At 50.4% G+C, this 57,671-nt stretch carries 49 protein-coding genes, 1 tRNA gene and 1 pseudogene (1 of these 51 running past the window's edge); 38 read left to right on the top strand and 13 right to left on the bottom strand.

Annotated features, from left to right (window positions below; translation table 11 throughout):
• Positions 1 to 841, top strand: partial view of a DegV family protein gene (locus tag FYJ45_RS02565; protein WP_035321905.1) — the 3' portion only. Its footprint begins 29 nt before the window's first position; 841 of the gene's 870 nt are visible here — the last part of the coding sequence; the start codon falls outside the window, past its left edge; the stop codon is at positions 839 to 841.
• 165 nt (positions 842 to 1,006) lie between these two features.
• Here FYJ45_RS02565 and FYJ45_RS02560 read toward each other — a convergent pair whose 3' ends face one another.
• From FYJ45_RS02560 to FYJ45_RS02545, 4 genes are all read right to left on the bottom strand, one after another.
• Positions 1,007 to 1,612 (bottom strand): manganese catalase family protein, encoded by a 606-nt coding sequence (locus tag FYJ45_RS02560; protein WP_021636352.1) that lies wholly within the window; start codon positions 1,610 to 1,612, stop codon positions 1,007 to 1,009.
• 7 nt (positions 1,613 to 1,619) lie between these two features.
• Positions 1,620 to 1,901, bottom strand: a complete 282-nt coding sequence (locus FYJ45_RS02555) for a spore coat protein CotJB (protein WP_154463355.1) — start codon at positions 1,899 to 1,901, stop codon at positions 1,620 to 1,622.
• The gene (locus FYJ45_RS02550) at positions 1,901 to 2,074 is read right to left on the bottom strand and encodes a spore coat associated protein CotJA (protein ID WP_154463353.1); all 174 of its coding nucleotides are present in this window, start codon (positions 2,072 to 2,074) and stop codon (positions 1,901 to 1,903) included. Before FYJ45_RS02550 ends, FYJ45_RS02555 begins: the two co-directional genes overlap by 1 nt.
• A 66-nt stretch (positions 2,075 to 2,140) precedes the next feature.
• Positions 2,141 to 2,389 carry a GNAT family acetyltransferase gene (locus FYJ45_RS02545; RefSeq protein ID WP_154463351.1) on the bottom strand — a complete coding sequence of 83 codons (249 nt, stop codon included), beginning with the start codon at positions 2,387 to 2,389 and terminating at the stop codon, positions 2,141 to 2,143.
• Positions 2,390 to 2,647: 258 nt separating this feature from the next.
• On the opposite strand from FYJ45_RS02545, the gene FYJ45_RS02540 reads away from it, so the two are divergent.
• Positions 2,648 to 2,887 (top strand): FeoA family protein, encoded by a 240-nt coding sequence (locus tag FYJ45_RS02540; protein ID WP_021636348.1) that lies wholly within the window; start codon positions 2,648 to 2,650, stop codon positions 2,885 to 2,887.
• Positions 2,874 to 4,874 carry a ferrous iron transport protein B gene (gene feoB, locus FYJ45_RS02535; RefSeq protein WP_154463349.1) on the top strand — a complete coding sequence of 667 codons (2,001 nt, stop codon included), beginning with the start codon at positions 2,874 to 2,876 and terminating at the stop codon, positions 4,872 to 4,874. Before FYJ45_RS02540 ends, feoB begins: the two co-directional genes overlap by 14 nt.
• Positions 4,875 to 4,992: 118 nt before the next feature.
• On the opposite strand, the gene FYJ45_RS02530 is transcribed toward feoB, so the two are convergent.
• Positions 4,993 to 5,988, bottom strand: a complete 996-nt coding sequence (locus FYJ45_RS02530; RefSeq protein ID WP_154463348.1) for a hypothetical protein — start codon at positions 5,986 to 5,988, stop codon at positions 4,993 to 4,995.
• Positions 5,989 to 6,335: 347 nt separating this feature from the next.
• On the opposite strand from FYJ45_RS02530, the gene FYJ45_RS02525 reads away from it, so the two are divergent.
• From FYJ45_RS02525 to FYJ45_RS02515, 3 genes are read left to right on the top strand one after another with little or no spacing between them, the layout of a single operon-like run.
• Entirely contained in the window at positions 6,336 to 7,838 is a 1,503-nt protein-coding gene (locus FYJ45_RS02525; protein ID WP_021636344.1) for a 4Fe-4S dicluster domain-containing protein, read from the top strand.
• 4 nt (positions 7,839 to 7,842) lie between these two features.
• Positions 7,843 to 9,297, top strand: coding sequence for a glutamate--tRNA ligase (gltX, locus tag FYJ45_RS02520; protein ID WP_276891054.1), 1,455 nt, complete (start codon positions 7,843 to 7,845; stop codon positions 9,295 to 9,297).
• Positions 9,290 to 11,140, top strand: a complete 1,851-nt coding sequence (locus FYJ45_RS02515; protein WP_154463346.1) for an ATP-dependent helicase — start codon at positions 9,290 to 9,292, stop codon at positions 11,138 to 11,140. The genes gltX and FYJ45_RS02515 overlap by 8 nt, the downstream gene beginning before the upstream one ends.
• Positions 11,141 to 11,209: 69 nt before the next feature.
• On the opposite strand, the gene FYJ45_RS02510 is transcribed toward FYJ45_RS02515, so the two are convergent.
• Entirely contained in the window at positions 11,210 to 11,548 is a 339-nt protein-coding gene (locus FYJ45_RS02510) for a DUF1292 domain-containing protein (protein ID WP_021636341.1), read from the bottom strand.
• Positions 11,549 to 11,791: 243 nt separating this feature from the next.
• On the opposite strand from FYJ45_RS02510, the gene FYJ45_RS02505 reads away from it, so the two are divergent.
• Genes FYJ45_RS02505 through FYJ45_RS02495 form a run of 3 tightly spaced genes read left to right on the top strand, consistent with a single transcriptional unit; the run spans position 11,792 to position 14,666 of the window.
• On the top strand, positions 11,792 to 13,699 hold the full coding sequence (locus FYJ45_RS02505) for an alpha-amylase family glycosyl hydrolase (RefSeq protein WP_154463344.1): 1,908 nt from the start codon (positions 11,792 to 11,794) through the stop codon (positions 13,697 to 13,699).
• Positions 13,696 to 14,271 carry a DUF5662 family protein gene (locus tag FYJ45_RS02500; RefSeq protein WP_025491075.1) on the top strand — a complete coding sequence of 192 codons (576 nt, stop codon included), beginning with the start codon at positions 13,696 to 13,698 and terminating at the stop codon, positions 14,269 to 14,271. Before FYJ45_RS02505 ends, FYJ45_RS02500 begins: the two co-directional genes overlap by 4 nt.
• 56 nt (positions 14,272 to 14,327) lie before the next feature.
• A complete protein-coding gene (locus FYJ45_RS02495) occupies positions 14,328 to 14,666 on the top strand; it encodes a hypothetical protein (RefSeq protein ID WP_154463342.1) in 339 nt (112 codons plus the stop codon).
• Between the two features lie 185 nt (positions 14,667 to 14,851).
• On the opposite strand, the gene FYJ45_RS02490 is transcribed toward FYJ45_RS02495, so the two are convergent.
• Complete coding sequence (locus FYJ45_RS02490; protein WP_154463341.1) at positions 14,852 to 15,739, bottom strand: RluA family pseudouridine synthase; 888 nt, start codon at positions 15,737 to 15,739, stop codon at positions 14,852 to 14,854.
• Between the two features lie 138 nt (positions 15,740 to 15,877).
• Here FYJ45_RS02490 and FYJ45_RS02485 point away from each other — a divergent pair, with 138 nt between their 5' ends.
• The 6 genes from FYJ45_RS02485 to FYJ45_RS02460 all read left to right on the top strand — a co-directional run bounded on the left by FYJ45_RS02485 (position 15,878) and on the right by FYJ45_RS02460 (position 20,569).
• On the top strand, positions 15,878 to 17,431 hold the full coding sequence (locus FYJ45_RS02485; RefSeq protein ID WP_154463340.1) for an HlyD family efflux transporter periplasmic adaptor subunit: 1,554 nt from the start codon (positions 15,878 to 15,880) through the stop codon (positions 17,429 to 17,431).
• Entirely contained in the window at positions 17,409 to 17,591 is a 183-nt protein-coding gene (locus tag FYJ45_RS02480; RefSeq protein WP_154463339.1) for a hypothetical protein, read from the top strand. Before FYJ45_RS02485 ends, FYJ45_RS02480 begins: the two co-directional genes overlap by 23 nt.
• A 132-nt stretch (positions 17,592 to 17,723) precedes the next feature.
• On the top strand, positions 17,724 to 18,416 hold the full coding sequence (locus FYJ45_RS02475) for an HlyD family secretion protein (protein ID WP_154463337.1): 693 nt from the start codon (positions 17,724 to 17,726) through the stop codon (positions 18,414 to 18,416).
• Between the two features lie 58 nt (positions 18,417 to 18,474).
• Entirely contained in the window at positions 18,475 to 18,741 is a 267-nt protein-coding gene (locus FYJ45_RS02470) for a hypothetical protein (RefSeq protein WP_154463336.1), read from the top strand.
• Between the two features lie 177 nt (positions 18,742 to 18,918).
• Positions 18,919 to 19,590: an ABC transporter ATP-binding protein gene (locus tag FYJ45_RS02465; RefSeq protein WP_154463450.1), complete on the top strand. Its 672-nt coding sequence runs from the start codon at positions 18,919 to 18,921 to the stop codon at positions 19,588 to 19,590.
• A 256-nt stretch (positions 19,591 to 19,846) separates the two neighbouring features.
• Positions 19,847 to 20,569: a peptidoglycan-binding domain-containing protein gene (locus tag FYJ45_RS02460; RefSeq protein ID WP_154463334.1), complete on the top strand. Its 723-nt coding sequence runs from the start codon at positions 19,847 to 19,849 to the stop codon at positions 20,567 to 20,569.
• 102 nt (positions 20,570 to 20,671) lie between these two features.
• On the opposite strand, the pseudogene FYJ45_RS33025 reads toward FYJ45_RS02460, so the two are convergent.
• From FYJ45_RS33025 to FYJ45_RS02435, 4 genes and pseudogenes are all read right to left on the bottom strand, one after another.
• Positions 20,672 to 22,574 (bottom strand): annotated as a pseudogene (locus FYJ45_RS33025) (extracellular solute-binding protein).
• On the bottom strand, positions 22,571 to 23,395 hold the full coding sequence (locus tag FYJ45_RS02445) for an ABC transporter permease (protein WP_154463330.1): 825 nt from the start codon (positions 23,393 to 23,395) through the stop codon (positions 22,571 to 22,573). The pseudogene FYJ45_RS33025 and the gene FYJ45_RS02445 overlap by 4 nt, the downstream one beginning before the upstream one ends.
• The gene (locus FYJ45_RS02440; RefSeq protein WP_154463328.1) at positions 23,388 to 24,461 is read right to left on the bottom strand and encodes an ABC transporter ATP-binding protein; all 1,074 of its coding nucleotides are present in this window, start codon (positions 24,459 to 24,461) and stop codon (positions 23,388 to 23,390) included. Before FYJ45_RS02440 ends, FYJ45_RS02445 begins: the two co-directional genes overlap by 8 nt.
• Positions 24,462 to 24,524: 63 nt before the next feature.
• Positions 24,525 to 25,064 carry a helix-turn-helix domain-containing protein gene (locus FYJ45_RS02435; RefSeq protein ID WP_025491083.1) on the bottom strand — a complete coding sequence of 180 codons (540 nt, stop codon included), beginning with the start codon at positions 25,062 to 25,064 and terminating at the stop codon, positions 24,525 to 24,527.
• 952 nt (positions 25,065 to 26,016) lie between these two features.
• Here FYJ45_RS02435 and FYJ45_RS02430 point away from each other — a divergent pair.
• The gene (locus FYJ45_RS02430; protein ID WP_154463327.1) at positions 26,017 to 27,078 is read left to right on the top strand and encodes a lactonase family protein; all 1,062 of its coding nucleotides are present in this window, start codon (positions 26,017 to 26,019) and stop codon (positions 27,076 to 27,078) included.
• Positions 27,079 to 27,192: 114 nt separating this feature from the next.
• Entirely contained in the window at positions 27,193 to 29,559 is a 2,367-nt protein-coding gene (locus tag FYJ45_RS02425) for a glycoside hydrolase family 3 protein (protein ID WP_154463325.1), read from the top strand.
• Between the two features lie 119 nt (positions 29,560 to 29,678).
• On the opposite strand, the gene aroC is transcribed toward FYJ45_RS02425, so the two are convergent.
• Positions 29,679 to 30,779: a chorismate synthase gene (gene aroC / locus FYJ45_RS02420; protein WP_154463323.1), complete on the bottom strand. Its 1,101-nt coding sequence runs from the start codon at positions 30,777 to 30,779 to the stop codon at positions 29,679 to 29,681.
• 215 nt (positions 30,780 to 30,994) lie between these two features.
• Here aroC and FYJ45_RS02415 point away from each other — a divergent pair, with 215 nt between their 5' ends.
• The 13 genes from FYJ45_RS02415 (at position 30,995) to FYJ45_RS33020 (ending at position 48,043) form a co-directional block, all read left to right on the top strand.
• On the top strand, positions 30,995 to 31,768 hold the full coding sequence (locus FYJ45_RS02415; RefSeq protein ID WP_154463321.1) for a hypothetical protein: 774 nt from the start codon (positions 30,995 to 30,997) through the stop codon (positions 31,766 to 31,768).
• 20 nt (positions 31,769 to 31,788) lie between these two features.
• Positions 31,789 to 32,997, top strand: a complete 1,209-nt coding sequence (locus FYJ45_RS02410) for an acyltransferase (protein WP_154463320.1) — start codon at positions 31,789 to 31,791, stop codon at positions 32,995 to 32,997.
• A gap of 184 nt (positions 32,998 to 33,181) precedes the next feature.
• Positions 33,182 to 34,315, top strand: a complete 1,134-nt coding sequence (tgt, locus tag FYJ45_RS02405; protein ID WP_154463318.1) for a tRNA guanosine(34) transglycosylase Tgt — start codon at positions 33,182 to 33,184, stop codon at positions 34,313 to 34,315.
• Positions 34,316 to 34,757: 442 nt separating this feature from the next.
• A complete protein-coding gene (yajC, locus tag FYJ45_RS02400) occupies positions 34,758 to 35,081 on the top strand; it encodes a preprotein translocase subunit YajC (RefSeq protein ID WP_021636549.1) in 324 nt (107 codons plus the stop codon).
• A 294-nt stretch (positions 35,082 to 35,375) separates the two neighbouring features.
• Positions 35,376 to 36,458, top strand: coding sequence for a 3-isopropylmalate dehydrogenase (gene leuB / locus FYJ45_RS02395; RefSeq protein ID WP_154463316.1), 1,083 nt, complete (start codon positions 35,376 to 35,378; stop codon positions 36,456 to 36,458).
• Between the two features lie 60 nt (positions 36,459 to 36,518).
• Positions 36,519 to 38,183, top strand: coding sequence for a dihydroxy-acid dehydratase (gene ilvD, locus FYJ45_RS02390; protein WP_021636551.1), 1,665 nt, complete (start codon positions 36,519 to 36,521; stop codon positions 38,181 to 38,183).
• A 107-nt stretch (positions 38,184 to 38,290) separates the two neighbouring features.
• Positions 38,291 to 39,976, top strand: a complete 1,686-nt coding sequence (gene ilvB / locus FYJ45_RS02385) for a biosynthetic-type acetolactate synthase large subunit (RefSeq protein ID WP_117531730.1) — start codon at positions 38,291 to 38,293, stop codon at positions 39,974 to 39,976.
• Positions 39,977 to 40,554: 578 nt separating this feature from the next.
• Positions 40,555 to 41,637, top strand: coding sequence for a 3-phosphoserine/phosphohydroxythreonine transaminase (gene serC / locus FYJ45_RS02380; RefSeq protein WP_276891435.1), 1,083 nt, complete (start codon positions 40,555 to 40,557; stop codon positions 41,635 to 41,637).
• Positions 41,638 to 41,713: 76 nt separating this feature from the next.
• Positions 41,714 to 42,877, top strand: a complete 1,164-nt coding sequence (locus FYJ45_RS02375) for a phosphoglycerate dehydrogenase (protein WP_154463314.1) — start codon at positions 41,714 to 41,716, stop codon at positions 42,875 to 42,877.
• 192 nt (positions 42,878 to 43,069) lie between these two features.
• Positions 43,070 to 44,317 (top strand): DUF1015 domain-containing protein, encoded by a 1,248-nt coding sequence (locus FYJ45_RS02370; RefSeq protein ID WP_154463312.1) that lies wholly within the window; start codon positions 43,070 to 43,072, stop codon positions 44,315 to 44,317.
• A gap of 23 nt (positions 44,318 to 44,340) precedes the next feature.
• Positions 44,341 to 46,767: a 1,4-alpha-glucan branching protein GlgB gene (glgB, locus tag FYJ45_RS02365; RefSeq protein ID WP_154463311.1), complete on the top strand. Its 2,427-nt coding sequence runs from the start codon at positions 44,341 to 44,343 to the stop codon at positions 46,765 to 46,767.
• The gene (locus tag FYJ45_RS02360; protein WP_154463309.1) at positions 46,764 to 47,639 is read left to right on the top strand and encodes a mechanosensitive ion channel family protein; all 876 of its coding nucleotides are present in this window, start codon (positions 46,764 to 46,766) and stop codon (positions 47,637 to 47,639) included. Before glgB ends, FYJ45_RS02360 begins: the two co-directional genes overlap by 4 nt.
• Positions 47,640 to 47,647: 8 nt before the next feature.
• A complete protein-coding gene (locus FYJ45_RS33020; protein ID WP_276891438.1) occupies positions 47,648 to 48,043 on the top strand; it encodes a GNAT family N-acetyltransferase in 396 nt (131 codons plus the stop codon).
• A gap of 131 nt (positions 48,044 to 48,174) precedes the next feature.
• Here FYJ45_RS33020 and FYJ45_RS02350 read toward each other — a convergent pair.
• A tRNA-Thr gene (locus FYJ45_RS02350) sits at positions 48,175 to 48,247 on the bottom strand.
• 460 nt (positions 48,248 to 48,707) lie between these two features.
• Here FYJ45_RS02350 and FYJ45_RS02345 point away from each other — a divergent pair.
• The 8 genes from FYJ45_RS02345 to FYJ45_RS02310 all read left to right on the top strand — a co-directional run bounded on the left by FYJ45_RS02345 (position 48,708) and on the right by FYJ45_RS02310 (position 57,562).
• Positions 48,708 to 49,769, top strand: a complete 1,062-nt coding sequence (locus tag FYJ45_RS02345; RefSeq protein ID WP_021635658.1) for a DUF3048 domain-containing protein — start codon at positions 48,708 to 48,710, stop codon at positions 49,767 to 49,769.
• 157 nt (positions 49,770 to 49,926) lie between these two features.
• Positions 49,927 to 51,408 carry a sulfatase family protein gene (locus FYJ45_RS02340; RefSeq protein WP_154463305.1) on the top strand — a complete coding sequence of 494 codons (1,482 nt, stop codon included), beginning with the start codon at positions 49,927 to 49,929 and terminating at the stop codon, positions 51,406 to 51,408.
• 371 nt (positions 51,409 to 51,779) lie between these two features.
• Entirely contained in the window at positions 51,780 to 52,253 is a 474-nt protein-coding gene (locus tag FYJ45_RS02335; protein ID WP_154463304.1) for a hypothetical protein, read from the top strand.
• Between the two features lie 110 nt (positions 52,254 to 52,363).
• Positions 52,364 to 54,556, top strand: a complete 2,193-nt coding sequence (locus FYJ45_RS02330; RefSeq protein ID WP_154463302.1) for an alpha-galactosidase — start codon at positions 52,364 to 52,366, stop codon at positions 54,554 to 54,556.
• 211 nt (positions 54,557 to 54,767) lie between these two features.
• Positions 54,768 to 55,673, top strand: a complete 906-nt coding sequence (locus FYJ45_RS02325) for a DUF6017 domain-containing protein (RefSeq protein WP_154463300.1) — start codon at positions 54,768 to 54,770, stop codon at positions 55,671 to 55,673.
• A 172-nt stretch (positions 55,674 to 55,845) separates the two neighbouring features.
• On the top strand, positions 55,846 to 56,199 hold the full coding sequence (locus FYJ45_RS02320; RefSeq protein ID WP_154463298.1) for a DUF7768 domain-containing protein: 354 nt from the start codon (positions 55,846 to 55,848) through the stop codon (positions 56,197 to 56,199).
• A gap of 110 nt (positions 56,200 to 56,309) precedes the next feature.
• Positions 56,310 to 56,792, top strand: coding sequence for a PcfB family protein (locus FYJ45_RS02315; protein ID WP_154463297.1), 483 nt, complete (start codon positions 56,310 to 56,312; stop codon positions 56,790 to 56,792).
• Positions 56,789 to 57,562, top strand: a complete 774-nt coding sequence (locus tag FYJ45_RS02310) for a type IV secretory system conjugative DNA transfer family protein (RefSeq protein ID WP_154463295.1) — start codon at positions 56,789 to 56,791, stop codon at positions 57,560 to 57,562. The genes FYJ45_RS02315 and FYJ45_RS02310 overlap by 4 nt, the downstream gene beginning before the upstream one ends.
• The last annotated feature ends 109 nt before the right edge of the window (positions 57,563 to 57,671 follow it).

The raw sequence follows: 57,671 nt of genomic DNA, 5'->3' as shown, positions 1-57,671 counted from the left end.
TACGGCAGATTTGCCGAAGGACTACATAGAACAGAATCAGCTGGGCGTAATGGTGCTGCCTTATATTGTGGAAGGCGTATCTTACGGTATTGACAAGGAAATGGATGTCAAAGATTTTTATAATAAGATGCGGGGAGGCATGATGCCAACTACTTCCCAGGTGAATCCGGAATCCGCCAGAGAATATCTGGAAGGCTACCTGGAGGAAAGCAGGGAAATCCTGGTGATGTCCTTTTCCTCCGGCCTGAGCGGTACCTATAACAGCGCCTGTGTGGCGGCGCAGGAAATCATGGCGGAAAGGGACGACTGCAAAATTATCGTAGTGGATACCCTGTGCGCTTCCCTGGGAGAGGGGCTTCTGGTTTACAAGGCCGTGGAGCTTAGGAAACAGGGGAAGAGCCTGGAAGAAACCGCAGAATGGGTGGAAAGCCACAAGCTTAATCTGGTACACGTATTTACCGTGGATGATTTATTCAACCTTCACCGGGGCGGAAGAGTAAGCAAGGCCACAGCCATTGTAGGCACGCTGGCAAGCATCAAACCCCTTCTCCATGTGGACAACGAAGGCCACCTCATAGCGGTGGGCAAGGTTCGCGGCAGGAAGAAATCCCTGCACAGCCTGGTGGATATGATGGAACAGAGAATTGGCAGCTACAGGGACAAAAATGACTGCTTTTTCATCAGCCACGGCGATTCCCAGGAGGATGCGGAATACGTACGTGACCTGGTCAGGGAACGGTTTGGAATTGAAAGCTGCATTATTAATTATGTAGGCCCTACCATCGGCGCCCATTCCGGCCCCGGAACCATAGCGCTGTTTTTCCTGGGAGACTACAGATAGAAACCGGCTGCTGTGCCCTGGCGGACATATCCGCAGGCAAAATAAGAGCAGTACTGTGAAAAAGACAGCAATAACGATTAAGACCCGGCGGGAAGCCGGGTCTTTTTGGAAGGAGGAAAATATTAGGTTCAGAGTCACTGGCTGCATCTATCTGTATATGCAAGGTTATTTTTTACATCTATCGAATTCAGGATTGAATGCGTAGAAGTTTTTGCTGTCGAGTTTTTCCTGGACGATACGGAGTGCTTCACCGAATCTCTGGAAATGAACAACCTCACGCTGTCTCAGGAAGCGGATAGGGGCGGCTACTTCAGGATCCCTGACAGTCCTCAGTATGTTGTCATAAGTGGTACGCGCCTTCTGTTCGGCAGCCAGATCCTCAGTCAGGTCGGAAATAATATCACCCTTGGACTGGAATTCGCAGGCATTGAAAGGGATTCCTCCGGCAGCCTGCGGCCACAGAGCGGTGGTATGATCGATATAATAAGGACCAAAACCAGAGTTCTCAATTTCTTCCATGGAGAGATTCTTGGTCAGCTGATAAACGATAGCGCCTATCATTTCAAAATGCGCAAGCTCCTCGGTGCCGATATCCGTAAGCAGCCCGGCCACTTCACGATAAGGCATGGTATAACGCTGAGAAAGATAACGCATGGATGCGCTCAGCTCGCCGTCGGGCCCGCCATACTGAGAAATAATGAACTGTGCCAGCTTGGCGTTAGGCTCCGTAATTTTTATAGGAAACTGAAGTCGTTTTTCATAATTCCACATCTATGCTTCACACCCCTTCCCATGGAAGAGGCGCCATGCCCCATTTCCATTCCTTGTTAAAAGAATCAGCGGTTGCCAGGTTCAACGGATAAAACTTAGCCGCGAATTCGGCGGACATTTTATTCAGCATCCGGTTATAATAATTAAAATAATTCAAAGCTTCCCTGTCGTGAGGATGGGTATCCAGATACTCGGTAAGTTCAACCACTACGAAGCTTGCGATACCGATATTCATCAGGCTGCGTTCCTGTTCCGCATTCTGACAGGGAGTACAATTCTGATTGTTCATTATATACATCTCCTTCCTGTAAAGGGTTTGATCAATTCAGGAAAGATAGTACCGCACCGGAAGCCTTCTTCCAGATCCTCGCAGATAACAGGCTCACGCTGCCACGGGACATAGGCCATAGCTATGGGAAAATCATCGATATTCTCGACATAGTTATTATTAAATTCCTGCATAAAACTCCTCTCATATACTACATACTTTTTTAATACTATAGTATGAGGGGAAAAGATATTTGCTACTTAATATCGCCCGCTTTCATGTTGTTCATTCAGCCACCTCACAAGCTCGTCCATAGAATCCGGCACATTCGGAAACTCCTTCATCACCTTCTGCTCCTCAGGCGTCTTCACAAAACAGAACTTATCCGGATACACAACCGCCCTGATACAATCCCCGCTTTTTACCAGATAATACCGCATCCCCTGATAACTGCCCGTCAAAGGCTCCTTCTGGATAAAATTAAAAGAAATTTCTTCCTTACAAATCATAAACCACACCATCCTTTCATCATCCGCATCCAATTACCAAGTATACCACGCCCACCCCCAAACGCCAACACTCCGGCCTCCAAAATCCCAGCTTAAAAAATTCCCGGACAGGCCGAAGGCCAATCACTTCCCCATAGAACCTGCAGCCGGGGAGGTATTAAAACCCTCCATTTTTTTTACAGTTGACAACCCGTGAGTATAAGAATATAATCCTAATTGAGAATGGTTATCAACTGAAAGAGGAAGGACGAAGCAGTCATGACACTCTATGAAGGGCAGACAGGCGGCCGGTATCTTGTGGCAGATATGAAGATAGAAGAAGATATCTCCAGAAGACTGCAGGCATTGGGTTTAATCGAGGGAACGAGATTAAAGCTTCTGAACCGTAAAAGAAACGGTTCCTTAATAATTTATGTGAGGGGAACCAGGCTGGCCCTGGGAAAACATATTACCTCCGGAATCGAAGTAGAGGAGGTGGAAGAGGATGCAGAGAGATAACCATGTACATGTGGCGTTTGTGGGAAATCCCAACTGCGGAAAGACAACGCTGTTTAATGCGATAACGGGTTCCAAGCTTAAGGTGGCCAACTGGCCCGGCGTCACCGTGGAAAAATACGAAGGCACGCTGGAGTATGAAGGCTATGGATTGAAGCTGGTGGATACCCCCGGCATTTACTCCCTGACCTCTTATACCATAGAGGAAAAAGTAACAAGGAAATGTGTCCTGGATGATGATATCGAAGTCATTGTAAATGTAGTGGATGCATCCTGTCTGGAACGTAACCTTTACCTGACGCTTCAGCTGCTGGAATTGGGCAAGCCGGTCATCCTTGCCCTTAACATGATGGATATCGTAAAGGAACGGGGAATGGAAATTGACATGCACCGCCTTCCGGAAATGCTGGGTGACATCCCGGTGGTTCCCGTTTCCGCGGCCAAGCGGACCGGCCTGGATATCCTGATGCATGCGGTGGTCCATCACTATGAAGAAGGCCCTAAAAACGACATTCTGGATTACGGCCCGGCGGTGGAAGAGAAGCTTGCTCTTCTGGAAGAGAGGATGCAGTCGAAATACCCCAATCATTCCTCCGTCCGCTGGCATGCCATAAAGCTGCTGGAAAACGATGAGGAGGTAAAAAAGGATCATCCTCTGGAAGTGGAAAGCATTGTAGATCGCAACTATGAAAAGGATATCACGGAAAAGAAATACGAATATATAGAAAAAGTCATCCAGGAAGTGCTTTTTTACAAGGACAGGAAAGCGGCGAGCACGGACCGGATAGATAAGGTGCTGACCCATCCCGTTTGGGGCGTGCCGGTATTCCTGTGCATTATGGCGCTGGTATTTTTTCTTACCTTTTTTGTTGGCGATTTCCTGAAGGGTGGATTGGAATATGCGCTGGGAATCATATCGGAGCTGGTGAGAGCGGGAATGACCGGACTGCATGTGGCTGACTGGATGATTTCCCTGATTGTTGACGGAATCATAGCGGGTGTGGGAGGTATCCTTACCTTTGTCCCTAATATTTTTATCCTGTTCCTGGCGCTTGCCATTCTGGAGGACAGCGGCTATATGGCAAGGGTAGCCTATGTTATGGACGGCATTATGGGAAAGGTGGGGCTTTCCGGAAGGGCCTTCCTTCCTATGGTACTGGGCTTTGGCTGTACGGTTCCTGCAATTATGGCCACCAGGGCGCTGGAAACAGAACACGACAGAAGAAGGACAATGATCATAACGCCTTTTATGTCCTGCTCGGCAAGACTGCCCATATATGTTCTGTTTTCGGAAATGTTTTTCCCGCAGTGTGCCATGGTGGTGGCCTTTTCCATGTATGTTATCGGAATGGTAATGGGCATTCTGGTGGCCATGGTGCAGCACAAGCTGGAAAAAGGCAAGATCAACCAGTCTCTGATGATAGAGCTTCCAGAATATAAGCGCCCCAATGCAAGGACGATAAGAACCTATGTGTGGAATAAGCTGAAGGATTACCTGACCAAGGCAGGAACTACGATTTTTGTGGCCTCGATCATTATCTGGTTTATCCTGAATTTCGGCATTCACGGCATGGTATCCGAGCCTGCGGAAAGCTTCGGCGCGGCGCTGGGAAGGATTTTGGTGCCTGTCCTGCGGCCTGCCGGCCTGGGGCTGTGGCAGATAGCGGTTGCACTGATTTCAGGTATTTCCGCAAAAGAAGTGGTGGTTTCCTCCTTCTCCGTCCTGTTTGGCGTCTCCAATGTGAATTCGGCAGCAGGTATGGCCTCCATCGTGCAGAATATCCAGCATTTTGACCCGGCCTTCGGAGGGCTGAACGCCTTCTGCCTCATGCTTTTCTGCCTGCTTTACGTCCCCTGCGTAGCGACAATGGCAACCATTAAAAAAGAAAGCGGTTCCTGGAAGTTCACAGGCAGTATCATGCTTTTCCAGATTGGCCTGGCCTGGCTGGTAAGCGTTCTTGTATTCCAGATCGGCAGTTTTTTCATATAGGAAGGATGGCGGGGTATTAATGTATCCGCCAATGGATACAGGGCAAAGCATTTTTCCTCGCTTTGCCCTGTATTTATTGAAATTGCGGATTGTCCAGCCTGCAAAGGAAGCCATACAGTTAATCCGACAGGATTTCACGAACGCTGTTTACCGTAATATGGCAGGCGGCGGAGATTTCTTCCTCATTCTTTCCCTCGCCGGCCAGGCGGATTACAGCCTTTGCCAGCTGGATTCCCTGGGCCCTCCCCTGGGCTTTTCCCTGCTTCAGCCCTCTTTTTAAGCCTTTTTTAATTCCTCTTTCTTCTATTGCTTCGCTCAAATTACACATCTGCCTCAGCTCCTTTCCCAATTCCTGTTCCATAACCAGGCCATAATTTTCTGCCAGTAACCTTTCTTTTTCCGCTGCATCCATAGCAGGAGATAGCAGTGTATTCAGAAATCCATGCAGCTTTGCGCAATTACCTTCCGGCGCCTCTTCATTCAGGCAGATAATGACAACCGACAGCTTGTCATAGTTTGCCTGCTGTTCCGGGATTGCGCCGATAAGATCCTGTTTGGCAATCCGGTATTCCGACATGGCATTTCCTATATGCTTCGGGGCGTTCATGCATATCCAGATACTGTATACCTTCTTCAGTTCGTCATAATCGGAAGCCGTAAATTCTCTGTCCAGCTGCTCCGACAGCATCCTTGCACCATAGAAGATTCCTCTGGTAACAATGTGGTATTTCTGATAAAATTTCTTCTGCGCTTCCACATTAAGCAGCAGCTTTACCGCGGCAGGCTTACTTTGCCCGGGAAGCAGGGCGCGGAACCGGATATCATAGGTGAGGCTTCCCTCTCCGGGGATCTTGCTTTCCGTGTTGTCACCTGTGATTAAAAGCTCATTTTCTCTCTTCCCTCCAGGCTTTACCGGCACCCTGGAGACTTCAATTCCCGGCTCAATCCATTCCGTGATTTCTTCCGCACAGCAGCCTGCATATTCGCTAACGGCGCCCTGCAGGATACGGGCCAGAACCTGCCTGCTGCTCAGGATTCTTTTTACATGTTCGTCGTACTGTACTTTGATGCCGGCTGCGTCAAGTTCTTCGGCGATCAGCGTCCTTTTTTTCATTGTACCTCCTTTTGAGGGCAGGAACGCGGAGCTTGAAAGAAAAAGATGACGCCTGGTGTTCCTGCCGTTTTATAAAAATGGGATTTTGCGGCAGAAACTGCCAGAATGTGCGAATGCACAAAAAAATAAACTATTATGATGATACTTTATATCTGTTAAAAAGTCAATTAACAATTCACACAAAATTATCCGGTCAGTGAATCACGAGGGAAAAATCTCTTGATTTAGCAGGCTTTTTGTGTAAGAATAGGAAAAGATGGAAATGATGTAAAACAACGGTGCCTGTGAGTAACACCTGTGAAATTCAGGTGACGGGAAAAACAGGCTGACAGGAATGGAGGTTGCAGGTGAGAGGAATTGACACTCAGGTAAGACAAATCCGCAGGCGTGTGTTTAAGGAAGTTGCCAATCTGGCATATACATCGGAGAACCTGAAGGATGATGTGGAGGCGCTGCCGTACAGTATTGTGGGCGCCGACGCGCCGGCCTACAGGGACAGTATTTACCGGGAGAGAGCGGTAGTGACGGAACGGATCCGTATGGCCATGGGGCTTTCCCTGCGGCCGGAAAACGTGCCGGTGCATCTGACGCAGGGGCTGGATGAAAGCAATATTGATCAGAAGTACTATGAACCGCCGCTTGTACAGGTCATTCCCTCCGCATGCAATGCCTGTCCGGAAAACCGCTATGTGGTCACTGATAAATGCATGGGCTGCATGGCGCATCCCTGCAGGGAGGTCTGTCCCAAGGAGGCTGTCTCCATGGTGGACGGCAAGTCCCATATCGATCCGGAAAAATGTATCCGATGCGGTAAATGCAAGGCTATCTGCCCCTATGATGCAATCAGTCATCAGGTGCGACCCTGTGCGGCAGCCTGCGGCGTGAATGCGATTGAAAGCGATTCCCAGAAAAGAGCGGTAATCAACGAGCAGAAATGCGTTTCCTGCGGTCAGTGCATGGTGAACTGCCCCTTCGGCGCGATTGCTGATAAATCCCAGATTTTTCAGCTGATTAAGGCCATCCGTTCCGGAAGGAAAATCATTGCCCAGGTAGCGCCCGCTTTTGTAGGCCAGTTCGGCCCCGGCGTAACGCCTGACATGATTAAGACGGCGCTGAAGCAGCTGGGTTTTGCTGACGTATATGAGACGGCCATCGGCGCTGATATGGGTGCGGCCGCGGAAGCCGAGCACTACGTGCATGCGGTTGCCACCGGAGAGCTGCCATTTCTGCTCACCTCCTGCTGCCCTTCCTGGTCCGTGCTGGCAAAGAAATTTTTCCCGGAAACCATTGACAATATTTCCAATGCGCTCACGCCCATGGTGGCAACAGCGCGCAAAATCAAAGAAGACCATCCGGATGCTTCCGTAGTATTTATAGGTCCCTGCGCTTCCAAAAAGCTGGAGGCTTCAAGAAAGAGTGTGCGTTCCGACGTGGATTTCGTCATCACCTTTGAAGAGCTGGCAGGTATGTTCGATGCAAAGGGCATTGAATTAAAAGGCGTGGAACCGGAGGATACCATGGCGGATGCCACCGGCGCGGGCCGCGGCTACGGCGTGGCTGGCGGTGTTGCCAGCGCGATTGAGGCCTGCATCCGGGAATATTATCCCGACGTGGAGGTGAATATCGAGCATGCGGAGAGCCTGGCGGAATGCCGGAAGATGCTGATGCTCGCCAAGGCGGGCAAGAAGAACGGCTGCCTGATCGAGGGGATGGCCTGTCCCGGAGGCTGTATTGCCGGGGCCGGAACCAACATTGCGATACCACAGGCCATGAAGGAGGTCAACGCCTTTAAAATGGCGGCGGAAAAGAAAATTCCGGAAGTTACAAATAAGAAAGAAAGCGAAGGATAAAAAAGTGACAAAAATAAGAACCCGTTTTGCACCAAGCCCCACAGGACGTATGCATGTGGGGAACCTGCGTACCGCGCTGTACGCCTATCTGATTGCCAAACATGAAGGAGGGGATTTCATCCTCCGCATCGAGGATACGGATCAGGAACGTTATGTGGAGGGCGCTGTGGATATTATCTACAGGACCCTGGAGAAAACCGGCCTGAAGCATGATGAAGGACCGGACAAGGACGGCGGAGTCGGTCCCTATGTACAGAGTGAGCGCCAGGCGCAGGGCATTTATCTGGAGTATGCGAAACAGCTGGTTGAGAAGGGCGAGGCCTATTACTGCTTCTGCGATAAGGACAGGCTGGCCACGCTGACCCGTACTGTGGCGGGCAAGGAAATCAATGTATATGACAAGCACTGCCTGCAGCTTTCCAGGGAAGAGGTGGAAGCAAAGCTTGCGGCGGGTGTTCCCTATGTTATCCGCCAGAACAATCCCACGGAAGGCACCACGACCTTCCATGATGAGATTTACGGGGACATTACGGTTGATAATGCAGAGCTTGACGATATGATTCTGATTAAATCCGACGGTTATCCTACTTATAATTTTGCCAACGTGGTAGACGACCATCTCATGGGAATCACCCACGTGGTGAGAGGTAATGAATACCTTTCCTCTTCCCCGAAATATAACCGCCTTTATGAAGCCTTTGGCTGGGAGGTGCCTGTTTATGTACACTGTCCGCTGATTACGGATGAAGAGCACCATAAGCTGTCCAAACGCTGCGGCCATTCCTCCTATGAGGATCTGGTGGAGCAGGGCTTTTTAACGGAAGCTATCGTAAACTTTGTGGCCCTTCTTGGCTGGAGCCCTGAAAATAATGAGGAAATTTTCTCCTTGGAGGAGCTGACGAAGGAATTTGACTACCGCCATATGTCCAAGTCCCCTGCCGTATTCGACTATACCAAGCTCAAATGGATGAACGGGGAGTACATTAAGGCCATGGATTTCGACCGTTTTTACGGCCTGGCCGAGCCTTATCTGAAAAAAGCGCTGACCAGGGATGTAAATCTGAAGAAAATTGCCGAAATGGTAAAAACGAGAATTGAAACCTTCCCGGAAATCGAAGAGATGGTGGATTTCTTTGAAACGCTGCCGGAATACGACGCAGCCATGTATACGCACAAAAAGATGAAGACAAATACGGAAAGCTCCCTGGAGGTCCTGACGGAGCTGCTTCCCATCCTGGAAGCACAGGAGGACTACAGCAATGATGCGCTGTACCAGACGCTGGTAGCCTATGTGGAGAAAAAAGGCTGTAAAAACGGCTATGTTATGTGGCCGGTACGCACCGCGGTTTCCGGAAAGCAGATGACGCCTGCGGGCGCAACGGAAATCATGGAAGTCCTCGGAAAGGAAGAGTCTATTGCCCGTATCCGTGTGGGCATTGAGAAGCTTAAAGATGCCTGATTCCGGTAAAAATTTAGTCAACTTAGGCCAGATGACGGCCATAAAACATGAGAACGGAGCCCTGCTTGTACTGGCAGGGCCCGGTTCCGGAAAAACTTATACAATTATCCATCGTATTCTTCATCTGATAGAAAAAAGTAATGTGGACCCGGCGTCCATTCTTGTGATTACCTTTACCAAAGCTGCCGCAAGGGAAATGAAGCAGCGGTTCCGGCAGAAGACGGCAGGCAGGGCCTGGCCGGTGAATTTCGGAACCTTCCACGCAGTCTATTACCATATTCTGAAAACATCCTGTCATTACCGATCCGGTAATATTATATCCGATTACGAAAAAAGAGAATTATTGAAAACTATCCTGCAAAGACCGGGCTTTACCTGTACGGACGAGGAGGAGACAATAGACAGCCTGCTGGGTGAAATCAGCCGGTTTAAAAACGACGGCTGCCCGCCGGAAAACAGGGATCCGGAATGCGGCCTGATCAGCCGGGAGGAATTTGCCCGGCTTTACCGATCCTATGATGAGGCTCTGCGTCGGGAGGAAAAGCTGGACTTTGATGACATGGTTTTAAGATGCCGTGATCTGCTTGTATCCCGGCCGGACGTACGGAAGGCCTGGCAGCAGAAATTCCGCTACATTCTGGTGGATGAATTCCAGGATATCAATCCCATGCAGTATGAGGTGCTGCGCCTGCTTGCGCAGCCTGAAAACAACCTGTTTATCGTAGGAGACGACGACCAGTCGATTTATGCCTTCCGCGGCGCGAGGCCGGAAATCATGCTGGGCTTCAGGCAGGATTATCCGCAGGCAGGTATCGTGGAACTCACACAAAATTACCGCAGCACGCCGGAAATTGTAACGGCTGCAGGACGGCTTATTGCCGCAAATAAAAGCCGTTTTATAAAAAAGGCGCAGGCGGTAAGCCCTTCCGGGGAGCCGGTGCTTTACCGGGGCTATTCCACAAGAGATGAGGAAAATGAGAGCATTGCAACCGAAATCGCCTGTTTTCCGGAAGGCTTTAACGAAACGGCGGTAATTTACCGTACCAACCAGGATGCCGCGGCCATGGCGGAGAAACTGACGGAAAAAGGAATTCCCTTCCGTATGAAGGAAAAGCTGAAAAGCCCTTACAGACAAATGGCGGCGCAGGATGTCCTTTCATACCTTTCCTTTGCCCTGGAAGGCAGGAAGCGGAAGGATTTTTATCGCATCATGAACCGTCCGTCGCGGTATATCAGCCGCAGCGCAGTGTACGGCGAAACGGTGGATTTTAAAGAATTGTTTGATTTTTATGCAGAAAAACCGTATATGAGGGAAATCCTCCGGAAATTCCAGATGGATCTGGAGCGTCTTAAAAGGATGGATTTATACGCGGCAGTCAACTACATACGCAGGGGAATGGGGTATGACGAATATCTGGTAAGAACTGCGGCGGAGAAGGGAACGGATAAAAATGAACTGTTGAAGGAAGCGGAGTGGTTCCAGAAGCAGGTCAGACAGTTTCGCAGTCTGGAACAGTTAAAGGAGCATATCGCCCTTTATGAAAAAGAACTGGAAAAAGCCGGCCGTGATCCCGACAACAGGGAGGGCGTATCCCTGCTTACCATGCACGCCTCCAAGGGACTGGAATTTGATACCGTTTATATCCCTGACTGTAATGAAGGCATAATTCCCCACAGGAAGAGCATGAAGGACGAGGCGGTGGAAGAGGAGCGCCGCATGCTCTATGTGGCCATGACCCGTGCCAGGAAAAGGCTGACATTAACTTATGTTGACGGAACAAAAGAGGAACCGGGATTCCTCTCCCGGTTCCTCACAGATCTTGTCAGACAGCCTGTCCTTTAGTAACGGTTCACACAAGCGGACCGTTATGCACATCCGGCCATCAAAATACGATGCGCGATGAGCCGATGTTTATTTTTCCGGATCGATAAGCTCATCAAATTCACAGTTATCCAGATACTCATCAAAAGCATCCGCTACCATTTCATACTCATCATCGTCCTCAATATAACGCAGCTCCGGTTCTTCGTCAGGATTCTCTTCGTTTTCCGAATATCCGTAGAACCAAACCTCTCCGTCCTCATTCTGTCCGCTTTCATCCAGCGGAAGCAGCACAATGTAGCTCTTTTCCGCCACATCCAGAATTGTAATTACCGCACAATTCACAAGAGTGCCGTCCTCCAGCTCCAGTTCCACGCTCATTTCCTCTTCAGGCTCACCCGCAGGCATCTTTGCATTATCTTCGCTCATGAATCATCCTCCATTATTCCTTTTCACAGGATCCTGTGTTGCTATTCCTATTCTAACCGATGTTATGTGCGGATGCAAGATAAACTGGTAAGAGAGGGGAAGGTGTGGTATAATAAACGACAAAGGCAGAGCCGGGAATATTTTGCAGGACTCTGCCCTTCCCATTATCAAAGCCAGTCTTTTTTAGGCTTGGCCGACGCACTGTTGCCGGCCTTCACAAGATTAAGACAGGAGATAAACCATATGACATCAAGACATGAACTCAAAATTCTCCCCGGAACGCCTTATCCCATGGGGGTGTCCCTGACGAATGACGGAAAGGTTAATTTTGCGGCCGCACTTCATACCAGGGAGGAATGCGGTGTCCTTCTTTATCTGCATGCGGCGGGAAAGCCTGTGCGTATTCCCTTCACAGAAAAAAACAGAATAGGCAACATTTACTGTATGCAGGCGGAGGGCCTGGCGGATACGAAATTCCAGTATAATTTTTATGCGGGAGAGGAGATTATAACCGATCCCTATGCGGACGTCATATACGGGAACGAGCGCTGGGGCCGTCAGACGGATCCAAAGCTCCGCGGAGGCTTCAGCAGGCATACCTATGACTGGGAGAACGATGCGCCGCTTATGACCCCGCTGTCGGAAACCATTCTTTATCTTGTGCATCCCCGGGGTTTTACCAGGCATGCCTCCTCAGGAGTGGAGCATAAGGGAACCTTTGCCGGTATCGTGGAGAAAATCCCTTATCTGAAGGAGCTTGGAATCACTGCCGTAGAACTGATGCCCTCCTATGAGTTTTTGGAGCTGGAAAAGCCGGAATGCAGGGAAATGAGCATGGAGGATGCGGTGAACCACTACAGGGATTTACCCGCAGGGGAAGAGGAAGCGCCCCGGATCAATTACTGGGGGTATAAAAAGGGATACTATTTTGCACCCAAAATGTCCTATTCCAGCTCCGACTGCCCGGCGGAGGAATTTAAGGACATGGTGAAGAAGCTGCATCAGAACGGGATTGAGGTAATCATGCAGTTCTATTTTCCTGTGGATGTAAAGAGGGCATATATTCTTGAGGTTATCAAATACTGGGTGTTCAGCTGCCATGTGGATGGCTTCCATCTGCTGGGAGTCCATATCCCCACGGCGCTTCTGGCCACGGAGCCGATGCTGGGCAATACCAAGCTTTTTTATACCGATTTTTCCTGTGATGAAATTTATGATAACAGCGATATTCCCGCCTATAAGAATCTGGCGGTTTATAATGACGATTTTATGTATGCGGTCCGCCATTTCCTGAAAAGCGACGAGGGTTCCCTGCTGCCAGCCCTGGGCAGCCTGCGTAAGAATCCCAGGCAGACAGGCGTGATTAATTATGTGACCAGCTATTCCGGCTTCACCCTGGCGGATCTGGTTTCCTATGACAGAAAGCATAACGAAGACAACGGCGAGGAAAACAGGGACGGGGAAAATTATAACGTGAGCTGGAATTGTGGTTTTGAGGGCAGGACCAGAAAGAAATCCGTACAGGAGCTGAGAGGGAGGCAGATGAAAAATGCCATGCTGCTTTTGCTCACCTCCCAGGGAACTCCCATGATAGTCAGCGGAGATGAGTTCGGTTTCAGCCATGGAGGCAATAATAACCCCTACTGCCAGGACAATGGGGTCAGCTGGCTGAACTGGCGCCTGCAGGAGACAAATCAGGAATTTTTCAGTTTTGTTAAGCAGGCAATTGCCTACCGGAAAAAGCATCCTGTGCTGCACCGGCCGGACGAGCTTGCCATGATGGATTATATTGCCTGCGGTTATCCGGATCTGTCCTATCACGGCGAAGAAGCATGGAAGCTGAAGGCGGACAATTTGAGCCGGCAGGCCGGGCTGATGTACTGTGGCTGCTACGCCAAAACGGACAGGAAAAACGATGACAATTTCATTTATATTGCATATAATATGCATTGGGAAGAACACGATTTTGCTCTGCCCTCTCTTCCGGCAGGCCTGAAATGGACCAGGGTCCTGGACACGGCTGCGAAAGAGAACGGCGTACAGGATGAAAACGGTAAAACAGCGGCTGTCAAAGGGCGCTCCGTACAGATTCTGGAAAGCAGAGAGAAAACGGAGAAAGAAAAACAGAAGGCAGGACGAAAAAAGAAGTGACAGAAGGTAAGAAGGCAGCAGGCAATATTATAGTCAGGGCATGGAAGCATTTTAAGACGATTACGCGCCATAAATATCTGGTGATGAAGGGCTGTTTTGCCGTGGGGCTGTACAGGCAGGGCCTGACGCATGACCTTTCCAAGTATGAGCCTTCGGAATTCCTTATCGGGGCCAGGTATTTCCAGGGGGACAGAAGCCCCAACAACGCGGAGCGTGAGGAGAAGGGCTATTCCAGCGCCTGGCTTCATCATAAAGGGAGGAACAGGCACCATTACGAATACTGGATTGACTACAGCACAAGGGATGTGCCCGGCGGCATTGCGCCGGTGGAGATGCCTGTAAAATATGTGGCGGAAATGCTCATGGACAGGATTGCCGCCTCCAAGGTATACCGGGGTGATAAATACCGGGATGAGGATCCCCTGCTGTATTTTCAGTCCGCGAAAGAGATTCCCATCATGCATGAAAATACGCGTAAGCTGCTGCTGAAGCTTCTGACCATGCTGGCGCAGCAGGGAGAAAAGAAGACCTTTGCCTATGTAAGAAAAGAGCTTCTGGGCAGAAGGAAGTAAAAGTAGTGGAACCAAATCTCTCCTTTTACATATAGTAGTGTAAAGGAGATGAGAATATGAACTGTTTATGCTTATTACTACTCTTATGCTGCTGCTGCAATAACGGAAACGGCGGCGGTCAGAACAACGACGGATGTCATGGCGGCTGCGGCTGCCGGAATAACAACAGCTGCAGGAGCGGCTGCCAGCGCGGCGGATCTCAGGATGGCTGCGGCTGCGAAAGAGGCAATATGAGAAATGTAGCTCCCTGCGCGGAGGTCAGGCCTGTCTGTCCTTGTGCGGATGTGAGACCGGAGCCGCCGCTTCCCAGGCCGGAGCCCAGACCGAGAACGGAGCCGCTTCCCAGACCTTTCCCTACTTTTTCCGAGGGGAATAGCTGTGGCTGTGACGATTGATTGAGACTGAAAAACAGAATAGGTTTGTAACTGTGAGAGTTATTGAACAGTTATATAGGTTCAACAAGAAGCCCCGGCAGTCCGCTGCCGGGCTTTTGCTGTGCAGAAATCGGTTCGGGCTGCACATTTAGCAGCAGCCTTAACTGTCACAGGACGAAATTTGGAAGCCTTTTGCGGCATCCGGCTTAACGGAGCACCTGCTGCATATCCTCCGGAAGCGGCGAGGTGAAAACCATGGGCTGTCCTGTGATGGGATGGTTGAATTCCAGGCGGCAGGAATGGAGCGCCTGCCGGCTGATGAGGGTTTTGTCAGGATAATAGAGAAAGTCCCCGATTAAGGGATATCCCAGATATTTCATATGCACGCGGATTTGGTGGGTGCGCCCTGTCTCCAGGTGAAGGGAGATAAGGGAGCACCCGTTTTTTTCCTGCAGCACCCGGTAGTGTGTGACAGCGCGCTCCCCATGCTCAAAATCAACCATACGCTCAATGGCGGAGCCCGGCTTCCTGCCTAAAGGCGCATCCACAGTGCCCTCAGGAGGCATTCCGGTACCGCTTACAATAGCCAGGTATTCTCTGCTGATTTCCCTGCGGGCGGCCATGACGGAAAGAATGCCGCCGCTTACCATATGCTTTGCGATGATGGTAAGACCGGTAGTATCCCGATCCAGCCGGTTGATGCAGCGGAATACAAAAGGAATATTCTGCGAGGCAAAGTACCAGGCCAGCCCGTTGGCAAGGGAATTTTCATAATTTTTCATAGAAGGATGGATGGGCATATCGGCAGGCTTGTCCAGCACCATCAGATCCTCATCCTCATAAACGATGTGCAGGGGAAGAGGGACCGGAGGGATTTTTTCAGAGATTTCTTCCTCCAGGATGTTGATTGTAAGCGTATCGCCTTCCTCTAATTTATGGATAACATAGGCCGGTTTACTGTTCAGCAGGATACCCTGCTCCCGTTTTTTCAGCTGCGTGAGGTTCTGACCCGTATATTTTTTCCGCTTTAAGAATTGACCGATGGTGAGCCCGTCTTCCTCCGCATTAATATGGTAAATTATTGTTCTTTTCATATTCTAAGCACCTGTCTGAATGATAATAATTTTCGATGAGGAAAAATCCTCATTCACAGTATATATGATTCCGCTGCATTTGGCATCAGTCATTTTTGGCTTATTTTTGCACTGGCGATATTTGGCGGTGTTATTTTTTTGCTTGTAAAAAGTACGGGGAAGGAAGAAGCAGGGAAGCCGGAAGGGCCGGGCAGGCTGCCCGGTCTTGGTGAAAATGTGATTTCTGCCAGCGGAAGCACATCGGTGGGAATGCAGGAAGAAAGCTTTGATTTGGATTACATAGAAACAAAGCTGGAGATAGAAGAGGTTTTTCTGTCCAGCCAAGATGAGGCGGCGGAAGGAACTGCTATACTTAAGCTGACGGAGGAGAGCATACAAGCGGCCCGCAGGGAGCTGGAACGGAAGGCCAAACAGGCGGCACTGGATTACAGGCAGCAGCTTCTTGACAGTGAGGAGGAAAAAATAACGGCAAAGCAGACGCTTGATGCCAGCCTGGCCCGGGGAGCTTATGCATCCTGCACTTATGAGGAATCGCTTCAGGAATATGCGGATAAAATAAGCGAGTGCAAGGAACAGATAAAAGAAGCCCAGGAGCTGGTGGATGAATATACGGCATCCATAGAGAGCGATTATTATTATACTTATTATGAAGTGGCTGAAAAGAAGGAGGAATTTGAAAAAAGCTTTTCCTCCCTGATGCAGCTGTATGAGGAGTGGGATATCCCGGGACTTGAGGATCATTACCGTACAACAACAGGAAGCGCAGGAAACGTCTCCTCTTCCGGCGCCGCGCAGGCTGCCTCCTCCGATTCCGGTTCAGGGCAGTCCTCGGCCGACAGCCAGGCGGGTGACATGGGGCAGCCCTCAGGCGGAGGCCAGGCAGGCGGCATGGGGCAGCCCTCAGGCGGCGGACAGGGCGGGAGCGCCAGCCTTACCTCCGAAAACAATTACACCAAGCTGACCGTCTACAATATGCAGGATGAAGAGGTTCAGGAGAATGAGAAGCTGTATGATCAGGCGGCAGAGGATTATGAGGCTGCCAGGAAAAAAGCGGAAAGCTCTCTCGTACAGGCGCAGAGTAATCTGAAGCTGCTGAATACCCAGCTGGAGGAAGCGCAAATCGCATACGACAGACAGCAGGTGAGCAGCCGCAGCGATATGGAAAATACTGCGGCGGAAAGCAGCGGGGCGCAGGAAGCCTATGAGTCCGAGCTGAACAGAATCGAAGAGGAATTAAGCGTTGCACTGAATGAAAAGGAAGAAGCGGAGGAAAACCTGCAGGCGTTTGAGGATACCATCGGAGACGGCTGCCTGTATACCCAAAGCGCCGGCACGGTCATGATGGTGGCAGTCAGGGCAGGATCGGAGCTTTCAGGAGAGGGCATGGTGCTTGCCTACAGCAATCCCGCTTCCGTAACGGTAACAGCTTCTGTGGGACAGTCGGATATCGCATCCATAAAAATAGGGGAAAGCGCTGTTGTGGAGATTTCGGATCAGGGCACCTTCCGGGGAACCGTGAGCAAAATCAATCCGATCTCCCAGTCCAACAGTAAATCAAGCATTTATTATTCTGTGACAATAGAACTGGACGGGGATATCAGCAAACTTACCCAGAATCTGTCGGCAACCGTATATTTTGGTATGCAGGAATCAGAAGAGGAGGCTGTCAATGAAACAGAAACACAGGAGTAAAAAATTTGTTATCAGGCTTCTGATGGCAATTTCGGCATTCCTCATGCTGGCCAGCGTATGCGTATATACGGTTTTCATCCGCCCGAATCTGAATGGGGATACCGTAATTTATAAGGAAAGCCAGGTGCAGTCGGGCAATATGATCCAGGGAATCATGTAGAGCGGAAGCATTGCCCTGCAGGAGAGCCATATTAATTATGAGCTTGATATTAATTATTCGAAGGATGAGGACGACGATGATGAGGAGGATGGGGAAGCGAGCCGTTATCTGCAGATAGAAGAGGTCTATGCCGTGCAGGGGCAGCGGATGCAGGAGGGCGATCCACTTTTTAAAATTTCCCGGGACAGTATCGACGCCGTCAGGCGGAAGCTTCAGAAGGCAAAGTCTGAAGCGCAGCTGGAGCTTGCGGAAGCCAGAAGCGATTATAATACACAGGCCAGGAGTGCGAAGAGTACCTACAGCGAATCCAAAGCGGAAACGGACACGGCCGCCCGGACCCTTAATACGGCGGTAAACCGGCTGCAGCAGGAAATAGAGCTGCTCTATGGCGATATTCAGGTGCTGGAGGCGGAAATAAATGATTATAATGAGAAGCTGACGGATGAAGATACGCTGGAGGACTACAGCGACCTGAAATACGCCTATGAAAAGGCACAGGAGAAGCTGGAGGAAACGGATGCCGCCAGCGTGGCTGCCTATACGGCCAATTACAGCAGCTTCCAGAATGCAAAGACAGCCTTTGAAGAGCTGGATGACAGACTGCAGGGCTACAGGGACAGCATTGAGGACAATCAGGAGCAGATACTTGATAAGCTGGAGCAGATCAATCAATCCCAGGCGGATCTTTCCCGGGAACAGCTGTCTGCGCAGCAGTTCTATGACAGCGCCGTGCTGAATGGCAGCCTGGCCGGCGATATTTACGGATATACGGTGGATGCCCTCCAGGATACGGTGGAGGAATACACAGAAAGCGGCGGAAAATAAAACCGGCGGAGTATCCGAAAAATCATCGGAAAAAATTGCAGGAGGCATGCCGGAGGGAATGTCGGGAGATATGCCGGACGGCTTTCCGGGTAGCGGAAACAGCGGCATGAACAGTGGTGTAAACGGCAGCAGAAACAGCGCCGGAAGCGCAGCCGCCTATACGGAAACCGGTGAAGCAAAGAGTTTTGAAATTCCGGCGGGCACGCAGGTAATAACGAAGCTTGGCGTGGAAACCACCTTTTCCCGTCTGTCCGTAGGGAACATCATCGCACTGCTTTTGGAGGAGGGAACCGATAATATTCTGAAAATATGGGTGGTATCATAACAGGCGGACACGGCAGAAGAGTATTGGAAAACAGAAAGGCATCAGCAAACCAGACGGGGCAGAAGCTGCCTCGAAACGGGTGGAAAGGGCAGGAAGATGGGCGGCAGGAAAGAAGAAAACAAGGCAGGCTGCAAAGAAAACAGAGAAGAAAACAGAAAACAGGACGAAAAAGAAGTTATGATCTGCATGAACAGCATCAATAAAGGATATACGCTGGGTGAAGAAAAGGTCCCGGTTCTGCGTGATGTATGCTTTCGTGTGGAAAAAGGAGAATTTGTGGCAATATTGGGGCCTTCCGGTTCCGGCAAAACCACGCTGATGAATATAATCGGCTGTATGGATATTGCCGATTCCGGTGAATATTTCCTGGACGGCAATGCTATTCACGAAATGACGGAAAAGGAACTGAATGATGTACGGAATAAGGAAATCGGCTTCATATTCCAGAATTATCAGCTGATTCCCACCTATAACATACTTCAGAATATTATTATGCCGCTGGTGGTAAGGGGCATGACCTCCAAAGAAGCCGAGGAAAAATGCATGGATACTATCCGGCTTCTGGGAATTGACCACAGACTGCGCCATAAACCTTCCGAGCTGTCTGGCGGGCAGAAGCAGAGAGTGTCCATAGCCAGGGCGCTGGTGGGAGAGCCTGCCATACTTCTGGCGGATGAACCAACAGGCGCGCTGGACCGCTCCAGCGGTCAGGAGGTTCTGAAGCTGTTTGGAAAGCTTAATGGCATGGGCCATACCATAGTCATGATTACCCATGACCTGAACGTGGCGAAATCAGCGGGGAGGATTGTCAATATCATAGACGGAGAACTGAGCGAGGCGGATGTGTAAGGTTGTAACATTTAGACGTGGATGAACCGTTATCGCATCCGGCCAATGAAATGCAGGGCGCTGGGCTGGATGCCAGCCGCCGCTATGTTTTCTCACGGACGGCACAGTAAATATGCAGTCCTGTCTGAACTGTGACATAAAGTGTCGTTTACTTGTCCGGCCATATCGACTATAATAGGATCAGATAGAGAAGAAAATTCCTCTGCACGCCAGAGGAACTCGCATTTTGCTTGGCAAAACAAGGAGGAATGAGCATATGAAAAAGAAGATATATCTGGCCGGCCTGGCAGCAGGCATCCTTTTGGCCATGCTTCCCGCCGGAACCGTGAAAGCTTCGGAAAAACAGACAACGGAGGAGTATTATTACCAGCTGCTGTTAAGCGGCGCGTATCCATATAACACTGCGGCAAACGCAGGCGGCCTGAATACGGCGGCCGGACTGCCGGCCGGAAGCTGGGAACAGATTGTGGCCCTGGCAAATCAGCAGCTGACCCAGGCAGTGGCCCGGCAGCAGGCGCTGCAGGCGGAAAGACAGAATATGGAGGCCCAACTGCAGGCCGCAGGACAGGCTGTCGCCCAGGCTCAGGCAGCGCTGACTGCCGCTCAGCAGGCGTATGCCGCGGCCCAGCAGGCTGCGCTTTACAGCCAGCAGGCAGCGATATTAAACCAACAGGCGGCTCAGCTGAACCAGCAGGCAGTCCTGATGAACCAACAGGCGGCAAACCAGCAGATGCTTCTCAATCCGCAGTATCCATATCTGCAGGCAGGCACGCCCCAGACAGTCGTTCCTGCCCTGACAACGGAGCTTATTGTAAAGGTGCAGAATCTTCTGACACTTTATGGCTGCAGCTGCGCTCCCACAGGCATATACGATGTGCAGACCCAGGCGGCGCTGATTCAGTTCCAGACCAAATACGGCCTGGTGGTGGATGGCACCATCAATGCTCAGGTGCTCCAGCTTTTCGGCCTGGTGATGTAAAGCGGTAAAGAGGTAGACGGTATCAGCCCCGGTTCCTCTTTCATTTCCACAAAAAAGCCTGAAGCTGTCCGGAAAATTCCGGATGGCTTCAGGCTTTATGTTTCAGCTGGATTTTACTTCCTTCCAGAGCTCATTGTAAAGAGCGTCTGCATCCTCGCCAAGATAAGTAAAGGTTTCCAGATTACTGTAATCGCTCAGCGTGGGAAAAGCAATTTTGGAATTGCGGATATCCTCGTCCTCAATAAGTTCCCTTGCGGCATCATTGGGAGTGGAATAGGTGATGTATTCAAAATTCTTCAGCGCAATGTCGGGCCGGCACATGAAGTCAATGAATTTTTCCGCGTTTTCCTTGTTCGGCGCATTTTTTGTGATAACCCAGGAATCGATCCATACATTAGTGCCTTCTTTGGGGATGACATACTCCAAATCAGGATTTTCACGCTGGGTAAAAATAGCCTCGCCGGAATAGATAACACCGATGGCGGCTTCGTTTCCGATCATTTTGTCACGCACCTGATCGATCACATAGGCCTGAACGAGAGGCTTCTGGGCAATCAGGGACTCCTTGGCCGCATTCAGCTCCTCCGGATTGACGGAATTCATGGAATAGCCGTTCAGCTTTAAGGCTACCATAAAGGCATCCCGGACAGAATCCTGCATTAATATATTGTCTGCGTATTTTTCATTCCACAGGATGGACCAGCTGTCTACAGGCCCGTCCACCATGGTCTTGTTATAAAGAATACCCACGGTGCCCCAGCAGTAAGGAACGGAATATTTGTTTTCCGGATCAAATTCCTTTGACATATCCCAGTACTGCTGGCCGATATTTGCTTTGGCATTAGGAACATTGTCATAATTGATCTCTGCCAGAAGATCGTTTTCGATCATCTTCTTAATCATGTAATCGGAGGGGCAGACAACATCATATTTGGATGCGCCGGCCTCAATTTTGGGAAACATGATTTCATTGGTTTCGAATTCATCATAAATTACCTTGATTCCCGTCTCCTCCTCAAACATGGAGATGGTATCGGGATCTATGTATTCTCCCCAGTTGTAAACAACGACTTCCCCGTTGGAGCCGGAAGAAGAAGCAGAGCCGCAGGCCGTAAGGGGAAGGACAGCCAGGGACAGGGTGAGCAGCAGGGCAACGGTTTTTTTCATTTTAGTTTCCTCCTCAAAAGTAAAGATGTTGGATCACAGTCTACGTGTTTTCAAAGCGCTATGCCGCCTTTTCCCGTTTGGAAGGCGCTTTGTTCACCAACAGAAGCAATAGCAGCACAGCCACAAAAATAAGGGTGGAAAGCGCGTACATCTCCGGCTTAATCCCTTTTTTAACCTCCGTGTAAATCTTGGTTGACAGGGTATCGATTCCCGGTCCTTTGGTAAAATGCGTTATGATAAAATCATCCAGCGACATGGTAAAAGCCATAAGGAAGCCGGAGAGGATTCCGGGCAGCAAATCCGGGAAAACCACCTTGAAAAAGGCTTTTGTCCTGGAAGCACCCAAGTCCATGGCCGCTTCAAAGGTGCTGGGATTGAGCTGCTTCATACGGGGCATGACGCTTAAAATAACATAAGGAATGTTAAAGGTAATATGCGAAAGCAATATGGTGCCGAAGCCGAACCTTACCCCCATACTGATAAAAAGGAGCATCAGGGAGATACCGGTCACGATCTCCGCATTCAGCATGGGTATGTTGGTGATTCCCATCATAATGGCGCGGTTCCTTTTTTTCATTCCGTTGATGGCGATGCAGGCGACGGTTCCGATACAGGTGGAAATGGCCGCGGAAAGAAAGGCTATCAGCAGCGTATTGTACAGCGCTTCCAATATAATGCTGTTCTGGAACAGCTCATAATACCATTTCAAAGTAAAACCGCCCCATTTGGCCCTTGTTTTGCTGGCATTGAAGGAAAGGACCATCAGCGTGACGATAGGGGCATACAGGAAAATAAAAATAAGAGCGATATATATTCTCTGCGCAATCGTTTTTTTCATAATGTCTGGCCTTCTCCTTCCTTATCAAATATGGAGGTTGCCACCATATTGATGATGATGAAAATCATCAGCACGATGGAAAGACCGCTGCCCAGATGCCAGTTGCCGGCCTGGGTAAACTCCTGCTCAATGACGTTGCCGATTAAAAGGATTTTGCTTCCGCCCAGCAGGTTACTGATGACAAATGTGGTCAGGGCGGGAACGAAAACCATGGTAACGCCGCTGATAACGCCGGGCAGGCTCAGCGGAAAGGTTACGCGCAGAAAGGTCTGCAGCTCACTGGCGCCCAAATCCCTGGCGGCGTTGAGCACGTTGGGATCGATTTTCACCAGCACATTGTAAATCGGCAGCACCATGAAGGGCAGAAAATTATAAACCATGCCCAGCACGATGGCCGACGGCGTGTTAATGATATTTAAAGACGGCAGATGGAAAAAGGAGAGGATGGAGTTAATCACACCCGTTTTTTCCAGCAGGGTCTGCCAGGCAAGCGTACGCAGCAGGAAATTCATCCACATGGGAAGGATGAAAATCAGTACGATGAAGCTGTGCTGGTTCACGTTCATATGCGCCAGGATCATGGCCAGCGGGTAAGCAAGCAGAAAACAGATCAGCGTGCTGATTAAGGACAGGCCGATGGAAAGCCACAGGGCCTTGGAATGCTCGGCGCTGGCGATGGCCATAACGTTGGCCAGGGTGAAGGCCCCCGTTTTATCCGTAAGCCCGTAAAAAAACACCATGCATAAAGGGATGATGATAAAGGCAGCGGACCAGAACAGGTAAGGACCCGAATACAGTAATTGATGTAATTTTTTATTCATCGACAGTTACGGCCTCCTCATCCTCAGACTCCGGCTTATGCATGATCTGGATATTGAATGGATCCACACGGATTCCCACAGCAGTTCCCACCGGGAACATGCCGGTGGAATGAACCAGCCATTCAAAGCCATTGGCAGTAACCTCCATTTCATAATGGACACCCTTGAAAATCAGATGGGTAACCACACCCTGGATCGTGCCGTTTTCCGGGGCAACCAGCTCCACATCCTCCGGACGGATAACAGCGTCAACCGGCTTATTGGTACCGAAGCCCGTATCCACGCAGGCAAATTTTGCCCCCAGAATCTGCACCAGCTTATCCTGCACCATAACGGCGTCAAAAATATTGCTGTCCCCGACGAAGTCCGCAACAAAAGCGTTTTCCGGCTCATTGTAGATGTCCTCGGGCGTACCGATCTGTTGGATATAGCCCTGGTTCATGACCACAATGGTATCGGACATGGTAAGGGCCTCCTCCTGATCGTGGGTTACATAAATAAAAGTGATGCCCAGTTCATTTTTCAGGCGGATCAGCTCGTACTGCATATCCTGGCGCAGCTTCAGATCCAGCGCCCCCAAAGGCTCATCAAGCAAAAGCACCTTGGGTTCGTTTACAATCGCCCGGGCAATCGCCACACGCTGCTGCTGGCCGCCGCTTAAAGAATCCGGCATACGGTTCTCATAACCGTACAGATTCACCAGCTTCAGCGCATACTTGATCTTATCGTTAATATAAGATTTGCTTTTCCCCTTGATTTTCAGGCCGAAAGCAATATTTTCCGCAATGTTCATATGAGTGAAGAGAGCATACTTCTGAAAAACAGTATTCAGCTGCCTTTTGTTCGGTGGAAGATTGGTAATATCCTTGCCGTCAAACAGAACCTGCCCCTTATCCGGCGTTTCAAAGCCGCCTATGATACGCAGAGTGGTAGTCTTACCGCATCCGCTGGGACCCAGCAGAGTCAGAAACTCATTTTCCCGGATATAAAGACTCATGTCGTCCAGGATGGTGGAGGAACCAAAAGATTTTGTAATATGCTGCAAATCAATCAGTCTGTTGCTCATGTGTATGCTCCGTTTCTCCGCTGTGCGGTTAAAATAATCCGGTTCCCATGGGAACCTTGTACCTTAAAAACTGGGCGGGCTGCTCACCCAAATGAGAGACGCTCCGGTTTTTTCACTGGCCGTCAGATAATGTGTGGAATTGGGCGTAAAGTAAAAGGATTCGCCTTTTTTCGCCCGGATGGCGCGCTTCCCGATATGGATGGTCACGCTGCCGCTTAAAACATACCCGAATTCCTCCCCCTCATGGGGATTATCGGGATACGTGGAGCCGCCGGGCTCCAAAGTGAGCCTGATTGGCTCCATAATATTCTTCTGGGCATTGGGAATGATCCATTCCGTTTTATTTTTACAGGATTCATCCGTCTTCTCGAAATAATCCGCTGCACTGAACACAATCTGTTCTTCCGTCTTCTCACTGAAAAATTCATTCAGGTCCGTCCCCAGCACCTGCAGGATATCCACAAGCGTGGCGATTGACGGAGAAGTCAGATCCCGTTCCAGCTGGGAGATAAACCCCTTGGACAGCTCCGCCCTGTCAGCAAGCTCCTCCTGGGTCAGCCCCTTCTGAATCCGCAGTTCCTTCAACTTGTTTCCTATTTTCATAATCGGCTGCCGCCTTCCTAAACAACATATAATAAACTAAAAGTTTACCAACACTAAACAAGACGCTGATACCAATTATACTTTATTCCTGGTAAATGTCAATCCATTAATTTGTAAAATTTTCTGGTGGGAAATGAGGGCGTCCCCCGTCCCTCCCGACTTCTCTGCCAGGGCCTGGCAGGGGGCGTTGGTGAGGGGCTTGGGAGAGGTGTTTGGTCCCCGGTTTTGCCCTCCCTTTTCCCGGTATGGCCGCCGGCTGTTTCTCTCCTTTGCAGGTGCGGCGGGGGGGGTTGGGGCTCCAGTCTCAAAAACGGGGTATTTCTAACAGTCCCGGAAAACCAGAATTCCGCCAACGCAGCCAAAACTCCTCGCGCAGCGACTTTCAGTCGGCTGCCGCTCGTCAGACAGGCTGCTAAGGGCGGCGTAATCCTGGCTTTCCGGGGCTGTAAGAAATATCACCGTTTTTTCCAATGGAGCCCAAAACACCCCGCCGCACCTGTAAAGGAGGCAAACAGCCGGCGGCCGTACCAGGAGAAGGGAGGGCAAAACCGGGGACCAAACACCCCTCCCAAGCCCCTCGCCAACGCCTCCTGCCGGCCCCGGCGGAGAAGTCGGGAGGGACGGGGGACTACGTAATTGGCAGGCGGAAGTTAAATGAAAGGTTGACGCTGTCTGACGAACGTCAGTGAGGAGTTTTGCGTCATTTGACATCGACAGGGAAAAACGGGAAGGTTAGAAATTTCCCATTTTCCCGTCCGAACAAGCCGACACCACCCCCAGCCCTCCTCCCCCGGCCCCTCTTCCCCCACCCCAAACCATCCCTCTGACCGCCCCCTCACCCCAGGAAAAATTTACGAAAGTGATTAACAAAAGCGGGACGTTATGATAAGATTAGTTTAACCTGCAAAAGGATGCCGTCAAGAGGGCAAATCGCGGACAGGAGGCTGAAAAAATGGGACAGGACAAATATGTGGCATATGTTTCTACCTATACAATCGGGGATCAGAGGGAGCATGGCATCACGGTTTTTGATGTGGACATGGAGAACGGAAGATTTTACGAAAAGGAAAAGATTAAAATTACAAATTCTTCTTATGTGACGATTTCCCATAATAAGAAATATCTGTATTCTATTACGGATTTCGGTGTGGAATCCTACAGGATTAAGGAGGATGGCGGGCTGGAAACCATTAATATGGGGTCCATCAACGGGATGAGAGGCTGTTATGTGTCCACGGATTATGAGGATAAGTATATTTTCGTGGCGGGTTATCATGACGGGAAGCTTACGGTGCTGCGGATTAATGACGACGGCAGCGTGGGAGAGATTACGGAAGAGATTTATTATAAAGGCCTGGGAATTGTGGCGGAGAGGAATTTCCGGCCGCATATCAGCTGTGCCAAGATGACGAGGGATAACCATTATCTGTGCGTGGCGGATCTGGGAATGGATCATACCAATGTATACAGGCTGGATCATACGTCGGGCAAGCTGAAGCTGGTGGACGTTATCCGCAGCGAGCTGGAAAGCGCGCCCAGGCATCTGAAATTCAGCAAGGACGGCACTTTTTTGTATATTGTGCATGAATTGAAAAACTGTATTGATGTCTATACGTATAAGGAAGAAAGGGACAATCCTTTCTTTGAAAAAATACAGTCCATAAGCACGCTGAACCATTATCATGCGGGCGGTTCCACTGCGAGCGCGCTGAATCTGTCCGATGATTATAATTACCTGTGCAGCTCCAATGCCGGGGACAACAGCGCGACGATTTATAAAATCGATGGGAAAACGGGGCTTCTTACCAAGCTGCTGTGCCTGCCGGTGAGCGGCGAATATCCCAAGGATGTGGCGTTATTCCCGGACAACCGCCATCTGGTGTCGCTCAATCAGGATTCGGGGACGCTCACCTTTTTTACAACTAATCTGGAAAAAGGGCTGCTTGTTATGAACGGACGGGAATTGAAGGTTCCGCAGCCAAACTGCGTAATTTTCCATAAAATTTCCGGCTGAGTGAGCAGGCAGACTTTTCATATTTTTCGTAACGGCCTGGTATGGGATTTGAAAAAAGCGTCTGTTCCGGCGGTTACAATTTATTATCCAAGACAACAGGGAGGAACAAGGTTCATGGAAAAATGGACAAGAATCGCGCATCAGCCATGCCTGCCCATGGGGAAGGACGGAAGGCTGGTAACAGCATGTGAAGAGCATATCCGGCTGTCAAGAACGGCGGCGACAGAAGGGATGGTTCTTCTGAAAAATGAAGGCGGGGTGCTGCCACTGAAAAGAGGAAGCAAGGCCGCGGTTTTCGGAAAAGGACAGATTGATTACGTGAGGGGAGGCGGCGGAAGCGGCGAAGTTACAACCTCTTATACGCGTAATATTTATGAAGGGCTCAAGATAAAGGAAGCGGAAGGAAAGCTTCAGATATTTGATGCACTTTCCCATTTTTATGAGGAAAATGTAAAGCAGCAGTATGCGCGGGGAAAGGAAAACGGAAAAACCGTGGAGCCTGCTGTTCCTGAGGAGCTGCTGCAGGCAGCCAGACGTTTTACGGACACTGCGGTGATTACTATCTGCCGTTTTTCTGGTGAAGGCTGGGACAGGAAGGGAATTCCCGGCGATGGTGATTTTTACCTTTCTCCTCAGGAGCAGGCGATGGTTGACGCTGTTACGGCTGCTTTCCCCAGGGTAGCGGTTGTGCTGGATGTGGGCGGTATGGTGGATTCTGCCTGGTTTAAGGACAATGACAGGATCCAGAGTGTGCTGCTGGCATGGCAGGCGGGAATTGAAGGCGGCCTTGCCGTGGCTGATATTCTGTGTGGGGATGTGAATCCTTCCGGCAAGCTGGTGGATACCTTTGCCGGTTCCTTTGATGATTATCCGTCCTCCGCAAACTTTAACGAATCCGAGGATTATGTGGAGTATACGGAAGATATTTATGTGGGCTACCGGTATTTTGAGACGATTCCCGGGGCGGCGGAAAAGGTGAATTATCCTTTTGGATACGGGCTTTCCTATACTTCCTTTGCGATTGAGGGTGTCAGCGCACGGCTTCAGGAGATGAATGGAGTGGCGCAGATTGCAGCGCAGGCCAGTGTGACGAACACAGGCAGCATTGCTGGAAAAGAAGTGGTGCAGCTTTATTACAGCGCGCCTCAGGGTAAGCTGGGCAAGCCTGCCAAGGTGCTGGGCGCATTTGCGAAAACCCGTTGTCTGCAGCCGGGAGAAACCCAGAAGGTGACTCTTAATCTTACGGTTGACAGCATGGCAAGCTATGATGATACCGGAAAAGTTGCCAAATCCGCATATGTAATGGAAGCAGGAGAGTATGCTTTCCATTTGGGCAATTCCGTAAGGAATACCGTGGAGCTTTCTTACCGGTATGTGGAAAAAGAGGATCGTGTGACAATGCAGCTTCAGGAGCGTGTGGCGCCTGTTCTGCTGAAAGAGAGAATGCTTTCCGACGGCAGCTATGAGGCGCTTCCGGTACAGCCTGACTACGGAATTGATATGAGCCCTGATTTCATGGAGGGCAAGCCTCCTTACAAAGGAAACTGGGCGGACGACGCCGTTGCCCAGGCTGTGGGAGAGGGCACGCCGGCGGAAAAAGCCATGCTGATAGACGTGGTAAACGGTAAGGTGACAATGGAGCAGTTCCTGGCGCAGCTGACCAACGGACAGCTGATCGATCTGCTTTGCGGCCAGCCCAATACGGGTGTTGCCAATACGTTCGGCATGGGAAATCTTCCGGAGTACGGAGTCCCTAACCTGATGACGGCAGACGGACCGGCAGGCGTGCGAATCCGGCCTTCCATGGGTGTATGTACCACAGCATGGCCCTGTGCAACGCTGCTGGCATGCTCTTGGAATCCGGATATCGTCTATGAAGTAGGCGCGGCCGGAGCCAGGGAAATGAAGGAAAATAATCTGGGCGTATGGCTGACCCCTGCTATGAATATCCACAGAAGCCCTCTGTGCGGAAGGAACTTTGAGTATTATTCCGAAGATCCGCTGATTGCAGGAAAGATGGCGGCGGCCAAGGTAAACGGCATCCAGTCGGAGCATATCGGCGCCAGCGTAAAGCATTTTGCCTGCAATAATAAGGAAACCAACAGAAAGGCAAGCGACTCCCGGGTATCGGAAAGAGCGCTGCGTGAAATCTATCTGAAGGGCTTTGAAATCGCAGTTAAGGAAGCACAGCCCTGGACGCTGATGACCTGCTATAATCTTATTAACGGAAGATATGCCTCCGAAAGAGAGGATCTTCTGGCAGGCATCCTGCGTGAGGAGTGGGGCTTTGAAGGGATGGTTACCACAGACTGGTGGAATAAGGCTTACCAGTATAAGGAAATAAAGGCCGGAAACGATCTGAAGATGGGTTCCGGAGATCCGGATGAGGTTCTTGCAGCGCTGAAGGAAGGCAAGGTTACCAGAGCGGAAATCGAAACCTGCGCGGCGAGAATCCTGGAAACCATTATGAAGCTGGATTAATCCGATATTTTAAGCGGTAAGATTCAGAGAAATGGAACTTAGCCGATAAAAGGAAGAAGGAAAAACGAAAAGCCTGCATGGCCGGAAGAAAAACGGCTGTGCAGGCTTCTTTGTATTTCCTATTTCCCGTAAAATTTCTTAATTCCATCCATCCTGGAAGGCATTCCGGCAAAAAGCAGATCCACAAGCGTGAGGGCAGTCATGGACTCCACAACAACCACGGCCCTGGGCACAATTACCGGATCATGGCGGCCTTTGATATGGATCAGAATATCCTCCCCATTCTTATTTACAGTTTCCTGTTCGGAAAAAACGGAGGGTGTGGGTTTGATGTGTGCCCGAAGCACAATACGGGAGCCATCGCTGATGCCGCCCAGGATGCCTCCGGCATGGTTTGTTTTTTTTGCAATCTGCCCGTTTTCCATATAAAAGGCATCGTTATTTTCCGTTCCGGCAGCGGTGGATACGCTGCAGCCGTCCCCGATTTCCACGGCTTTTACGGCGCCCACGGACATGATGGCTTTTGCCAGACAGGCGTCCAGCTTGTCAAAAACAGGTTCACCGATCCCGGCAGGAACGCCGTCTACCACGCATTCCACCACGCCTCCTGCAGAATTGTGGTTCTGCATGCATTCCTCCAGATAGGCTTCCGCCTGTGCGGAGCTTTCCGCATCGGGCATGCCTGTGGGCGTCTGGCCTAAAAGCTCCGGCTGGAAGCGGTCCATGGATATGGAAACAGGCCCTATGCTTTTCGTATAGGCACAGATGCTTATGCCCAGTTCCTTCAATATAAGAGAAGCAACGGCTCCGGCGGCAACACGGCCGATGGTTTCCCTGCCGGAGGAACGGCCGCCTCCCCTGTAATCCCGGAAACCATATTTCGCATCAAAGGTGTAGTCCGCGTGTCCCGGACGGTAATAGGAAGCAATTTCACTGTAATCCCCGGAACGCTGGGAAGTATTGGGAACCATCAGACAGATAGGGGTTCCCGTGGTCCTTCCTTCAAAGACTCCGGAAAGAATACTTACCTCATCTGCCTCCTTCCGGGGCGTGGCATACCGGGTCTGCCCCGGCTTCCTTCTGTCCAGAAAGGCCTGGATATCGGCTTCGCACAGAGAAAGCCCTGCGGGGCAGCCGTCAATTACCACCCCCAAAGCTTTCCCGTGGGATTCGCCCCAGGTGGTGATCCTGAAATAGGTTCCGAATGTATTTCCTGCCATATTTAAAATCCTCACTGTTTAAAATCATCAAAGCTACGCAGATACCGCATAAATTATAGCCCATAATCCGGAAGCAGGCAAGCTTTCTTCGGAAATGTTGAGTTTTTCCGTAATTGATGTAAAATAAAAGTAACTGTTGTAGCTGCGAAGAAGTCCGTCATGAAGGAGGCGGCGCCGGCGACCGCATTATTGCGTTCCGGCAGAGGGAGGATGGGATGAAAAAAATAATTGAAGATGTGGTTTCTTTTCCAAACGGCTGTGAAACGGTACGGTTTACGGCCTGTCTCGTGTCCATGCTCATGTGCGTCCGGAAAGAAACGGGAGAGAGAAAACATGAGCAGCTGTACCAGCGGTATAATCTGGCGGCCGGCTATTCTTTTTTGCAGATCGATCTGTCCAATGACGGACACATGGCCTGCAGCTGGGAACTGACCTCCCAGAAGCTGCTTCAGGAGTTTGATTATTATATAGAGGTTGTTATAGATTTCGCCGGTTATGAATTCGACAAGCTTGAAGGCGGACAGGAATCGGCGTTTGAAAAAATAAAAGCGTCCATTGACAGAAAGATTCCCGTCCTGATGCAGCTGAAAAAGGAATGCCAGTGGGTGCTTGTCACCGGCTATGATGATGAGGGAACCCTTTACGGCCTGGATGGCTCTCAGGGGTATTGGGGAGCCTCGCCCGCAGAGCCTTCCGGTTATGAGGGTGAGCTTTTTGTGCTGCCCGATTGGTCTGACAAGCTGGCCCATGCCTTTGTTCTGGGCAAAAGAGCCCTGAATGCGGTAAGAGGTTTGTGCTGGACCGCCCATGACGTGCTGTGGGTTGCCTGGAAGGCGATTGGGGAATACATGGCCGGAGCGCCCATAGAATGGGCCGGCGGGCTGAAGAATAAGACAATCCGCAGCGTCATAGCCGACTGTTTTTTAATCGTAAAACGCCATGACGAGATGATTCTGGAGCACCTGAAGAAAGGCTTTCTCCCCGCTTGAAGTGCGCCGGGCAATATGATATGATAAAAAACAATGCGTTTAAGCCCATTGGGAAAGGACAGATTATGGAAACACAGAAGAAAGAAGCGGGAAAAGAAAGACAGGCCAATCTGGAGCTGCTGCGCATCTTTTCCATGCTGATGATCGTCATGATGCATCTGCTCAATCACGGAAAAATACTGGAAACCACAGCCAGGGGAAGTATTTCCTATTATCTGGTCTGGATCCTGTTTGGCATATCCTTCGTGTCCATCAGCACCTATATCCTCATCAGCGGCTATTTCCTCTGCGAGACATCCTTTTCCTTCCGGCGCATCCTGAAGCTGGAGGGACAGGTCTGGTTCTATTCTGTGGCTCTTTACCTGGCATCACTCCTGCTGCTGCGCCAGCCCTTTGATATGTCGTCGCTGATAGCGGCCGTTTTTCCGGTGCTGTCCTGTGAATACTGGTTTGTGACCATGTATGTGGGAATGATTGTGCTGTCCCCGTTTCTGAATAAGCTTCTGACAGGACTCACCCAAAGACAGTTCCGGCTGCTGCTTGGCATCCTGTTTGTCCTGTTTTCCCTGTGGCCCAATGTCTTTTTCTTTTCCCCGGCCCTGAATTTCGGCGGCGGAAGCGGAGTGGTATGGTTTACCACCGTATATTTGTCCGGCGCTTATCTGAAGCGCTTTTACAGGCCCGATGGGCAATTCGGCAGGCATTTGCTGCACTTTTTCGGAGCGGCCCTGCTCATTCCCGCCAGCCGCTTCCTGATAGAACTGCTGCTTTCCACGCCTCTGGGAAAAATAGGCTTCCTTCAGGATCTGATGTGGGGCTACAGTATTTTTTATGAATATAATTCCGTGCTGGTTTTTGCGGCTGCCATACTGCTTTTTATAGCGTTCCTGAATCTGCAGATAAAGCCCGGCCGCCTGCAGCGCATGATTCTGGCAGCAGCCCCCTTAAGCTTCGGCGTTTACCTGCTTCACGATAATCCCAACGTAAGAGGCTTTGTCTGGAAAACGCTGAATCCCTCCCGCCTGGCCGGAGCCTGGTACCTGGTGCCCGGCGTACTGCTGCTTGCCGCCGCTGTCTTTGCTGTCTGCGCATTGACAGAGTGGCTGCGCAAAATGATTGCCTCCCTGCCAGCCCGCCTTCGGAAGAAAAACACAGCCTCCCGGCCAGGATTCTCAGAACGGGCCTGCGCCGCTCTGGATGAAAAGCTTTTTCGTCAAAATGAGATGTAAACTCTGAATTATCATTGAATTACCTGCTCAAACGCTATGTATCGCTAAGTAAAATAAGCCAAAGCATCCGCCCTTCGCCGTATTCTGATGACAACAGGCGGATGCCGCTGCAGTTCGGCCCGGCGCCGGACTGCGGCTGGTCGGGCGGAAAACGCCGGCCATGGAAAAATAAAGGAGAGAAACTATGTACCGTCTGCTGAAACAGGAAGGAAGAGCAAAAAGGGGAGAATTTGAAACCGTACACGGAACCATACAAACCCCCGTGTTCATGAATGTGGGAACCGTGGCTGCCATCAAGGGAGCCGTATCCACACAGGATTTGGAACAGATCAAAACCCAGGTGGAGCTGTCCAACACCTACCACCTGCACGTACGCCCCGGCGACAAAATCATCAAACAGCTGGGAGGCCTCCATAAATTCATGTCCTGGAACAAACCCATACTCACCGATTCCGGCGGCTTCCAGGTATTTTCCCTGGCAACCCTGCGGAAAATCAAGGAAGAAGGAGTCTACTTCAACTCCCACATCGATGGAAGAAAAATATTCATGGGTCCGGAGGAAAGCATGCAGATCCAGTCCAACCTGGCCTCCACCATTGCCATGGCCTTTGACGAATGCGCCCCTGCCAAGGCGGAACGGGCCTATGTGGAAAATTCCGTGGCCCGCACCACCCGCTGGCTGGAACGCTGCAAAGCCGAAATGGCCAGACTCAATTCCCAGGAAGACACCATCAACAAAAACCAGCTCCTTTTCGGCATCAACCAGGGAGCGATTTACACGGATATCCGAATCGAACACGCCAAAAGGATTTCTGAACTGAACCTGGACGGCTACGCAATAGGCGGCCTGGCCGTTGGAGAAAGCCACGAAGAAATGTACCACGTACTCGACGAAACCGTGCCCTACCTCCCCGTGAACAAACCCACCTATCTCATGGGCGTGGGAACTCCCGCCAACATTCTGGAAGGCGTTGAACGGGGAATCGATTTCTTCGACTGCGTCTACCCTTCCAGAAACGGCCGCCACGGACACCTCTACACCAACCACGGCAAAATCAACCTGTTCAACGCCAAATACGAACTGGACGACCGCCCCATAGAAGAAGGCTGTGACTGCCCGGCCTGCCGCAGATACACCCGCGCCTACATCCGCCACCTCCTAAAGGCCAAGGAAATGCTGGGCATGCGCCTCTGCGTCCTCCACAACCTTTACTTCTACAACACCATGATGGAAGAAATCCGCGCCGCCCTAGACGCCGGCAATTTCGCCGCCTATAAAAAAAACAAGCTCGACAACATGAGCCACCCCGAAGACTAACACTATCTCCCCATTCCACACTTACGTAGTGGCTGGCCGTGCTGAAAAGCGTATCCGGCTGGGGCGGGTGCTGGGAAGGGATTGGGGGCCGGGATGGGAAAGGGGTTTTTGCAGGTGCATTTTATACCATGAAGAGGAGACCAAAAAAAATGGAAGCCCCACCTGACATTTTTGTCCTGGGCTCCTCGCAATGCCCGGTATAATCTGCACCTGCAAAAACCCCTTTCCCATCCCGGCCCCCAATCCCTTCCCAGCACCCGCCCCAGCCGGATACGCTTTTCAGCTCCCCCTCCCAAATCTAAAATTTCATTAAACTGGACAAAAGGACTTGCCCCTTGCCACATTTTTGTGTATGATGTTTGTTAGATATGTATGCGGTCACCCCGCATACGGTTCAAATTTTCAGGGCGTTTCAGCCTGACGTAGGAGGAATTAAGAAAAAATGGGAATTTTAGCGAGTGAAGCTGCAGCCGCAGCAGGTCCAGGAAGTATGATTGGCGTAATTTTAATGTACGTCGTTATTTTCGGAGCTTTCTTTTACTTCGTAATGTACCGTCCCCAGAAGAAAGAACAGAAGAAGATGAACGCCATGCTTTCATCTCTTGAAATTGGAGACAGCATTCTGACCAGCAGCGGATTTTATGGAATCGTGATCGATATTACGGATGACACTGTAATCGTAGAATTCGGTAATAATAAAAACTGCCGTATCCCCATGCAGAAGTCAGCCATTGCACAGGTAGAGAAGGCAAACGCTGACGAATAAGATGCAGGAAAAGAAGCGCAGAGGTTTTGCAAGTTGAACTGCTGCGGGGAAGCGGTAAAGGCAGGTTTTTGTTTTACTGCCATATACTGAAGCTATAACAGAATACATTTCTATTACTGCAGGTTATTACAGCCATATCGAAAGGGTATGGCTGTTTTTCTTTTCCGAAGGTTCTTTTTGTTGAAATTCTGCATATTTTGGTCTATGATAAAAGGGATAATCCTCTCCCGGACAGGGTTTCAGGCCGTTTGACGCGGAGAGGAAGACTGATAGGAAGAAGGGATTGAGGCAGTTATGGAATTACATATCGGATGTATTCCGGGAGATGGAATCGGACCGGAAATCGTAGGAGAAGCAAGAAAAGTATTGGACAGGGTGGCGGAGAAATTCGGCCATACCATACAGTATACGGAAATCCTTCTGGGAGGCGCATCCATTGATGCGCACGGCGTTCCCCTGACGGAGGAAGCAATAGAGGCTGCAAAAAGCAGCGATGCGGTGCTGATGGGCTCCATCGGCGGAGATGCCAACACCTCCCCCTGGTATAAGCTGCCGCCGCAGAAACGTCCGGAAGCAGGACTGCTCGCCATCAGAAAGGCGCTGGGCCTGTTCGCCAATCTGCGTCCGGCAGTACTGTATGACGAACTGGCGGGAGCCTGCCCGCTGAAGGAAGAAATCAGCAAAGCCGGATTTGACATGATGATCATGAGGGAGCTTACCGGCGGACTGTATTTCGGCGAAAGGAAAACCACTGTGGAAAACGGCATCCGTACGGCGGTGGATACCCTTACTTATAATGAAAATGAAATCAGGCGGATCGCCATAAAAGCCTTTGATATCGCCATGAAGCGCCGGAAAAAGGTGACGAGCGTGGATAAGGCCAACGTACTGGATTCCTCCAGGCTCTGGCGTGACGTGGTAAATGAAGTGGCAAAGGATTACCCCCAGGTGGAGCTTTCCCATATGCTGGTTGACAACTGTGCAATGCAGCTTGTGAAGGATCCGGCGCAGTTTGACGTTATTCTTACAGAGAACATGTTCGGCGACATCCTTTCCGATGAAGCGAGTATGGTAACCGGTTCTATCGGAATGCTTGCAAGCGCCAGTTTAAATGATACCAGCTTCGGCCTTTATGAGCCAAGCCATGGCAGCGCGCCGGATATCGCTGGCAAGGACATTGCCAACCCCATAGCCACCATTTTAAGCGCATCCATGATGCTGCGCTACAGCTTTGACCTGTCTGCGGAAGCGGATGCGGTGGACAACGCCGTAAAACAGGTGCTTAAGGACGGCTACAGAACATCGGATATCATGTCCGAAGGCTGCAAAAAAGTAGGCTGCCGTGAAATGGGCGCCCTGCTTGCAGAAAGAATATAGATCGCTGCAGTTTGGCGAAGGCTGAATGACAGCTGTAAAACCGAAAGGAGAGACTAAGCTATGAGAAGTGATTCGGTAAAAACAGGAGTGCAGCAGGCACCCCACAGAAGTCTGTTTAATGCGCTGGGAATAACGGAAGAGGAAAGACAACGTCCCCTCATCGGTATTGTCAGCTCCTATAATGAAATCGTTCCGGGGCATATGAACCTGGATAAAATTGTGGAAGCGGTAAAAATGGGCGTTGCCATGGCCGGCGGCACCCCTATTGTATTCCCCGCCATCGCCGTATGCGACGGCATCGCCATGGGACACGTCGGCATGAAATATTCCCTGGTAACAAGAGATCTGATTTGTGACAGCACGGAATGTATGGCCATGGCCCATGGTTTTGACGGCCTGGTAATGATCCCCAACTGCGACAAGAACGTTCCTGGCCTTCTGATGGCTGCCGCAAGAATCAATATCCCCACTATTTTTGTTTCCGGCGGCCCCATGCTGGCGGGACATGTGTGCGGACATAAAACAAGCCTTTCCTCCATGTTTGAAGCGGTGGGAAGCGTTGCCGCAGGAACCATGTCCATGGAGGAACTGCAGGAATTTGAAGAAAAAGCATGCCCTACCTGCGGCTCCTGCTCCGGCATGTATACGGCCAATTCCATGAACTGCCTGACGGAGGCGCTGGGCATGGGCCTTAGAGGAAACGGCACCATCCCTGCGGTTTACTCCGAAAGAATCCGTCTGGCAAAGCATGCCGGCATGCAGATCATGCAGCTGGTGGAAAAGGATATCAAGCCGAAAGACATCATGACGGAAAAGGCATTCTTAAACGCCCTGACCATGGATATGGCCCTTGGCTGCTCCACCAACTCCATGCTCCATCTTCCTGCCATCGCCCATGAAGCAGGCGTGGAGCTGAACATGGAAATCGCCAACGAGCTTTCCGCTAAAACACCGAACCTGTGCCACCTGGCCCCGGCAGGCCCCACCTACATCGAAGACCTGAACGAAGCGGGCGGCGTCTATGCGGTTATGAACGAACTGAACAAGAAGAATCTGTTATACACGGATCTCATTACCGTTACCGGAAAGACGGTAGCTGAAAATATTGCCGGCTGCGTCAACAAGAACCCTGATGTAATCCGCCCGATAGAAAATCCCTACTCTGAAACCGGCGGAATCGCCGTGCTGAAGGGAAATCTGGCTCCGGAGACAGCTGTTGTGAAGCGTTCCGCCGTAGCCCCGGAAATGATGGTCCATGAAGGCCCGGCCAGAGTATTTGACTGCGAGGACGATGCCATTGCCGCCATCAAGGGAGGCAAAATCGTACCCGGGGATGTGGTGGTAATCCGCTACGAAGGCCCCAAGGGCGGCCCCGGCATGCGTGAAATGCTCAATCCCACCTCTGCCATTGCCGGCATGGGAATGGGTTCCACAGTCGCCCTGATCACGGACGGCCGCTTCAGCGGCGCATCCAGAGGCGCTTCCATCGGCCATGTGTGCCCGGAGGCAGCGGTGGGCGGCCCTATCGCACTGGTGGAAGAGGGAGATATCATCAGCATCAACATCCCCGAAAACCGTCTGGATGTGAAGGTTTCCGATGAAGAAATGCAGAAAAGGCGCGCCAAATGGCAGCCCAGACAGCCCCAGGTAACCTCCGGTTATCTGGACAGATACCGCAAGATGGTTACCAGCGCCAACCGAGGAGCCATCCTGGAAATCAAATAAAAAGAATGCCAAAGGCGGCAGTCGGGGGAAAATCGCATGTTCCTCACTGCCGCCCGGCGCAAGTGATAAATGCAGTGCCGTGAAACAACGGCGGAACGGAGGAATGTATGCAGCTGACAGGAGCGGAAATCATCGTAGAATGTCTGAAGGAACAGGGCGTGGATACAGTATTCGGCTATCCCGGGGGAACGATCCTCAATGTATATGATGCCCTGTATAAACATCAGGATGAAATTTTTCATGTGCTCACCTCTCATGAACAGGGGGCGGCACATGCAGCTGACGGCTACGCAAGAGCCACAGGAAAGGTGGGAGTCTGCCTGGCCACCAGCGGCCCCGGCGCCACCAATCTGGTGACGGGCATTGCCACAGCCTACATGGATTCCATTCCCATGGTGGCGATTACCGCCAACGTAACACTGCCCATGCTGGGAAAGGACTCCTTCCAGGAAGTGGACATCGCAGGCGTGACCATGCCCATCACAAAGCATGGCTATATCGTAAAAGACGTGAGCATCCTGGCGGATACCCTTCGCAAAGCCTTCCATATCGCGGCTTCCGGACGCCCCGGCCCGGTTCTCGTGGACGTAACCAAGGACGTGACTGCAGCCCTCTGCGAATACACGCCGAAGAAGCCGGAGCCGCCGGAGCATGGCAGCCGTTTTACCCCGGAGGAAGTGGAAGCCGCCCTCAGGCTTCTTACAACGTCAAAAAAACCCTATATTTATGTGGGCGGAGGCGCAGTCCTTTCCGGAGCGGCCCAACAGGTCAGGGAGTTTGCTGCGAAGCTGGATTCTCCCGTCTGTGATTCCCTGATGGGAAAAGGCGCCTTTGACGGACACAGCCCCCTCTATACCGGCATGATCGGAATGCACGGCACCAAAGCCTCCAACCTTGGCGTGAGCGAATGCGACCTGCTGATTGCCCTGGGCGCCCGTTTTTCCGACCGTGTCGTGGGAAACGCCAAAAAATTCGCATCCAATGCCAGAATTCTGCATATAGATATTGACGCGGCCGAAATCAACAAAAATATGCGGGCCGACGCAGCGCTCGTAGGAGACCTGAAAGAAATCTTGGACACCCTCAACGAAAGCCTTCCCCAGTGCGACCACAGCGAATGGACGGCCCATATCCGTGATTTGATGGAAAAATACCCCCTCAAATACGACGAAAGCCAGCTGAGCTGCCCCTACGTAATCGAAGAACTGGACCGCATTACCGGCGGCGATGCGATCATCACCACCGATGTAGGCCAGCACCAGATGTGGGCGGCGCAATACTACCATTACACCAGGCCCCGTACCTTTATTTCCTCCGGCGGCCTGGGCACCATGGGCTACGGCCTGGGAGCCTGCATAGGAGCCAAAATGGGACGCCCGGATAAAATATGCGTCAACATTGCAGGAGACGGCTGCTTCCGCATGAACATGAACGAACTGGCCACCGCCAGCCGCTACAACATCCCCATCATCCAGATCGTAATCAACAACCACGTACTGGGAATGGTAAGACAATGGCAGACCCTCTTTTACGACCACAGATACTCCCAGACCATCCTGGCAGATAAAGTGGACTTCTGCAAAGTAGCGGAAGGCCTCGGCTGTATGGCCATCCGTGTAACCAAAAAAGAAGAAGTAGCCCCCGCAATAAACAAAGCAATCGCCTCCGGCTCCCCCGTCCTAATCGAATGCATCATCCCCGAAGACGACAAAGTATTCCCCATGGTATCCCCCGGCGCCGCCATCAGCGAAGTCTTCGACGCAGATGACCTGCCGCCGACACCAAACTCTTAATTACAGCTGCGAGGCAGGCCATCTGAATTTCCACCCCAAAAAAAGCCGCCCAGCCCCCAAAAAATAAAAAAACACTTGCCGGGTACACTTCCAAAGTATCCGGCATACTTATTAAAAGTAAAAGCAGCCCCATCCTACCCGTTATGTCCTTTTCCTGCAAAAACCTTCGCGTCCCGCCGAATCCCTGGCCGGCTCCCTGTGGCTCCCCCTGTATGGCGTCCCCCCGGCGGGCTATGCTTTCTGTGCGGGTCGTCTAAAAACGCCGGTCCTTACGACGCGTACTTTGCGTCGTTAGTACCGCTGCGTTTTTAACCGAGCGAAAGCGTGCCCGCACAGAAAGCATAGCCCGCCGGGGGGACGCCATACAGGGGGAGCCACAGGGAGCCGGCCAGGGATTCGGCGGGACTCAAAGCATATATTTGCAGAAAAAGCACATAAATTGTTTAACGTAGTAGTTGACTAAAGTGAGTGAACTATGTAAAATAAACGTTAACTGCAATTCACCGCGCAGTTACAATAAAAGCTACCGGACCGGGACAGCCCGACAGGCCCGGACTTAACATGAGGAGGAATTAGAAGTGGCAAGAGTTTATAATTTTTCAGCGGGACCGGCAGTTCTGCCTGAGGAAGTCCTGAAAGAAGCTGCAGAGGAAATGATGGATTACAGAGGATGCGGCATGTCCGTTATGGAGATGAGCCACCGTTCCAAAACCTACCAGACGATTATTGATGAAGCGGAAGCGGATTTACGGGATCTGATAGGGATTCCTGATAATTATAAGGTGCTTTTCCTGCAGGGCGGCGCAAGCCAGCAGTTCGCCATGATTCCCATGAATCTGATGAAAAACAAGGTGGCCGACTATATCGTTACCGGCCAATGGGCAAAGAAAGCATGGCAGGAAGCCGGCAAGTATGGAAAAGCGAACAAGATCGCCTCTTCTGAAGACAAAACCTTCTCATACATACCTGACTGCTCCGATCTCCCCATTTCAGAGGATGCGGACTATGTCTATATCTGTGAAAACAATACCATTTACGGTACTAAATTTAAAACACTTCCCAACACCAAAGGAAAGACGCTGGTTGCCGATGTGTCCTCCTGCTTCCTTTCCGAACCGGTGGATATTACAAAATACGGCGTTATGTATGGCGGCGTGCAGAAGAATATAGGACCTGCGGGCGTTGTTATCGCCATCATCCGGGAAGACCTTATCACCGGGGATGTACTCCCCGGCACACCTACCATGCTCCAGTACAAAACCCATGCGGATGCGGGGTCCCTTTACAACACCCCTCCGGCCTATGGCATCTATATCTGCGGCAAGGTATTCAAATGGCTGAAGAAAATGGGCGGCCTGTCCGCCATTAAGGAGCTGAATGAGAAAAAAGCAGCTATTCTGTATGATTTCCTGGATCAGAGCAGCCTCTTTAAAGGCACTGTCCGCAAGGAAGACCGTTCCCTGATGAACGTGCCTTTCATCACAGGAAGTGAAGAGCTGGATGCCAAATTCGTAAAGGAAGCCAAAGAAGCCGGCCTGGAAAGCCTGAAGGGCCACAGAAGCGTGGGCGGCATGCGCGCCAGCATCTACAATGCAATGCCTGTGGAGGGCGTTGAGAAGCTGGTGGAATTCATGAAGAAATTTGAAGCGGAGAATGCCTGAAAATCGGAAGAATTAAAGCAAAAGTAACGGTTTGGTTATCTGAAATGTTTCAAGTAAAAAGAAAAGGAGTACCGCTATGTTTAAATATCATTGCCTGAATCCCATCGCACAGGTGGGGCTGGAGGGTTTTACCGAGGACTATGTAAAAACGGATAATATTGAGGAAGCCGACGGCATCCTCGTAAGAAGCGCCAACATGCACGATATGCCGCTGCCGGCCAATCTTCTTGCGGTGGCAAGGGCAGGAGCCGGTGTGAACAACATCCCTCTGGATAAATGCGCCGGAAAAGGTATTGTTGTATTCAACACGCCGGGCGCCAATGCAAACGGTGTGAAGGAAATCGTCATTGCCGCCATGCTCCTGGCCTCCCGCGACATCGTCGGCGGAATTAACTGGGTGGAAGAAAATAAAGGCAATCCGGACATCGCCAAGGCTGCTGAAAAGGTGAAAAAGAACTTTGCAGGAACGGAAATACAGGATAAAAAGCTGGGAATCATCGGCCTGGGGGCAATCGGCGTCAAGGTTGCCAACGTGGCGAAGTATATGGGTATGGAGGTTTACGGCTATGACCCTTATGTTTCCGTAGATGCCGCATGGAACTTAAGCCGGGATGTCAAGCATGTGATTAATGTGGATGAAATTTATGAAAACTGCGATGTGATTACCATCCATGTCCCGCTGCTTGATTCCACCAGGGAAATGATCAATGAAGATGCCATCAGTAAAATGAAGGACGGCGTTATCCTGCTGAACTTTGCCCGTGATTTGCTTGTGGACGAAGAAGCGGTGCTTGCCGGTATTGAAAAAGGCAGAGTACGCAAGTATGTGTCCGATTTCCCAAATACCACTACCGCAGGAAAGCCCGGTTGCATCGTTATTCCCCATCTGGGAGCTTCCACGGAGGAATCGGAAGACAACTGCGCGGTTATGGCGGTTAAGGAGCTGAAGAACTTCCTGGAAAACGGAAATATTAACAACAGTGTGAATTACCCCAACTGTGACATGGGAATCTGCGATCAGGCCGGCCGTATTGCTATTTTCCATTTAAATGTGGCCAATATGATTACCAAGTTTACAGCGCTGTTCGGTGATAACGGCATCAACATTTCCGACATGACCAACAAATCCAAGGGAGATATAGCCTACACGATGCTGGATGTGGAGGAACGCCCCAGCGAGGAGATCATTGACACCCTCCGCTCCATACCGGGAGTTATCCGTGTCAGGGTTGTAAAATAAATAATGTCAATGGATAAAACGTCCGGGACAGCTTCTAATGGGGCTTGCCGAACGTTTTTTCTCTGTGCGGGCAGACTTTTTTACGGCATATAGGCTTCGTGTTTTTGTGCCCGCGGCAGGGGAAGCACTTGTATCCATGGAAAGAATCAGTTATACTTAAAATAAAAAGAAAACGGATACCGGAGGTAGAGGATGGCAGAAATCAGACCGTTTTGCGCATACAGGCCGAGGAAGGGCCTGGAAGGGCGGATTGCAGCGTTACCTTATGATGTATATAACAGGGCCGAGGCAAAGGCCGAGGTGCAAAAGGAACCGCTTTCCTTCCTGTCTGTTGACAGGGCGGAGACACAGTTTGACGACAGTGTGGATGTATATGCGGACTGTGTTTACGAAAAAGCGAGGGAACTGCTTTGGAAAAGGATTGAGGAAGGATACTTTGTACAGGAGGAAAGCCCGGTTTATTACATATATGAGCTTATCATGGACGGACGATCCCAGACCGGCATTACCGCCTGCGCCAGCGTGGATGACTATCTTGGGCAGGTGATTAAAAAGCATGAGAACACCAGGGCGGATAAGGAGGTCGACAGGATACGCCATGTGGAAGCTTGCGACGCACAGACCGGACCCATTTTTCTGGCATACCGTTCCAGGCCCGTTATCAATGAAATTGTTGCAGCGTATAAGAAAGAAGAACCGCTCTATGATTTTACGGCGGAGGATGGAATTACGCACCGGGTATGGTGTATCTGGAGGGCGCAGGATGTGGATGCCATCCATGCCGCTTTTTCCGAAATCAATGAGATTTATATTGCGGACGGACATCACAGGTGTGCATCCGCAGTGAAGGTTTCCCAGATGAGAAGGCAGGCGAAGCCTGGATATACGGGGGAAGAGCCCTTTAACTTTTTCCTGTCCGTGCTTTTCCCGGATGATCAGCTGATGATTATGGATTATAACCGGGTGGTAAAAGATCTCAATGGTTACACAGAAGAGGAATTTCTTGGTAAAATCGGGGAATCCTTCGATATAGAGGAATGTGGGGAAGGCGTTTCCCACAGGCCGGAGGCCAAGGCTGTTTTCGGCATGTGCCTGGACGGGAAATGGTACCGCCTGAAGGCGAGGCCGGAGATTTGCCCGACCGATCCGGTGAAGGGGCTGGATGTATCCATCCTGCAGGACAACCTGCTGGGGCCGGTGCTGGGCCTTAAAGACCCCAAAACGGACAAACGCATTGATTTTGTAGGAGGCATCCGGGGGATGAAGGAGCTGGAACGCAGGGTGAACGAAGACTGCAGGGTGGCATTTGCCATGTATCCCACCTCCATCTCGGAGCTGTTTGCGGTAGCTGACGCGGGAAAATTGATGCCGCCCAAGTCCACATGGTTTGAACCCAAGTTAAGAAGCGGGCTTTTTATTCACAGCCTGCGTGAAAAATAGAGCGGAAAGTTGAGGGAATCTGGATGAAAGAAAAATTGTATAAGTTGATGAACTGGCCGGAGATCGAGGCGGTTATTTATTCGGAGGAGGATAATCCCCATAAGCTTCTGGGGCCGCACACCGTGGGAAGCTCCACGCTGCTTGCAACCTTTCAGCCGGGGGCATCCCAGGTTACGGCGGTAATCGGGGAAACCGGCAAAGAAGTAAAAATGGAAATGGCGGATGAGGCCGGATATTTTGCCGCCCTGATTCCGGGAAAAGGGGTAACGGATTATGTGTACCGCGTGGAATATCCGGAAGGAAAGACGGAGGAAATCATCGATCCCTACCGCTTCGGCCCCGTGATAACCAAGAAGGATACGGATCTTTTTGCGGCGGGCACTCATTATGAGGCTTATAAAATTCTGGGCGCACATAGCTGCTGTATCGACGGCGTAAAGGGCGTACATTTCGCAGTATGGGCCCCTAATGCCGTAAGGGTGAGCGTGGCAGGCGATTTCAACCGCTGGGACGGCCGGGTGCATCAGATGCGCAGACTCTGGGATTCCGGTATTTTTGAGATTTTCATCCCGGGAGATCTGGAAGGACAGAATTATAAATATGAACTGAAGGTGAAGGGAGGGCTGACCTACCTGAAAGCGGATCCCTATGCCTTTGCCCAGCAGCTTCGTCCGGAAACCGCGTCGGTTATCAGAGATATTTCAGGCTTTTCCTGGGAGGACGAGGACTGGATTGACAAGCGCGCGAAAAAAGATTACAGCAAAGAACCTGTCAGCGTTTATGAGCTTTATCTGGGCTCCTTCTGCAAGCCGGAGGACGGAAGGACCTATTGCAATTACAGAGAACTGGCTCCCAGGATCATTGAATATGTGAAGGAAATGGGCTATACCCATATCGAACTGATGCCCATTATGGAGCATCCCTTCGACGGCTCATGGGGCTATCAGGTCATCGGCTATTATGCGCCCACCTCCCGCTATGGCTCGCCGGAGGACTTCATGTTTTTCATGAATGAAATGCATAAGGCGGGGATCGGCGTAATCCTTGACTGGGTGCCCGCGCATTTCCCAAGAGATACCTATGGGCTTTCCGCTTTTGACGGCACCTGCCTGTATGAGCACCAGGATCCCAGACAGGGGGCGCATCCCCACTGGGGAACGTTGATTTATAATTATGGAAGGCCGCAGGTGCGCAATTATCTGATTGCCAATGCGCTTTTCTGGATAGAGCAGTATCATGCGGACGGCATCCGTATGGACGCGGTGGCCTCCATGCTGTACCTGGACTATGGTAAAAATGACGGGGAATGGGTGGCTAATATTTACGGAGGGAACCAGAACCTGGAAGCGATGGAATTCCTGAAGCATGTAAACAGCATGATTCACAAACGGGGAAAAGGCGCGCTGTCCATAGCGGAGGAATCTACCGCCTGGCCAAAGGTGACAGGCAGCCTGGATGAGGACGGCCTGGGCTTTGACATGAAGTGGAATATGGGCTGGATGAATGATTTCCTCAGCTATATCAGGCAGGATCCCTATTTCCGTTCCGGCTGTCATAATGAGCTTACCTTCAGCATGGTTTATGCGTACAGCGAACGCTTTATGCTGGTGCTTTCACATGATGAGGTGGTGCACGGCAAAGCTTCCATGATCGGCAAAATGCCCGGAAACAGGCAGGAGCAGTTCGAAAATCTGAAGGCCAGCTATGGCTTTATGATGTGCCATCCCGGGAAAAAGCTCCTTTTCATGGGACAGGACATCGGGGAATATGACGAATGGAACGAAGACAGAAGCGTGGAATGGGAGCTTCTTGAAAACGCGGATCATAAGGGCCTGAGCGAGTTTGTTAAAGCGTTGAATCATTTGTACTGTAAGCAGCCTGCCCTGTATAAAAAGGATACCAGCTGGGACGGCTTTGAATGGATTAACTGCATCAACGCCAACGACTGCATCCTGTCCTTTGTAAGAAAGGCGGACAAGCCGGAGGAGATGCTTCTGATTGTACTGAATTTTGCCAATGTGGAGCGGAAGAATTTCCAGGTGGGCGTCCCCTTTAACGGAAAATATAAGGAAATACTTAACTCCGACGCCAAAGCCTTCGGAGGGGAAGGCAGGGTGAATCCCAGAGTGAAGACCGCGCTGGAGGAACCCTTCGACGGAAGGGAGTATTCTATAAAAATAACACAGGCCCCCCTTGGCATCAGTATTTTTTCCTACCAGCCCTATACGAAAGAGGAGCTGAAGGAAATCGCAAAGAAAAAAGCGGAAAAGGAAAAGAAGGCAAGAGAAGCCGCCAGGAAAAAAAAGGGAGCAAAGAAAGCGGCAGCCAAAACACTGAAGGAGGAACTGGCCGAAAAGGTGTTTGAGGTGGATGAGGTCATTGCGGAAAAAGGAGAGGTGGAAAAGCCCGTGAAAGTGGTTAAAAGCCGCAGGAAGGCGGACGGGCAATGAGCTGGATTCTGCTGACTGCGGATGTGACGGAGGAGCTGGCGCTGGGGCAGAAGCTTTTAAAGGCTGCGCCCCAGTCCCTTCTGGATTTGCTCATCCGCGTGGTTTTCTGCATCGTCGCATTTCTGATTGGCTCCCGAATCATCAGTTTTATCAGAAAGCTGACAGGTAATGCGCTGAAGCGTGCCAATGCCAGCAAGGAAGCAAAGCAGTTTCTGGATTCCTCGCTGAAGGTGGGGCTGTATGCGTTCCTCATTTTCCAGATTGCCGTAAAGCTGGGCATTGACGCCACGACCATTGCCACAGTCATAGGTTCTGCCACAGTAACCATCGGACTTGCCTTCCAGGGCAGCCTGAAAAACTGTATCGGCGGTATTCTGATTATGCTCCTGCATCCCTTCCGTGTCGGGGATTACATCATTGAGGATAATCATAAAAATGAAGGTACGGTTTCTGAAATCACTATTTTTTATACAAAGCTGGCAACCATTGACAATAAAATTATCCTCCTGCCCAACGGCGCGCTGGCCGATACAAGTATTACCAATGTGACCAATGAGGATAACCGCAGGGTGGAGCTGAAGGTGGGCATTTCCTATCAGTCGGATATCCGCAAGGCCAAATCGGTGATTACCTCGCTCATTGAAACCAATGAGAAGATCCTGAAGGACAAGGAATACAGCATTTTCGTGGATGACCTGGGAGACAGCTCCGTGGTGCTGGGAATGCGGTTCTGGACGCGTACGGAGGATTTCTGGCCTGTCCGCTGGGCCATGCTGGAGGAAATCAAATACGCCTTTGATGAAAATGGGATAGGGATTCCGTTTCCTCAGATGGATGTGCATCTGGATGCAGTTAAAAAGGAAAAGGCCTGAATTTTCAGGTGGAAAGAGGCAGAGCGGCTTTGCCCTGCAGCCGTTTGCAAGAAGAATTTGATGAGGGAGTACTGATGTATGGGTATTTTTTGGAAAGCCGATTGGTCGGTTTCCTTGGCATAAAAATGGCAGGGAATGTTTGCAAACTGAATGATATTATTATCCTTCCGGAATATAGAAATAATGGGTATGGTACGGAATTGCTGGATTTTTGCAGGAAGAAGGCGGTGCAATCCGGGAAAAAGAAAATTATTTTGGGTATGATAGACGATAATATCAGGCTCAGAAACTGGTATATCAGTAATGGATTCGTTAATACCGGATACCGGAAATATGAAGGGGCGCCGTATACTGTTGGAGATATGGAATGTTTATTACAGCAGGTTACTGAAGTAAAACAATAACAAGGTTTGGTGCCATATCTCCTATTGGAATGGCGCCAAACAAAATAAGCTTAATTTGTAACAGAAGCTTTCTGTTATAAACTAAGCTTATTTCTTATGGGGCATAATACTACGTCTAATCAATTGTATAAAGCTGGAAAAGGGACTCGAACCCTCGACCTACTGATTACGAATCAGTTGCGCTACCAACTGCGCTATTCCAGCGAATTACCAACGTCATTTATTATATATGGTATTTCCTGTTTTGGCAAGAGTATTTTTTCCTTTTTTTCAACTATTTTTCACCGCCGATTTTCTGGAGCCTGTATTCAAAATGAAGTAAAATGGAAAATTTCAAGATTTACGCAGTTGCTGGCCAATATATAATTTAACACAATATATAAGAGACGCTGGTTCACTGTAACCGGGTGTTCTGTAAGGGCGGGATTTAATAAAAATAATGAAGTGTCGGGTCCCTGTTCTTATCAGTATGTAAAGGATAAGAGATATAGATAGGGTACGAAGAGATTATGTTATGCACATTCCTGACGAATATCTTAATATTTCCGAAATCTTTTCGGAATTCACTGCAGGAAGTTGACGGAATTGTCAGAAGTGAGTACTATAGAATCATACCTGTTTTTGGGACAGGTTTTAATTTGAAAGGGGAAAAAGGAGGTAAAAGATGATTAGGAAAAAAATTAAGACCCTGTCAGCACTTCTGGCAGCGGTGCTCTGTGTGGCGGCAGCGGCGCCGGCGGCCGAAGTAAATGCGGAGGAAGGGCCGGCAGGTTATGTGAGAAGCGTATATACCAATGAATGGGTTCCTGCCGCACAGGCCGCTTCCAGGCCGATCGCCATTATGATGCCCACAGATCAGGCGGCGCAGCCGTCCTACGGTATCAGCCATGCGAAGGTGCTTTATGAAGTAATGGAAGAAGGGGATATTTCCCGTCAGCTGGCAATCATTGATGATTGGCAGGGACTTTCCAGAATCGGAAATATCAGAAGCTGCCGTGCTTACTATATTCCGATTGCAACGGAATGGGATCCTATTCTGGTTCATTTCGGCGGTGTATGGTATATGAAAGACCGTATCAGCATGCCTGATATCAACAACCTTTCCGGGACCTATGAATATGGCACTGGCGGAAATGCACCCGGAGCGAATGCATTCTTCAGAAGCAACGACAGAAAAGCGCCCCATAACGCTTATATCAGCGGCAGCGGAATTACCAATGCCTGTACACAGCTGGGCTATTCCCTGGCGCTCAGGCCGCAGTATTACAGCCCCAAGCACTTTAACTTTGCAGCGGGCGTAAATACGCTTGCACAGTATGGCGCCGCAGCACAGACTGCCAACAAGATCAACCTGTCCAATGTATTCCCTTATACCAAGACCGGATTTACCTACAATGCGGCAGACGGCCTGTATTATAAGACCATCCATGGAAAGGCACATAAGGATGCGGTAAACGGGCAGCAGCTGGCATTTGCCAATGTCATCGTACAGAATTCCAAGTGGATGACTCTGGATGCGAAGGGATATCTTGCATTCTATAATTATGATACCACAGAGGACGGCTATTACTTTACCAAGGGAAAATGTATCCATATTACCTGGCAGAAGACCACGGATTACGGCCCCACCAGATATTTTGATGACGCCGGAAATGAAATCCAGCTGAACGAAGGAAAAACATACATAGCGGTTGCCCAGAAGGAAAGAAAAGTTGTTTATTCGTAAAATGGACACAGTGTCTGTCAGGCCGGAACAGTCAATGAGCCATTCTGACGGCCTGTTACAAATGTAAATATATAATTAGCAGTAAATGAAGGCTGCAGGAGACAGAGGACATGCTGATAAGAAGGCGCTCTGTCTCCTGATATGAAAAGAGGACAAAATGAGTATAAAACGCGCTCCACGTAATGTTATTATCGTATATGCGGATGATCTGGGCTTCGGAGATTTGGGCTGTTATGGAACCCATCAGATTGAGACGCCGAATCTGGATCGACTTTGTGCCGATGGCCTTAGGTTTACAGATGCGTATTCTACATCTGCAGTCTGCACGCCGGCCCGCTACAGCATTCTCACCGGACGCTATCCGTTCCGAAATGACAGGGCTCATATCCTGCCCGGTGACGCACAGTGCATCATTGAGCAGGGCGTGGATACTTTGCCTGCTATGTTTAAACGCGCGGGGTATCACACCGGTATTGTAGGCAAATGGCATTTGGGACTGAGTGACGGCAATGCGCCTATCGACTGGAATCAGGATATCAACCTGACCCCGATTGATTTAGGCTTTGATGAATCCTTTATTTTTCCGGCAACTGCAGATCGTGTACCCTGCGTTTATATAGAAGGACGCAGAGTCGTGAATCTTGAACCGGAGGATCCGATAGAGGTAACATATGATGAAGAATGTGTGTTTGATGATATCCCCACATATTATAAGAATCCGGAACTGTTGAATATGCGTTCTTCCCATGGCCATGACATGAGCATTATAGGAGGCATCGGCAGAATTGGTTACATGCGCGGCGGTAAAAAGGCGCTTTGGAGAGATGAAGATCTTGCAGAAACCTTCTTGAACAGAGTGATTAAATTTATTGATGCCACCCAGGAAAAAGAACAGCCTTTCTTCCTCTATTATGCGCTGCACCAGCCTCATGTTCCGCGTGTGCCTTCCGGGCGTTTCCGCGGTGCAACAGAACTGGGACCCCGTGGCGATGTGATTGTGGAAATGGACTGGTGTGTCGGCGAATTGTACAAAGAGCTGCAGCGGCTGGGGATTCTGGAAGATACGATGATCGTATTCTCCAGTGATAACGGTCCGGTACTGGATGACGGCTATCTGGACGGAGCTTATGAATTAAACGGCACGCATAAACCGACAGGTCCCTTACGCGGCGGTAAGTACAGCAAGTTTGACGGCGGCAGCAGAATACCTTTTATCGTAAGCTGGCCGGGATTGGAACATAAAGGCGTTACACATGCGCTGATAAGCCAGGTGGATCTGTTTGCATCCTTCGCAGATATGTTGGGTATGGAGCTGCCGGATGATGCGGCCATCGACAGTCAGGATCAGTATGCAGCGCTTGTCGGCAAGGATCCCGTCGGAAGAAAAGAGCTGTTGGTGGAAGATGTTACGTGCGGCAAAATGTTACGCAGCGGCAATTGGACCTACCTTTCCCCCAGTGAAGGTTCTCCTTATATGAAGCAGGTGCGGATCGAAACGGGCCTGTCCCATGATCCCCAGCTTTATAATATGGACTACGATATAGGGCAAAGAGAGAATGTTGCATGGGAATACAGAAGCGTTGTAACGGATATGGAAGCGCGTATCCAGAAAATAATGGAGAGCAGGAAAACCAGATAATGGTGGGAAAATTTCATACGGCCAATCCGTAATAGTTTTTTTATTGGCTTTGCGAAAAGCCGGATGCGGGAAAACTGCACATATGGCAGCAGAAGGGGCGTTCCTGGATAGAGGGATGCCCCTTTCAGCTTTTAATTACAGTTAACAGAAATTTTATGATTAACGGTCTTTTGAATAGGAAAAGACTGTGGTATAATCACAAATACGCAGCCGTAAGGTCTGCTTTCTAATATCTATCTTATCTTTTTATTCTTTGCCCGGGTAAGGGCGGATTCCCATGGTATCAATAGACATGTCTGTTCAGGATTGGCATAGAACCGGCATATTACGGAAAAAGGAAGCGGGTTTGGACGGAAAGAAGGGAAGTAATATTGAAGGAAAGCATAGAAATAAAAGAAAAGCTGTCAGAAGACAGCAAAGGCAGCTGTCGCCGTATCCGGGACCGGAAACCGGAAAGGCGCCGGGTCATTAAGGAGCCGCGCTGTAAGAATAAGGGAAAGAACATCCTGCGCGCCGAAAAAAGAAAGGGGCTTTGTATGGGCTTCGCGGCAGGACTGACGGCCGCCGCACTTTTGGGAAGGGAAATGCCGGCGGACAGGGCGCAGGCAAGGGAAACGCAGCCGGCGATTGGCGGTATGTCGGTCAGAGATGAGGATATGCGTAAGCTGTTAATCCGGACGGGCGCTGTTTATGAAGCATCCGGCTCGGTATTCGTTGAAATTCCCTGGGAATTAATCCGGGCTGAAGAAAATCTGCAGGTGGAGGTTATGGCCGGAAAGAACGGGCAGGAGGCCCGGTATCGGCTTGCCTTTTCCTGTACAGGGGAAAATCAGGACAGCCCCTGAACAAAACATAAGACAAATTGACAGGTAGAGCTAACAGGAAAGGATTGACAGGGGGAGCCTGTTTTCATATGATGGAGTTAATTGGATATATCGGGAAGGAGACCTTGAACATGGCAATAACTTATAATGAAGCCACCCAAATTTTCACCCTGCAGACAGCGGGAAGCACCTACCAGATGATGGTAGGCAGATACAACATTTTACAGCACCTTTATTATGGCGGGAAGGTGGAAGGCAGCACGATGGATTATCTGCTGTGGAGTTCGGATTCCGGGTTCTCAGGCAACCCGTATGAAGCGGGAAGCGACAGAACCTTTTCATTGGATATCCAGCCGCAGGAATATCCTTCGGCCGGCGTGGGCGATTACCGTACCTCCTGTATTGAGGTGGTGAATCCGGACGGCACAAGAGCTGCTGATTTCCGTTATGTTTCCCATGAGATTACGGCAGGGGCTTATAAGGTGACAGGAATGCCCGCAGTGTATGATGAGAACGGCGAGAGCAGCACGCTGACCATTTTGATGAAGGATGCGGCTACCGGTCTGGAGCTGGTTCTTAAATATGGTGTTTTTGAGAAGGAAGACGTGATTACCCGTGCGGCGGAGCTTCGCAATACTGCAAAAGGGACCATTTCTCTGGAAAAAATGCTGTCCGTATGCCTGGACATGGGCTTCGGGGAGTGGGAGATGATCCATTTCCACGGCAGACATGCCATGGAACGCCAGATGGAGCGCACGCCTCTCTGCCATGGCACCGTTTCCGTGGGAAGCAGGAGAGGAACCTCCAGCCACCACCATAATCCTTCACTGATACTTTGTACGCCGCAGACGACTGAGGATGCGGGAGACTGCTACGGAATGGCTTTTGTGTACAGCAGCAATTTCCTGGCAGGCGCAGAGGTGGATCAGATGGGACAGACCCGGGTGGTAATGGGAATTCATCCTGAGAATTTCTGCTTCCGCCTGGAGCCGGAAGAGACTTTTGAAACACCGCAGGTGATTATGAGCTATTCAGGCAGCGGTTTTACGCAGCTGTCCCATAATTTCCACAGAATCATCAGCGACCATATCTGCAGAGGAAAATATAAATATGCAAGACGCCCCATCCTGATTAATAACTGGGAAGCCACATATTTCGATTTTGACGAAGAGAAGATATTGAAGATCGCATCGCAGGCGGCCGACCTGGGCATAGAGATGCTGGTCCTGGATGACGGCTGGTTTGGAAAGCGAAACGATGACAACTCCGGCCTCGGCGACTGGTATGTGAACCTGGAGAAGCTGCCGGCCAACCTTTCCAGCCTTTCTGAAAAGGTCAATGCCATGGGCATGAAATTCGGCCTCTGGTTTGAGCCGGAGATGATTTCGGAGGACAGCGATCTGTACAGGGCGCATCCGGACTGGGCGCTTCAGATTCCGGGCAGAAAGCCCAACCGCAGCCGTTTCCAGCTGGTGCTGGATATGTCAAGACAGGAGGTCCGGGATTATCTGTTTGAAAGAATGTCGGACATCCTTTCCCATGCGCACATCGATTATGTGAAATGGGATATGAACCGCAGCATGTGTGACATTTACAGCGCTTCGCTGCCGAAGGAAAAACAGGGTGAGGTTTATCACCGCTGCATGCTGGGCGTATATGAACTGTTGGAAAGGCTGACGGCAGCGTTCCCGGATCTGATGATTGAAGGCTGCAGCGGCGGAGGAGGAAGGTTTGACGCAGCCATGCTGTATTATTCTCCTCAGATCTGGTGCAGCGATGATACGGATGCCATTGAGCGGCTGGATATCCAGTATGGCACCTCCTTCCTGTATCCTGTCGGCGCAGTGGGCTCCCATGTATCCGCATGCCCGAACCACCAGACAGGCAGAATTACGCCCTTTGCCACCAGAGGCGTGGTCGCCATGGCGGGCAGCTTCGGCTATGAACTGGATCTGAACACGCTTCCTGAAGAAGAAAAGGAGCAGGTAAAGAAGCAGGTTGCCGACTATAAGAAATATTATGAGCTGGTGCATCAGGGAGATTACTACCGCCTGAACGCACCCGGAGACGGAAAAGAGTTCGTAGCCTGGTCCTTCGTTTCCGCGGATAAGAAGCAGGCATTGTTTAATCTGGTGATCACCCATGTCAGGGCGAACAATAAACCGATATTTGTAAAGCTGAAAGGCCTGGATGCGTCTGCAAAATACAGGCTGGAGGACGGCCGGGTAATCAGCGGCAGCGCCCTCATGAATGCGGGAATTTCCATACCTTCCGTATCCGGAGAATTCCGTGCCATACAGTTTGAACTGAAGGCAGAGGAATAGTTAAAAAAATAAGTCCCTGCGGCAGAATACCCGGAAGGGTTAGGCAAGTGTTGTTAGGGAACCAACAAAACTACTAAATTTCTTAACAACAGACGGCTCTAAAGACACGGGTTTTCAGCAAAATACACGAAAAAGGACACTATTTTGAAATGGTGTCCTTTTTTCACGCCCATTTTTAGCTTTGCCGCCTGCGGAAAGGTGGTGGAACCCTATGCCAGAACCCGCCATGCTGGACTACTTCTACGGCGACGAAGCGGAACAGTACACATTTTACCGGATACCCAAAGTGCTGTTCACTGACCCCAGCTATCGGCGCATATCTTCCGACGCCAAAATCCTGTACGGTCTTATGCTTGACCGCATGGGGCTGTCAGTTCGGAATGGCTGGCTGGATGACTGCAATCGGGTATTCATCTACTTTACCCTGGAGGACGCTCTAGAGTATCTGTGCTGCGGCCACACCAAAGCGGTGGGTCTATTTGGAGAACTGGATAAACACGGACTGATCGAGCGCAAGAAACAGGGTCAGGGTAAACCAACCAAGATCTACGTCAAGAACTTTGTTCGGAAAGCGGAAGTCTTGACTTCCGAAAAACGGAAGTCTAAAGTTCCGCAAACTGGAAGTCAAGACTTCCGGAAAACGGCCACTAATAATACTGAGATAAATAAAACTGATTTGAATGATACTGAACCATCTATCTATCCGGCCAGAGGGCTGCTGGAAGATAGAACGCCTGCGGCGGCTGATGCGATGGATACGATGCGGTCTTACCGTCAAATCTTAAAAGAGAATATTGACTACGATATTCTGAAACAGAACCTTGGCTATAATGCCGACATACTGGATGAGATACTTGACATCATGGTAGACACGCTTTCCAGCACCAAGACCACGATACGCATTGGCGGTCAGGATTTCTACGGAGAAGTGGTCAGGAGCCGCTTACTGAAACTCAACTCAGAGCATATCAACTATGTGATTGACTGTCTGAAGGAGAACACTACGAAAGTCCGAAATATCCGGGCTTACCTTCTAACTGCTCTGTATAATGCCCCCACAACGATCAGCAGTTACTACACAGCTTTGGTCAACCATGACCTTTACGGCGGTGGGTAACTGTTTTTTATAATCACGTTTGGGCGGCTGCACCAGTCCTCTGGTCAGCCCCCTTGATTACCCAAATACAAATGAATGGCACTGTGTCAAGAACGCACACGGTGTGCGTTCATTTTATTCTTGACATGGGGCCGTTTTTTGCCACCGGCACAGCCGGAGAAAGGAACTTCCCATGAAAAAACCGTTCGCTTACATTACCGCCGTCTGGAAAGGCGGCGAATTTACCGTCATCGACCAGGCTGCGGTTTACTGCCGCAAGGTTTACGAAGCTGGGTTTACCCCCATCTGCCCGGTGATCTATCTTCCACATTTCCTGCGTGACAGTATCCCCGCTGAACACAAAGACGGCATTGATATGGCCCGTGAGCTGCTACGCCGTAGTCATGTTCTGATCGTCTGCGGGGACGAAGTTGACGAGTCGGTCAAGAACGACATCGCTGTGGCACAGCGTCTCGGCATTACTGCTACTACCCTGGACGGTATCCTTAAAATCCGCTCTCAGGGGGAAAACGAGGTAGATGTCTGATGCTGGTTTCCATTCACAGGTTGATGCGTTTCCTGCTGCATCGACTGGTGATTCCGCCTTAGTCAATCCCTTTTTCAGCATTCCTGCCAGAGAAAGGAGTGTGATGAGGTATGCAGGAAGAAGTTGAAAACAAATCCGTGGCACTGAGCATCAAAGCCACGAAGCTGACCGGCAACGTACTGAAAGCCGCACTCTTGAAAGCCCTTGCGGAAATGGAGAAAAAGCAGAAAAACCCCAAGGTCTACAAGGGCAAGCAAAGTGTGAAGCACCTTGTCCGGCAGGGTGCTGGGGTCAGCAACATCGAGATCACAGATGGCAACATCAAGTCTTTTGAGCGTGTCGCTCGTAAATACGGTATTGATTTCGCTCTCAAGAGGGATACTTCCAGCCAGCCGCCCCGGTATCTTGTCTTTTTCAAGAGTAAAGATGCTGACGCTCTGACGGCTGCTTTTCGTGAGTATTCTGGCAAGGTAGTCAAAAATCAGTCTAAGGAAAAGCCTTCGATCCGCAAGCAGCTTTCACAGTTGCAGGAGGTTGTCAAAGAGATGGCGAAATCTCTCTCCCGGAATAAACACCAGGAGGTGGACAGATGAAGAAACTGCCGAAAATCAATACTGCCAAGCTGTTAAAGGCCGCTCTGCCGTATATCTTTATCGGCCTGATTGCGACCAAGCTGGGGCAGGCTTACCGCATGGCTTCTGGTGCGGATGTGCTGGATAAGATTCTGGGGGCGTTCCTGAAAATCGGAGAAGCGTTTGCCAACCCTCTCCCCAGTATCCATCCCTTTGACCTGCTCGTAGGCACAGCCTGTGGTGTGCTGGTCTGGTTCATCGTTTATCAGAAGGCCAAGAACGCCAGGAAATACCGGCGTGGCGCTGAATACGGCACTGCCCGCTGGGGTACTGAAAAGGATATTGAGCCGTTTATCGACCCGGACTTTTCGCAGAATATTCTGCTGTCTGATTCGGAACGGTTGACACTGGGAAAGATTGCAGCCCCCGAAAAGCGCAACGTCAACCTGAATGTACTGGTCATCGGGGGAAGTGGTTCGGGAAAGACCCGCTACCATATTAAACCCAACCTGCTCCAAATGAATGCCAGCTATGTTTGCTCAGATCCGAAGGGCACCGTCATAGAGGAAGTCGGGCGTGCGCTGGTTCGTGGCGGGTATAAAATCAAGGTGCTGAACACCATTGATTTTTCCTGCTCAATGCACTATAACCCCTTCGTTTACCTTCATAGCGAAACGGACATTCTGACCCTTGTAACAGTTATCATGACCAACACCCAGGGCGAAGCCAAAGGCGGCGATGACTTCTGGCAGAAAGCGGAAGCTCTGCTTTATTGTTGTCCGGCAAATTAAATGATGTTCCATCCGGCAGATTATTTCGTGCCGATTTGGGATCTCTACAGATAGGTTAGTCATTTTAAAAGTAATTGTTTCTGCGAATTGTTTTCCTGACAGAAAAACA

Source organism: Eisenbergiella porci, from assembly GCF_009696275.1.
GTDB lineage: Bacteria > Bacillota > Clostridia > Lachnospirales > Lachnospiraceae > Eisenbergiella > Eisenbergiella porci.
This window is presented reverse-complemented; position numbering and strand designations above follow the sequence as displayed.

Coding starts and splice junctions, on each gene's coding strand:
- FYJ45_RS02510 (WP_021636341.1), bottom strand. CDS start 11,548: ATGAGCGAAGATAATGCAAAGATGCCTGCGGGTGAGCCTGAAGAGGAA.
- FYJ45_RS02410 (WP_154463320.1), top strand. CDS start 31,789: ATGATAAAAAACAATGCGTTTAAGCCCATTGGGAAAGGACAGATTATG.
- yajC (WP_021636549.1), top strand. CDS start 34,758: ATGGGAATTTTAGCGAGTGAAGCTGCAGCCGCAGCAGGTCCAGGAAGT.
- FYJ45_RS02440 (WP_154463328.1), bottom strand. CDS start 24,461: ATGAGCAACAGACTGATTGATTTGCAGCATATTACAAAATCTTTTGGT.
- FYJ45_RS02545 (WP_154463351.1), bottom strand. CDS start 2,389: ATGATTTGTAAGGAAGAAATTTCTTTTAATTTTATCCAGAAGGAGCCT.
- FYJ45_RS02470 (WP_154463336.1), top strand. CDS start 18,475: ATGTCGGGAGATATGCCGGACGGCTTTCCGGGTAGCGGAAACAGCGGC.
- FYJ45_RS02370 (WP_154463312.1), top strand. CDS start 43,070: ATGGCAGAAATCAGACCGTTTTGCGCATACAGGCCGAGGAAGGGCCTG.
- FYJ45_RS02435 (WP_025491083.1), bottom strand. CDS start 25,064: ATGAAAATAGGAAACAAGTTGAAGGAACTGCGGATTCAGAAGGGGCTG.
- FYJ45_RS02465 (WP_154463450.1), top strand. CDS start 18,919: ATGATCTGCATGAACAGCATCAATAAAGGATATACGCTGGGTGAAGAA.
- FYJ45_RS02430 (WP_154463327.1), top strand. CDS start 26,017: ATGGGACAGGACAAATATGTGGCATATGTTTCTACCTATACAATCGGG.
- FYJ45_RS02415 (WP_154463321.1), top strand. CDS start 30,995: ATGAAAAAAATAATTGAAGATGTGGTTTCTTTTCCAAACGGCTGTGAA.
- FYJ45_RS02540 (WP_021636348.1), top strand. CDS start 2,648: ATGACACTCTATGAAGGGCAGACAGGCGGCCGGTATCTTGTGGCAGAT.
- FYJ45_RS02480 (WP_154463339.1), top strand. CDS start 17,409: ATGAAACAGAAACACAGGAGTAAAAAATTTGTTATCAGGCTTCTGATG.
- leuB (WP_154463316.1), top strand. CDS start 35,376: ATGGAATTACATATCGGATGTATTCCGGGAGATGGAATCGGACCGGAA.
- FYJ45_RS02310 (WP_154463295.1), top strand. CDS start 56,789: ATGAAGAAACTGCCGAAAATCAATACTGCCAAGCTGTTAAAGGCCGCT.
- FYJ45_RS02320 (WP_154463298.1), top strand. CDS start 55,846: ATGAAAAAACCGTTCGCTTACATTACCGCCGTCTGGAAAGGCGGCGAA.
- FYJ45_RS02495 (WP_154463342.1), top strand. CDS start 14,328: ATGAACTGTTTATGCTTATTACTACTCTTATGCTGCTGCTGCAATAAC.
- FYJ45_RS02360 (WP_154463309.1), top strand. CDS start 46,764: ATGAGCTGGATTCTGCTGACTGCGGATGTGACGGAGGAGCTGGCGCTG.
- tgt (WP_154463318.1), top strand. CDS start 33,182: ATGTACCGTCTGCTGAAACAGGAAGGAAGAGCAAAAAGGGGAGAATTT.
- FYJ45_RS02460 (WP_154463334.1), top strand. CDS start 19,847: ATGAAAAAGAAGATATATCTGGCCGGCCTGGCAGCAGGCATCCTTTTG.
- FYJ45_RS02490 (WP_154463341.1), bottom strand. CDS start 15,739: ATGAAAAGAACAATAATTTACCATATTAATGCGGAGGAAGACGGGCTC.
- FYJ45_RS02550 (WP_154463353.1), bottom strand. CDS start 2,074: ATGCAGGAATTTAATAATAACTATGTCGAGAATATCGATGATTTTCCC.
- FYJ45_RS02505 (WP_154463344.1), top strand. CDS start 11,792: ATGACATCAAGACATGAACTCAAAATTCTCCCCGGAACGCCTTATCCC.
- FYJ45_RS02445 (WP_154463330.1), bottom strand. CDS start 23,395: ATGAATAAAAAATTACATCAATTACTGTATTCGGGTCCTTACCTGTTC.
- FYJ45_RS02555 (WP_154463355.1), bottom strand. CDS start 1,901: ATGAACAATCAGAATTGTACTCCCTGTCAGAATGCGGAACAGGAACGC.
- FYJ45_RS02325 (WP_154463300.1), top strand. CDS start 54,768: ATGCCAGAACCCGCCATGCTGGACTACTTCTACGGCGACGAAGCGGAA.
- FYJ45_RS02515 (WP_154463346.1), top strand. CDS start 9,290: ATGCCTGATTCCGGTAAAAATTTAGTCAACTTAGGCCAGATGACGGCC.
- ilvB (WP_117531730.1), top strand. CDS start 38,291: ATGCAGCTGACAGGAGCGGAAATCATCGTAGAATGTCTGAAGGAACAG.
- FYJ45_RS02375 (WP_154463314.1), top strand. CDS start 41,714: ATGTTTAAATATCATTGCCTGAATCCCATCGCACAGGTGGGGCTGGAG.
- FYJ45_RS02530 (WP_154463348.1), bottom strand. CDS start 5,988: ATGAAAAAAAGGACGCTGATCGCCGAAGAACTTGACGCAGCCGGCATC.
- FYJ45_RS02330 (WP_154463302.1), top strand. CDS start 52,364: ATGGCAATAACTTATAATGAAGCCACCCAAATTTTCACCCTGCAGACA.
- aroC (WP_154463323.1), bottom strand. CDS start 30,779: ATGGCAGGAAATACATTCGGAACCTATTTCAGGATCACCACCTGGGGC.
- glgB (WP_154463311.1), top strand. CDS start 44,341: ATGAAAGAAAAATTGTATAAGTTGATGAACTGGCCGGAGATCGAGGCG.
- ilvD (WP_021636551.1), top strand. CDS start 36,519: ATGAGAAGTGATTCGGTAAAAACAGGAGTGCAGCAGGCACCCCACAGA.
- FYJ45_RS02345 (WP_021635658.1), top strand. CDS start 48,708: ATGATTAGGAAAAAAATTAAGACCCTGTCAGCACTTCTGGCAGCGGTG.
- FYJ45_RS02315 (WP_154463297.1), top strand. CDS start 56,310: ATGCAGGAAGAAGTTGAAAACAAATCCGTGGCACTGAGCATCAAAGCC.
- FYJ45_RS02560 (WP_021636352.1), bottom strand. CDS start 1,612: ATGTGGAATTATGAAAAACGACTTCAGTTTCCTATAAAAATTACGGAG.
- feoB (WP_154463349.1), top strand. CDS start 2,874: ATGCAGAGAGATAACCATGTACATGTGGCGTTTGTGGGAAATCCCAAC.
- FYJ45_RS02340 (WP_154463305.1), top strand. CDS start 49,927: ATGAGTATAAAACGCGCTCCACGTAATGTTATTATCGTATATGCGGAT.
- FYJ45_RS02425 (WP_154463325.1), top strand. CDS start 27,193: ATGGAAAAATGGACAAGAATCGCGCATCAGCCATGCCTGCCCATGGGG.